At 73.3% G+C, this 57671-nt stretch carries 50 protein-coding genes and 1 riboswitch (1 of these 51 running past the window's edge); of the genes, 17 read left to right on the top strand and 33 right to left on the bottom strand.

Annotation, left to right across the window (positions count from 1 at the left end; genetic code table 11):
- Window positions 1-87 precede the first annotated feature (87 nt).
- A complete protein-coding gene (locus ACTG9Q_RS31050; RefSeq protein WP_455576509.1) occupies window positions 88-999 on the top strand; it encodes an SDR family NAD(P)-dependent oxidoreductase in 912 nt (303 codons plus the stop codon).
- A 183-nt stretch (window positions 1000-1182) separates the two neighbouring features.
- Here the strand turns inward: ACTG9Q_RS31050 and ACTG9Q_RS31045 are convergent, their stop codons facing one another.
- The 6 genes from ACTG9Q_RS31045 to paaI form a co-directional block, all read right to left on the bottom strand.
- On the bottom strand, window positions 1183-2214 hold the full coding sequence (locus ACTG9Q_RS31045) for a serine hydrolase (protein WP_455576508.1): 1032 nt from the start codon (window positions 2212-2214) through the stop codon (window positions 1183-1185).
- Window positions 2215-2262: 48 nt separating this feature from the next.
- Window positions 2263-3012, bottom strand: a complete 750-nt coding sequence (locus ACTG9Q_RS31040) for an amino acid ABC transporter ATP-binding protein (protein WP_455576507.1) — start codon at window positions 3010-3012, stop codon at window positions 2263-2265.
- Window positions 3009-3839 (bottom strand): amino acid ABC transporter permease, encoded by an 831-nt coding sequence (locus ACTG9Q_RS31035; RefSeq protein ID WP_455576506.1) that lies wholly within the window; start codon window positions 3837-3839, stop codon window positions 3009-3011. Before ACTG9Q_RS31035 ends, ACTG9Q_RS31040 begins: the two co-directional genes overlap by 4 nt.
- Window positions 3836-4663 (bottom strand): ABC transporter substrate-binding protein, encoded by an 828-nt coding sequence (locus tag ACTG9Q_RS31030; RefSeq protein ID WP_455576505.1) that lies wholly within the window; start codon window positions 4661-4663, stop codon window positions 3836-3838. Before ACTG9Q_RS31030 ends, ACTG9Q_RS31035 begins: the two co-directional genes overlap by 4 nt.
- Before the next feature lie 8 nt (window positions 4664-4671).
- Entirely contained in the window at window positions 4672-5433 is a 762-nt protein-coding gene (gene cobF / locus ACTG9Q_RS31025; protein ID WP_455576504.1) for a precorrin-6A synthase (deacetylating), read from the bottom strand.
- Window positions 5434-5633: 200 nt separating this feature from the next.
- A complete protein-coding gene (gene paaI, locus ACTG9Q_RS31020; RefSeq protein WP_455576518.1) occupies window positions 5634-6002 on the bottom strand; it encodes a hydroxyphenylacetyl-CoA thioesterase PaaI in 369 nt (122 codons plus the stop codon).
- 123 nt (window positions 6003-6125) lie between these two features.
- On the opposite strand from paaI, the gene icmF reads away from it, so the two are divergent.
- On the top strand, window positions 6126-9353 hold the full coding sequence (gene icmF / locus ACTG9Q_RS31015) for a fused isobutyryl-CoA mutase/GTPase IcmF (RefSeq protein WP_455576503.1): 3228 nt from the start codon (window positions 6126-6128) through the stop codon (window positions 9351-9353).
- 27 nt (window positions 9354-9380) lie between these two features.
- On the top strand, window positions 9381-10262 hold the full coding sequence (locus ACTG9Q_RS31010) for a 3-hydroxybutyryl-CoA dehydrogenase (RefSeq protein ID WP_455576502.1): 882 nt from the start codon (window positions 9381-9383) through the stop codon (window positions 10260-10262).
- 91 nt (window positions 10263-10353) lie between these two features.
- Here ACTG9Q_RS31010 and ACTG9Q_RS31005 read toward each other — a convergent pair whose 3' ends face one another.
- The 4 genes from ACTG9Q_RS31005 to ACTG9Q_RS30990 all read right to left on the bottom strand — a co-directional run bounded on the left by ACTG9Q_RS31005 (window position 10354) and on the right by ACTG9Q_RS30990 (window position 14832).
- A complete protein-coding gene (locus ACTG9Q_RS31005) occupies window positions 10354-11595 on the bottom strand; it encodes a S8 family serine peptidase (protein WP_455576501.1) in 1242 nt (413 codons plus the stop codon).
- Window positions 11596-11773: 178 nt separating this feature from the next.
- Window positions 11774-12652, bottom strand: a complete 879-nt coding sequence (locus ACTG9Q_RS31000; protein WP_455576500.1) for a carbohydrate ABC transporter permease — start codon at window positions 12650-12652, stop codon at window positions 11774-11776.
- Window positions 12649-13518: a carbohydrate ABC transporter permease gene (locus ACTG9Q_RS30995; protein ID WP_455576499.1), complete on the bottom strand. Its 870-nt coding sequence runs from the start codon at window positions 13516-13518 to the stop codon at window positions 12649-12651. Before ACTG9Q_RS30995 ends, ACTG9Q_RS31000 begins: the two co-directional genes overlap by 4 nt.
- Before the next feature lie 21 nt (window positions 13519-13539).
- A complete protein-coding gene (locus tag ACTG9Q_RS30990; protein ID WP_455576498.1) occupies window positions 13540-14832 on the bottom strand; it encodes an extracellular solute-binding protein in 1293 nt (430 codons plus the stop codon).
- 240 nt (window positions 14833-15072) lie between these two features.
- On the opposite strand from ACTG9Q_RS30990, the gene ACTG9Q_RS30985 reads away from it, so the two are divergent.
- The 3 genes from ACTG9Q_RS30985 to ACTG9Q_RS30975 all read left to right on the top strand — a co-directional run bounded on the left by ACTG9Q_RS30985 (window position 15073) and on the right by ACTG9Q_RS30975 (window position 21797).
- Window positions 15073-16071, top strand: coding sequence for a LacI family DNA-binding transcriptional regulator (locus ACTG9Q_RS30985; RefSeq protein ID WP_455576497.1), 999 nt, complete (start codon window positions 15073-15075; stop codon window positions 16069-16071).
- Window positions 16072-16187: 116 nt separating this feature from the next.
- Window positions 16188-18509: a beta-xylosidase/alpha-l-arabinosidase gene (locus ACTG9Q_RS30980; RefSeq protein ID WP_455576496.1), complete on the top strand. Its 2322-nt coding sequence runs from the start codon at window positions 16188-16190 to the stop codon at window positions 18507-18509.
- Window positions 18510-18734: 225 nt separating this feature from the next.
- The gene (locus ACTG9Q_RS30975) at window positions 18735-21797 is read left to right on the top strand and encodes a glycosyl hydrolase 115 family protein (protein WP_455576495.1); all 3063 of its coding nucleotides are present in this window, start codon (window positions 18735-18737) and stop codon (window positions 21795-21797) included.
- Window positions 21798-21839: 42 nt separating this feature from the next.
- Here the strand turns inward: ACTG9Q_RS30975 and ACTG9Q_RS30970 are convergent, their stop codons facing one another.
- The gene (locus ACTG9Q_RS30970; protein ID WP_455576494.1) at window positions 21840-22484 is read right to left on the bottom strand and encodes a class I SAM-dependent methyltransferase; all 645 of its coding nucleotides are present in this window, start codon (window positions 22482-22484) and stop codon (window positions 21840-21842) included.
- Window positions 22485-22583: 99 nt separating this feature from the next.
- On the opposite strand from ACTG9Q_RS30970, the gene ACTG9Q_RS30965 reads away from it, so the two are divergent.
- Window positions 22584-23627 carry a beta-ketoacyl-ACP synthase 3 gene (locus ACTG9Q_RS30965; RefSeq protein WP_455576493.1) on the top strand — a complete coding sequence of 348 codons (1044 nt, stop codon included), beginning with the start codon at window positions 22584-22586 and terminating at the stop codon, window positions 23625-23627.
- Between the two features lie 88 nt (window positions 23628-23715).
- Here the strand turns inward: ACTG9Q_RS30965 and ACTG9Q_RS30960 are convergent, their stop codons facing one another.
- From ACTG9Q_RS30960 to ACTG9Q_RS30935, 6 genes are all read right to left on the bottom strand, one after another.
- Window positions 23716-25068: a GH1 family beta-glucosidase gene (locus ACTG9Q_RS30960; RefSeq protein ID WP_455576492.1), complete on the bottom strand. Its 1353-nt coding sequence runs from the start codon at window positions 25066-25068 to the stop codon at window positions 23716-23718.
- 45 nt (window positions 25069-25113) lie between these two features.
- The gene (locus ACTG9Q_RS30955; protein ID WP_455576491.1) at window positions 25114-26307 is read right to left on the bottom strand and encodes an MFS transporter; all 1194 of its coding nucleotides are present in this window, start codon (window positions 26305-26307) and stop codon (window positions 25114-25116) included.
- A gap of 57 nt (window positions 26308-26364) precedes the next feature.
- Entirely contained in the window at window positions 26365-27699 is a 1335-nt protein-coding gene (locus ACTG9Q_RS30950; RefSeq protein WP_455576490.1) for a UDP-N-acetylglucosamine 2-epimerase, read from the bottom strand.
- A gap of 56 nt (window positions 27700-27755) precedes the next feature.
- On the bottom strand, window positions 27756-28412 hold the full coding sequence (locus ACTG9Q_RS30945) for a response regulator (RefSeq protein WP_455576489.1): 657 nt from the start codon (window positions 28410-28412) through the stop codon (window positions 27756-27758).
- The gene (locus ACTG9Q_RS30940; RefSeq protein ID WP_455576488.1) at window positions 28412-29893 is read right to left on the bottom strand and encodes a histidine kinase; all 1482 of its coding nucleotides are present in this window, start codon (window positions 29891-29893) and stop codon (window positions 28412-28414) included. Before ACTG9Q_RS30940 ends, ACTG9Q_RS30945 begins: the two co-directional genes overlap by 1 nt.
- 407 nt (window positions 29894-30300) lie before the next feature.
- The gene (locus ACTG9Q_RS30935; RefSeq protein WP_455576487.1) at window positions 30301-30816 is read right to left on the bottom strand and encodes a histidine phosphatase family protein; all 516 of its coding nucleotides are present in this window, start codon (window positions 30814-30816) and stop codon (window positions 30301-30303) included.
- Window positions 30817-31049: 233 nt separating this feature from the next.
- Here ACTG9Q_RS30935 and ACTG9Q_RS30930 point away from each other — a divergent pair, with 233 nt between their 5' ends.
- Both ACTG9Q_RS30930 and ACTG9Q_RS30925 read left to right on the top strand, forming a co-directional pair.
- Complete coding sequence (locus ACTG9Q_RS30930) at window positions 31050-31247, top strand: CbtB domain-containing protein (protein WP_455576486.1); 198 nt, start codon at window positions 31050-31052, stop codon at window positions 31245-31247.
- Entirely contained in the window at window positions 31238-31975 is a 738-nt protein-coding gene (locus ACTG9Q_RS30925; protein ID WP_455576485.1) for a CbtA family protein, read from the top strand. Before ACTG9Q_RS30930 ends, ACTG9Q_RS30925 begins: the two co-directional genes overlap by 10 nt.
- 52 nt (window positions 31976-32027) lie before the next feature.
- Here the strand turns inward: ACTG9Q_RS30925 and lepB are convergent, their stop codons facing one another.
- From lepB to ACTG9Q_RS30905, 4 genes are read right to left on the bottom strand one after another with little or no spacing between them, the layout of a single operon-like run.
- Entirely contained in the window at window positions 32028-32633 is a 606-nt protein-coding gene (gene lepB, locus ACTG9Q_RS30920; protein WP_455576484.1) for a signal peptidase I, read from the bottom strand.
- A 29-nt stretch (window positions 32634-32662) separates the two neighbouring features.
- Window positions 32663-34006, bottom strand: coding sequence for a cobyrinate a,c-diamide synthase (locus tag ACTG9Q_RS30915; protein ID WP_455576483.1), 1344 nt, complete (start codon window positions 34004-34006; stop codon window positions 32663-32665).
- Complete coding sequence (gene cobO, locus ACTG9Q_RS30910; protein ID WP_455576482.1) at window positions 34000-34614, bottom strand: cob(I)yrinic acid a,c-diamide adenosyltransferase; 615 nt, start codon at window positions 34612-34614, stop codon at window positions 34000-34002. The genes ACTG9Q_RS30915 and cobO overlap by 7 nt, the downstream gene beginning before the upstream one ends.
- Window positions 34615-34625: 11 nt before the next feature.
- Window positions 34626-36617 carry a putative cobaltochelatase gene (locus ACTG9Q_RS30905; protein WP_455576481.1) on the bottom strand — a complete coding sequence of 664 codons (1992 nt, stop codon included), beginning with the start codon at window positions 36615-36617 and terminating at the stop codon, window positions 34626-34628.
- 55 nt (window positions 36618-36672) lie between these two features.
- Window positions 36673-36797, bottom strand: a riboswitch (cobalamin riboswitch).
- A gap of 103 nt (window positions 36798-36900) precedes the next feature.
- Here ACTG9Q_RS30905 and cbiE point away from each other — a divergent pair.
- The 4 genes from cbiE (at window position 36901) to ACTG9Q_RS30885 (ending at window position 41293) form a co-directional block, all read left to right on the top strand.
- Window positions 36901-38097, top strand: a complete 1197-nt coding sequence (gene cbiE, locus ACTG9Q_RS30900; RefSeq protein WP_455576480.1) for a precorrin-6y C5,15-methyltransferase (decarboxylating) subunit CbiE — start codon at window positions 36901-36903, stop codon at window positions 38095-38097.
- The gene (gene cobM, locus ACTG9Q_RS30895; protein ID WP_455576479.1) at window positions 38094-38837 is read left to right on the top strand and encodes a precorrin-4 C(11)-methyltransferase; all 744 of its coding nucleotides are present in this window, start codon (window positions 38094-38096) and stop codon (window positions 38835-38837) included. The genes cbiE and cobM overlap by 4 nt, the downstream gene beginning before the upstream one ends.
- Window positions 38834-39553 carry a cobalt-precorrin-6A reductase gene (locus ACTG9Q_RS30890; RefSeq protein WP_455576478.1) on the top strand — a complete coding sequence of 240 codons (720 nt, stop codon included), beginning with the start codon at window positions 38834-38836 and terminating at the stop codon, window positions 39551-39553. The genes cobM and ACTG9Q_RS30890 overlap by 4 nt, the downstream gene beginning before the upstream one ends.
- 261 nt (window positions 39554-39814) lie before the next feature.
- Entirely contained in the window at window positions 39815-41293 is a 1479-nt protein-coding gene (locus ACTG9Q_RS30885) for a SulP family inorganic anion transporter (RefSeq protein ID WP_455576517.1), read from the top strand.
- Between the two features lie 124 nt (window positions 41294-41417).
- Here the strand turns inward: ACTG9Q_RS30885 and ACTG9Q_RS30880 are convergent, their stop codons facing one another.
- A complete protein-coding gene (locus ACTG9Q_RS30880; RefSeq protein WP_455576477.1) occupies window positions 41418-42785 on the bottom strand; it encodes a glycoside hydrolase family 6 protein in 1368 nt (455 codons plus the stop codon).
- A 95-nt stretch (window positions 42786-42880) separates the two neighbouring features.
- Window positions 42881-43612 carry a TetR/AcrR family transcriptional regulator gene (locus ACTG9Q_RS30875; RefSeq protein ID WP_455576476.1) on the bottom strand — a complete coding sequence of 244 codons (732 nt, stop codon included), beginning with the start codon at window positions 43610-43612 and terminating at the stop codon, window positions 42881-42883.
- 83 nt (window positions 43613-43695) lie between these two features.
- Between ACTG9Q_RS30875 and ACTG9Q_RS30870 the strand changes: the two genes are divergently transcribed.
- From ACTG9Q_RS30870 to ACTG9Q_RS30860, 3 genes are read left to right on the top strand one after another with little or no spacing between them, the layout of a single operon-like run.
- Window positions 43696-44058, top strand: coding sequence for a VOC family protein (locus ACTG9Q_RS30870; protein WP_455576475.1), 363 nt, complete (start codon window positions 43696-43698; stop codon window positions 44056-44058).
- A gap of 17 nt (window positions 44059-44075) precedes the next feature.
- Window positions 44076-46880: an SNF2-related protein gene (locus ACTG9Q_RS30865; RefSeq protein ID WP_455576474.1), complete on the top strand. Its 2805-nt coding sequence runs from the start codon at window positions 44076-44078 to the stop codon at window positions 46878-46880.
- Window positions 46877-48256: an SWIM zinc finger family protein gene (locus ACTG9Q_RS30860; RefSeq protein ID WP_455576473.1), complete on the top strand. Its 1380-nt coding sequence runs from the start codon at window positions 46877-46879 to the stop codon at window positions 48254-48256. The genes ACTG9Q_RS30865 and ACTG9Q_RS30860 overlap by 4 nt, the downstream gene beginning before the upstream one ends.
- 43 nt (window positions 48257-48299) lie before the next feature.
- Here the strand turns inward: ACTG9Q_RS30860 and ACTG9Q_RS30855 are convergent, their stop codons facing one another.
- Window positions 48300-49304: a DUF2382 domain-containing protein gene (locus ACTG9Q_RS30855; protein WP_455576472.1), complete on the bottom strand. Its 1005-nt coding sequence runs from the start codon at window positions 49302-49304 to the stop codon at window positions 48300-48302.
- Between the two features lie 208 nt (window positions 49305-49512).
- On the bottom strand, window positions 49513-50499 hold the full coding sequence (locus ACTG9Q_RS30850; RefSeq protein ID WP_455576471.1) for an AraC family transcriptional regulator: 987 nt from the start codon (window positions 50497-50499) through the stop codon (window positions 49513-49515).
- 159 nt (window positions 50500-50658) lie between these two features.
- Here ACTG9Q_RS30850 and ACTG9Q_RS30845 point away from each other — a divergent pair, with 159 nt between their 5' ends.
- Window positions 50659-51123, top strand: coding sequence for an anthrone oxygenase family protein (locus tag ACTG9Q_RS30845; protein ID WP_455576470.1), 465 nt, complete (start codon window positions 50659-50661; stop codon window positions 51121-51123).
- A 1-nt stretch (window position 51124) separates the two neighbouring features.
- Here the strand turns inward: ACTG9Q_RS30845 and ACTG9Q_RS30840 are convergent, their stop codons facing one another.
- The 8 genes from ACTG9Q_RS30840 to ACTG9Q_RS30805 all read right to left on the bottom strand — a co-directional run.
- Window positions 51125-52549 (bottom strand): multicopper oxidase family protein, encoded by a 1425-nt coding sequence (locus ACTG9Q_RS30840; protein WP_455576469.1) that lies wholly within the window; start codon window positions 52547-52549, stop codon window positions 51125-51127.
- Window positions 52546-53049, bottom strand: coding sequence for a hypothetical protein (locus ACTG9Q_RS30835; RefSeq protein WP_455576468.1), 504 nt, complete (start codon window positions 53047-53049; stop codon window positions 52546-52548). Before ACTG9Q_RS30835 ends, ACTG9Q_RS30840 begins: the two co-directional genes overlap by 4 nt.
- A 15-nt stretch (window positions 53050-53064) precedes the next feature.
- The gene (locus tag ACTG9Q_RS30830; RefSeq protein ID WP_455576467.1) at window positions 53065-53718 is read right to left on the bottom strand and encodes a DUF6875 domain-containing protein; all 654 of its coding nucleotides are present in this window, start codon (window positions 53716-53718) and stop codon (window positions 53065-53067) included.
- On the bottom strand, window positions 53715-54320 hold the full coding sequence (locus ACTG9Q_RS30825; protein WP_455576466.1) for a hypothetical protein: 606 nt from the start codon (window positions 54318-54320) through the stop codon (window positions 53715-53717). Before ACTG9Q_RS30825 ends, ACTG9Q_RS30830 begins: the two co-directional genes overlap by 4 nt.
- Window positions 54317-55696: a pyridoxal phosphate-dependent decarboxylase family protein gene (locus ACTG9Q_RS30820; RefSeq protein WP_455576465.1), complete on the bottom strand. Its 1380-nt coding sequence runs from the start codon at window positions 55694-55696 to the stop codon at window positions 54317-54319. Before ACTG9Q_RS30820 ends, ACTG9Q_RS30825 begins: the two co-directional genes overlap by 4 nt.
- A gap of 123 nt (window positions 55697-55819) precedes the next feature.
- A complete protein-coding gene (locus ACTG9Q_RS30815) occupies window positions 55820-56659 on the bottom strand; it encodes an alpha/beta fold hydrolase (RefSeq protein WP_455576464.1) in 840 nt (279 codons plus the stop codon).
- The gene (locus ACTG9Q_RS30810; RefSeq protein WP_455576463.1) at window positions 56656-57147 is read right to left on the bottom strand and encodes an SRPBCC family protein; all 492 of its coding nucleotides are present in this window, start codon (window positions 57145-57147) and stop codon (window positions 56656-56658) included. Before ACTG9Q_RS30810 ends, ACTG9Q_RS30815 begins: the two co-directional genes overlap by 4 nt.
- A gap of 76 nt (window positions 57148-57223) precedes the next feature.
- Window positions 57224-57671, bottom strand: the final stretch of a protein-coding gene (locus ACTG9Q_RS30805; protein WP_455576462.1) for an FAD-binding protein. 1052 nt of this gene lie beyond the right edge of the window; only the last 448 of its 1500 coding nucleotides appear in the window; the start codon falls outside the window, past its right edge — the gene reads right to left on this strand; it ends in the stop codon at window positions 57224-57226.

Raw genomic sequence — 57671 nt, 5'->3', positions numbered from 1 at the left:
ATTCGCTGAATCGGCTCGACACCCGGAGCGGCGACTCCGTATAGTCGATCCGGAACGCCCGACCCGATTCTATTCCAAGGAGCCATCATGCCCCAGAACCGCCGGTGGACCACCGCCGACATCCCGGACCAGCGCGGTCGCGTCGCCGTCATCACCGGGGCGAACACCGGCCTCGGGCTGGAGACCGCCAAGGCCCTCGCCGCCCGCGGGGCCGAGGTCGTCCTCGCCGTGCGCGACCTGGAGAAAGGCAAGGCCGCGGCGGCGGACATCGTCGGCTCGGCTCCCGGCGCCGAGGTCGTCGTCCAGCGCCTGGACCTGTCGTCCCTGGACTCGGTCCGCGCCGCCGCGGCCGACCTGCGCGGCAGGTACGACAGCATCGATCTGCTGATCAACAACGCGGGCGTGATGTACACGCCGAAGTCGCACACCGCCGACGGCTTCGAACTACAGTTCGGCACCAACCACCTGGGCCACTTCGCGCTGACCGGCCTGCTCCTGGACCGCCTGCGGAACCCGGGCGCCCGCGTGGTCACCGTCAGCAGCGTCGGCCACCGCATCCGCGCCCGCATCCACTTCGACGACCTGAACCTGGACCGCGGGTACAGCCGCGTGGCCGCCTACGGGCAGTCCAAACTGGCCAATCTCCTGTTCACCTACGAGCTTCAGCGACGCCTCGCCCTCGCCGCTTCCCCCGTCGTCGCCCTGGCCGCCCACCCGGGCGTCTCCGACACCGAACTCCTCCGCAACTCCCCACGCCTGCTGCGCCTCACCGCACCCTTAGCCGCGCCGCTGATGCAGAGCGCCGACAGGGGCGCCCTGCCCACCCTGCGAGCCGCCACCGACCCCTCCGCCGCAGGCGGTGAGTACTACGGCCCGAACGGCTTCGCCCAGACGCGCGGATATCCGGTGGTGGTGGGATCGAGCAGGCAATCCCAGAACCCGGACATTCAGCGTCGACTGTGGACGGTCTCGCAGGAACTGACGGGGGTGGCTTATTGATCTGGCCAACACACCGCGCTCCCACGCGCTCTCACGGATCAACCCTCACTGGATCAACCCTCACTGGATCAACCCTCACTGGGTCGTCCATCCACTAGACGCTGATACTTACCGATCTCCGCAGCGGTCCGGCTCGCTTCGAGACGGCTGTTCGCGGCTCTGCTTGCGGGGGCGCGGGCGGTGTTAGTTGCCGTTGCGGGGCGAGTAGGTGGCGCGGTGGGGCTGGCTGGTGGTGGCGTCGTTGTGGATGGTGGCGTCCATGAGGGTGCGGCCCAGGGCGGCGCGGGCGCGGAGGGCGGGGTGGGTGGCGCCGAAGTCGGTGTCGTTCGTGGTGGCGTCGCCGGTGAAAGGGCCCGCGGCGAACAGGGCGTAGCTGAGCAGGGGGGCACCGTCGGGGGAGAAGACCAGGCCCGCCTCGTTGCGGCCCGCGTTGAACCAGCCCGCCTTGGTGGCCACGCGCAGGCGTTCCGGGGAGGTGAGGTGTAGGCGGACGCCGTCGGTGAAGGCGGTCAGGGAGCGCAGGGCGTCCAGGATGTAGCGGGTCGAGGACTCCGACACCAGATCGCCCGCGGCCAATCGGTGCAGCAGTGTTGTCGTCTCACGAGGGGTGGTGGTGCCGAGGAAGAAGCGGTTCGGGTTGGCGACCGGGACCACCTGCGTGTGGGTGAAACCCTTGGCGCGCAGGATGTCGTTCAGCTCGCGGGCCGGGCAGACCAGGCCGCACAGTCGTACGGCGGTGTTGTCCGACACCGTCAGCAGGGCCGCCATGGCGTGGCCGAGGGTGACCGAGCTGGGGTAGGCGCCGTCCAGCCCGAAGATCCCGTCCGTGTCCCGGATGACGATGTCCGCGGTCACCTCGACCCGCTGGTCGAGGCGCAGCAGGCCGCGGTCGACCTTGTCCAGGACGGCGACCGCCACGGCGATCTTGTTGACGCTGTACGCCTCCACCACCCGGTCTGCGTCGGCCGCGACGACGTCGCGGAACGTCCCGTCCGGGTCGGCCATCGCCACCACCGACGACCACACCCCACCGGCCCGCCGCGTGACCCGGGCGTACCGGCGGGCGATGGCGCGGTGTGCCTGGGGGACGTCGGTTGGCGGTGCCTCCCCAGGGACATCCTCGGGGACCTCCGAGTCCGCGCGGGCGGTCCCGGCTCCCAACAGGACGGCTGTGGTCGTGCCGAGTCCGATCGCGCTGCGGCGGCTGAGTCGCATGTCGCCATCCAACCGCATCGGGTTCCGGTGTGGTGGCCGTTCGCGGGATCAGAGGCGGCCCGCGTCGATGACGCGGTGGAGGAACTGGCGGGTGCGGGGGTGGGTGGGGTCGCCGAGGACTTGGGCCGGTGGGCCCTGTTCCAGCAGGGTGCCGCCGTCGAGGAAGCAGACGCGGTCGGCCACCTGCTTGGCGAAGCCCATCTCGTGGGTGGCCATCAGAATCGTGGCGCCCGCCGAGGCCAGGTCGCGGACCAGGGCGAGGACCTCGCCGACCAGTTCCGGGTCCAGGGCACTGGTGATCTCGTCGAGCAGCAGCAGGCGTGGGCTGTAGGCGAGGGCGCGGGCGATGGCGACGCGCTGCTGCTGGCCGCCGGAGAGGCGGTCGGGGTAGGCGGTGGCCTTGTCCGAGAGGCCGACGCGGTCGAGCAGGTCGCGGGCGGTGGACTCGGCGGCCGCGCGGGCGACGCCGTGGACGACCCGGGGCGCCAGGGTGATGTTGTCCAGGACCGTCATGTGCGGGAACAGGTTGAACGCCTGGAACACCACGCCCATCGAGCGGCGGGCGTGGTCGGGGTTGACCCGGGGGTCGGAGACGTCGACGCCGTCGAGGAGGACCTGGCCGTCGTCGAGGTCGTCGAGCAGGTTGACGCAGCGCAGCAGGGTCGACTTGCCCGAGCCCGACGCCCCGATGAGGGCGACCACCTCGTGCTCGGCGACGTCGAGGTCGATGCCGTCGAGGACGCGGCGCTCGCCGTAGGACTTGGTCAGGTTGCGGACGGACAGCACCGGCGGGGTCACAGGGCACCCTGCCGCCGGGCCGCGCGGCGCGACACCAGGTCCGCCAGCCTGCCCGATGGCACGGCGAGCAGGACGAACAACAGGCCCGCGACCACGTAGGGGGTGAAGTCATACGCGGTGGCCGAGGCGATCTGCGCGGCGCGCACCGCGTCGATCGCGCCCAGCACCGAGATCAGGCCGCTGTCCTTCTGCAGGGCGACGAAGTCGTTGAGCAGGGCGGGGGTCACCCGGCGCACCGCTTGGGGCAGGACGACCAGGCGCATGGTGCTGCGGTGGTCCAGGCCCAGCGAGCGCGCGGCGGCCAGCTGGGACGGGTGGATCGACTCGATGCCCGCCCGGAACACCTCGGCCACGTACGCCGAGTACACGAGCACCAGGGCGATCCCGCCGAGCAGCACCGGGTCGGTGGGCACGCCGCTGAGCCGCAGCCCCGGCAGCCCGAACCCGACCAGGTACAGGCAGATCAGCAGCGGCAGCCCGCGGAAGAAGTCCACGTACGCCGTCGCCAGGGCCCGCACCGGGAACCACACCGGCCCCCGCAGCGTCCGCATGGCCGCGATCAGCAGCCCGAGCACGAGGATCACGACCGCGCACACCAGCAGCACCCGCAGGTTCAGCCACAGCCCCGCCGCCACCGCGGGCAGCGAGGCCACCGCGACGTCCCAGTCGAGGAACGACTCGCGCACCCTCGGCCACCCCGGCGATCCGGTGACCGCGAAGTAGCCCGCGGCGGCGACCACCAGGGTCGACACCAGGGCCACCAGGGTGGAGCGGCGGGCGCGGGAGCGCCGGTAGGCCAGGCGCTCCCGCTGCAGCTCGCTGATCACCGCAGCTCAGGCGCGGTGGTGGAGCTCGCCAGCCACTCCTGTTCCAGCTTGGCCAGGGTGCCGTCGGCGCGCAACGCCTCCACGGCGGTGGACACGCACACGGTCAGCGGGCTGCCCTTGTCCAGCACGATGCCGAACTGCTCGGGCCTGCCGTTGCCGCGGGGCAGCTGTCCGACGATCTCGCCGTCGGTCAGCTCGGCGGAGGTCACGTAGAACGCGGTCGGCAGGTCGAGCACCAGCGCGTCGATCTGGCCGCTGGACAGCGCGGCCTTGGCGTCGTCGTTGGTGTTGTAGACCGCGACGTCCCGCTCCGGGGCCAGCGCCACCGCCGCGGTGTAGCTGGTGGTGCCGACCTGGGCGCCCAGCTTGACCTCGCGCAGGCCATCCAGGGTGGTCACGTCGGCGGCGGGGGAGGAGGCCAGGGTCACCACGGCTTGGGCGACGTCGTAGTAGGGGGCCGAGAAGTCGACGGCTTGGCGGCGTTCCTCGGTGATCGAGAACTCGGTCAGGTTGGCGTCGAAGGTCTTCGCGCCGGGCTGGATGGCCGCGGTGAACGGCACCCGGGTCCAGGCGACCTCGTCGCGGCTGTAGCCGAGCTTGTCGGCCACGGCGTAGGCGACGGCGGACTCGAAGCCCTTCCCGTTGGCGGGGTCGTTGTCCAGGTACCAGGGCTGGTAGACCGGCTCGTCGGTGGCGAAGGTGAACGTGGCGGCGGTGCGGGTGGGCAGGGACGCCTTGGCGCAGTCGGGGCCGGGGGCTGGCTGCTCGGCCACCGGCGCGCAAGCGGCGATCAGGAAGACGGCGAGGAGGGCGGTCAGGCGCATGAGCGGCATCATTCCGCAGCGTCCACCTGTCGGGACCGGGGTCGGCGCAACAGGTAGGTGTCCATGATCCAGCCCTTGGCCTGCCGCGCCGCGGCCCGCTCCCGCTGGATGTGCTCGCCGACGTCGGCGACCCGGCCCGCGATGAGGATCTCGTCGGGGGTGCCGACGTAGGCGCCCCACCGGATCTCGGCGTCGGGGTAGGCCGTGAACGCGCACTGGGCGTCCAGCATGACCACCACGTCGTCGGTGTCGGCGGGCCAGCCCTGGGCCAGGCGCCTGCCGGTGGTGATGTGCACGGCCCCGCCGACCTGGTTGAGCGTGGTCCGGTGCCGCGCGGCCAGGGCCGAGACGCTGCTGATGCCCGGGATGACCGACAGTTCGAAGTCGACACCGCGCGCCCGCACGTCCTCCAGGACCGAGATCACGCTGTCGTAGAGCGACGGGTCGCCCCACACCAGGAACGCCCCGGTCTCCTCCGGCCCGAGCGAGCGGATCATCGACGCGCACACCTCCGCGCGCCGCGCCCGCCAGTCGTCGACCGCGGCGGTGTAGCCGGGGGAGGTGCGGTCGCGGTTGGGGTCGTCCCCGCGCACGACCCGCGCCGCGGGGGCGTACCCCTGGACCATCGCCTCGCGCAGCTCCATCAGCTCGCCCGCGGCGTCGGCCTTGTCCAGCAGGAACACCACGTCGGCCTTGCTCAGGGCGGCGGCCGCCTGAATGGTGATCTGGTCGGGGTCGCCCGCGCCGATCCCGATGACCTCGATGCGCATGACACGCGAGTCTGCCGCACACCGCGGGCCTCGCCTAGGTCGTGTTTCAGGTGTGGGGCACGGCATAGCCGCGCCAGTCCGCCCGCTGGCGGCACGGGCCGGATGCGCCCGAATACGACACCGGTATGAGGACGATCCGTCCGCACCGCCTGCGGGCGGACTGATCACGACTCTCCCGCACACCACACCTGAAACACGACCTAGCCGCTGAGCGTGCGGCTGCGCCCCCGGAACTCCGCGACGACCTCGCCCTCCCGGGTGACGGTGACGTCGTAGATGCCGCTGCGGCCATAGCGGGTGCGCTCGGTCGCGCGGGCCACCAGGCGCTCGCCCCGGTGTACCGGAGCGACGAACGTCACCTCGGCGCCCGCGGCGACCGTGACCGGGCCGTGGCTGTTGCACGCGCAGGCGAAGGCGGTGTCGGCGAGCAGGAAGACGTAGCCGCCGTGGCCGATGCCGTGGCCGTTCACCATGGTCGCGGTGACGCTCATCGCCAGCTCGGCCCAGCCGGGACCGGCGTCGAGCACCTCGATGCCCAGTGCGGAGGACGCCAGGTCGTCGGTCATCATGCGGACCACGGGTTCGGGGATCACCGTGGGGATGCTACGTCCGATGAGGTCCCCCACACCTTGGTTGCCCTCCCAACAGTAGGACGTCAAACTAAATGGGTCACCGACCGCAGGAGGCTGACGATGACCGCACCGCTGCACCGCCCCGCGAACCCCGTCCGGTTCGTCACCGCGGCGAGCCTGTTCGACGGCCATGACGCGGCCATCAACATCATGCGGCGCATCCTGCAGAGCCAGGGCGCCGAGGTCGTGCACCTCGGCCACAACCGCTCGGTCCGCGAGGTGGTGACCGCCGCGCTGCAGGAGGACGTGCAGGGCGTGGCCATCAGCGCCTACCAGGGCGGGCACGTCGAGTACTTCAGCTACCTGGTCGAACTCCTGAACGAGGAGGGCGCCGGGCACGTCAAGGTCTACGGCGGCGGGGGCGGGGTCATCGTGCCCGCCGAGATCGCCCTGCTGCACGAGCGCGGCGTGGCCAGGATCTTCTCCCCGGAGGACGGCCAGCGCCTCGGCCTGGCCCGCATGATCAACACCATGGTCGAGGCCTGCGACCACCCGCTGCCCGCCGACCTCGACGCCGAGGCCCTGCTCGCGGGCGACCACCGGGCCCTGGCCCGCGCCATCACCGTCATCGAGTCCGGGAACGTCCCCGCCGACCTGCGGAACCTCATCACCGAGACGGCCAAGGACCGGCCGGTGCCCGTGCTGGGCATCACCGGCACCGGCGGCTCCGGCAAGTCCTCGCTGACCGACGAGCTGGTCCGCAGGCTGCGCCTGGACCAGCAGGACAAGCTGCGCGTGGCCGTCATCGCCGTGGACCCCACCCGCCGGCGCGGCGGCGGCGCCCTGCTCGGCGACCGCATCCGGATGAACAGCATCGACGGCGGCGCGGTCTTCTTCCGCTCGCTGGCCACCCGCGGCGCCGACACCGAGGTCCCCGCGGGGCTGGCCGACAGCATCGCCGCCTGCAAGGCCGCCGGGTTCGACCTGGTCATCGTGGAGACCCCCGGCATCGGCCAGGGCGACGCCGCGATCGTGCCCTTCGTCGACGTCTCCCTCTACGTGATGACCCCGGAGTTCGGCGCGGCCTCGCAGCTGGAGAAGATCGACATGCTCGACTTCGCCGACGCCGTGGCCATCAACAAGTTCGAGCGGCGCGGCGCCGAGGACGCCCGCCGCGACGTGGCCCGCCAGCTCGTGCGCAACCGCGAGGCGTTCGGCGCCTCCTGGGCGGACATGCCCGTCTACGGAACCAGCGCCGCCACCTTCAACGACGACGGCGTCACCGCCCTCTACCAGGAGCTGCGCGGCCTGCTCGCGGCCAAGGGCGTCCCGTTCGGCGACGGCGTCCTGCCGCGGGTGGACACCAGGACCTCCCGGCACGCGGCCACCGTCGTCCCGCTGGCGCGCCAGCGCTACCTCTCCGACATCGCCGAGGCCGTGCGCGGCTACCACCGCCGCACCGACGAGCAGGTCGCCGCCGTCGGCAGGCACCGCGCCCTGGAGACCGCCCGCGAGGCGCTGGCCGAGACCCCGTCGGCCGACCTCGACCGGATCGCCGCGAGCGCCGCCGAGCGCGTCGACAAGGAGACCCTGGGCGCCCTGGCCGCCTGGCCGAAGACCGTCGAGGAGTACGGCGCCGAGGAACTGGTCGTCCACGTGCGCGACAAGGAGCTGCGCACCCCGCTGTGGCGGGAGACGCTGTCGGGCAACAAGGTCCCCCGCGTCTCGCTGCCCCGCTTCGACGACGACGCCACCCTGGTCCGCTTCCTGCGCAAGGAGAACCTGCCCGGCCGGTTCCCCTTCACCGCCGGGGTGTTCCCCTTCAAGCGCGAGGGCGAGGACCCGGCGCGCATGTTCGCCGGTGAGGGCGACGCCTTCCGCACCAACCGCCGGTTCAAGCTCCTCTCCGAGGGCAACCCGGCCACCCGGCTGTCCACCGCGTTCGACTCGGTGACCCTCTACGGCCGCGACCCCGACACCCCGCCGGACGTCTACGGCAAGGTCGGCACCTCCGGTGTCTCCATCGCCACCCTGGACGACATGAAGGCGCTCTACGCGGGCTTCGACCTGACCGCGCCGACCACCTCGGTCTCCATGACCATCAACGGCCCGGCGCCGACGATCCTGGCGTACTTCCTCAACACCGCCATCGACCAGCGCGTGGACGCCTTCGCCGCCGAGCACGGCAGGCAGCCCACCGAGGACGAGCGCGCCGAGCTGGCCGCCTGGGCGCTGGCCAACGTGCGCGGCACGGTGCAGGCCGACATCCTCAAGGAGGACCAGGGCCAGAACACCTGCATCTTCTCCACCGAGTTCAGCCTGCGGATGATGGCCGACATCCAGGAGTGGTTCATCCGCAACAGGGTCCGCAACTTCTACTCGGTGTCGATCTCCGGCTACCACATCGCCGAGGCGGGCGCGAACCCCCTCAGCCAGCTCGCCTTCACCCTGGCCAACGGCTTCACCTACGTCGAGTCCTACCTGGCCCGCGGCATGGACATCGACGACTTCGCGCCCAACCTGTCGTTCTTCTTCTCCAACGGCATGGACGCGGAGTACTCGGTCATCGGCCGGGTCGCCCGCCGCATCTGGGCGGTCGCGATGCGGGACCGCTACGGCGCCAACGAGCGCTCCCAGAAGCTGAAGTACCACGTGCAGACCTCGGGCCGCTCCCTGCATGCCCAGGAGATGAACTTCAACGACATCCGCACCACTCTGCAGGCGCTGTGCGCCCTCTACGACAACGCGAACTCCCTGCACACCAACGCCTACGACGAGGCGATCACCACCCCCACCGAGTCCTCGGTCCGCCGCGCCATGGCCATCCAGCTCATCATCAACAAGGAGTGGGGCCTGTCGATGAACGAGAACCCGCTGCAGGGCTCGTTCATCATCGATGAGCTGACCGACCTGGTCGAGGAGGCCGTCCTCGCCGAGTTCGACCGGCTCTCCGACCGCGGCGGCGTACTCGGCGCGATGGAGACCGGCTACCAGCGCGGCCGCATCCAGGACGAGTCGATGCTCTACGAGCACCGCAAGCACGACGGCTCGCTGCCGCTGGTCGGGGTGAACACGTTCCTGCCCGCCGCGGGCGACGAGGACCACGTGGTCGAGATCGAGCTGGCCCGCGCCACCGAGGCCGAGAAGGAGTCCCAGGTCCAGCGCACCCGTGCCTACCAGGACTCCCACCGCGCCGACGCGGCCGACGCGCTGGCCAGGCTGCGCGCCGCGGCCTGCGCCGACGGCAACGTCTTCGAGGTGCTGATGGACGCCGCCCGCGTGTGCACGCTCGGCCAGATCACCGAGGCGTTCTTCGAGGTCGGCGGGCAGTATCGGCGCAATGTCTGAGCGATCGGGCACACTGGTGAACCCGTCATGAGCGGGGTTGGAGCGAAAGGGGAACCGGTGATCAGCCGCGTCGGAGTGGTCGGATCGGGACTGATGGGGTCGGGCATCGCGGAGGTGTGCGCGCGCTCCGGGGTCGACGTCATCGTCGCCGAGGTCACCAGCGCCGCGGCCGACGCGGGCCGGGCCAGGGTGGAGAAGTCGCTGGAGCGCGGTGTGCGCAGCGGCAAGCTGACCGCCGACGAGCGCGACGCCGCCCTCGGCCGCCTGCGGTTCAGCACCGACCTCGGGGAGTTCGCCGACCGCGAGTTCGTGGTCGAGGCGGTCGCCGAGATCGAGTCGGTGAAGACCGAGGTGTTCACCACCCTGGACAAGGTGGTCGAGGACCCGGCCGCGGTGTTCGCCTCCAACACCTCGTCCATCCCGATCATGAAGCTGGGCATGGCGACCGGGCGGCCCCAGCAGGTCATCGGCGTGCACTTCTTCAACCCGGTGCCCGTGCTGAAGCTGGTCGAGCTGGTCCCGTCGCTGCTGACCGCCGAGGAGACCAAGGAGCGGGCCAAGGGGTTCGTCGAGTCGGTGCTCGGCAAGGAGGTCATCGCCTCCCAGGACCGCGCCGGGTTCGTCGTCAACGCGCTGCTGGTGCCCTACCTGCTCTCGGCGATCCGGATGCTGGAGTCCGGGTTCGCCTCGGCCGAGGACATCGACAAGGGCATGATCCTGGGCTGCGCCCACCCGATGGGCCCGCTGCGCCTGGCCGACCTTATCGGACTGGACACCACCAAGGCGATCGCCGACTCGCTCTACGACGAGTTCAAGGAGCCGCTGTACTCCGCCCCGCCGCTGCTGCTGCGCATGGTGGACGCCGGGCTCATGGGCAAGAAGTCCGGCCGCGGCTTCTACCAGTACTGACCGGCCAGTACTGGCAGCCAGCGCAGGCAGCCAGTACTGACAGCGGAGAAGGCCGGGCCCCCTGCGGGCCCGGCCTCCTCCTGTCCCCCTATTACGCCGGAACCATGCCCATGAACAGCAGCTTGTTCGGCGAGCCGAGACCCGGGTTGATCACGACGTTGGGCGTGGCGTTGTCGGCGATGGCCGCCGCGGTCTGCCAGGCGGTGTCACCGGGGAACTTCTGCCGCCAGAGCGCGGCGGTGCCGGTGACGTGCGGGGCGGCCATCGAGGTGCCGCTGATGGTGTTGTAGGCGTTGTCCGCGGTGCCCCACGCGGAGTAGATGGCGCCGCCGGGGGCGAAGACGTCCACGCACGGGCCGAAGCTGGAGAACACCGAGCGGGTGTCGTTGTTGTTGGTCGAGGCGACCGTCGTCGCCGCGGGCGTGCTCGCCGGGGACTGCAGGCAGGCGTTGTTGTTGGAGTTGCCCGCCGAGACCGAGTAGTGCACGTTCGCGGCGATGGAGTTGCCCACGGCGGTGTTCAGCGGCGGGAAGACGCCGCCCCCGAGGCTCATGTTGGCGACGGCCCTGGTGCCCGGGTTCATGATCGAGTTGTTGGTCACCCAGTCGACCCCGGCGATGACCCCGGCGTAGGAGCCCGAACCCGCGCAGTTGAGGACCCGGACGGCGACGAGCTGCGCGTCCTTGGCCACGCCGACGGTCTGCCCGCCCACGGTGCCCGCGACGTGCGTGCCGTGGCCGTTGCAGTCGTTGCCGGGCGGGAAGACGCCGCCGACGGTGTCGATGCCGTAGATGGCCTGGCCGTTGAACTCCTGGTGGGTGTACCGGATGCCGGTGTCGATGATGTACGCCTTCACCGAGGGAGCGGTGTTGGGGTGGTGGTACTTGGTGTCGAAGGGCAGCGACCGCTGGTCGATCCGGTTGAGCCCCCACGAGGGCGGGTTCGTCTGGACCTGGAGCGCGGTGGTGTGCACCTCGGCGTCCTGCCAGATCTCGCGGAAGCGCCGGTCGGCGGTCAGCGCGCGGGCCTGCTCGGCGCTGGCCTTGACCGCGAAGCCCTTCAAGGAGCTGGTGTAGAGGTGCACGATCCCGATGCCGTACTGGCGGGCGACCTCGTCGGCGGTCCTCTTGACCACGTCGGCGGAGGCGCTCTCGTCGGCGAGCAGGGCGAGGTAGCTGTCTGCGATCGGGTCGGCGGCGGCGGCCGTGCTGACGCGGCCGGGGCCCGCGTCGGCGAGCTGGAGGCCGGTCGGGGTGGCGGCCACCGGGGTGGCGACACCGCCCAGTGCCGCGGCGACGGCCGCGGCCAGGGCGAGCCTGCGGGAGATCTTCATCGAGTTCCTCCGGGGATTTCAGGGTCACCCGAAGAAAAACCGGTCCCGATTGCGGATCGGTTGTGGATCGCTTGTCAGCGGTTGCGGCCCACCACGACGTGGTGAGCCGGCAGGTCGACGGGCGAATCGACCTACCGGCTCATGCCCGGACGGGACCTGTCCGGGGGATCGGGGGTGACTACTTGCCGAAGCCCGCCGTGAGCCCGGTCAGGAGGAACCGGCGGCCGATCAGGTACACCGCGAAGATCGGCAGCACCGACAGGGTGACCGCGGCCAGCAGCCCGGGGACGTTCGCGCCGAACTGGCCCTGGAACTCCCACAGCCCCAGGGTCAGCACCCGGGTGTCGGTCGACTGGGTGAGCACCAGCGGGAACAGGAACCCGTTCCACGCCGTCAGCGCCGTGTAGATCACGATGGTGACCACCGCGGGCTTCGCCAGCGGGAGCACCAGGTGGCGCAGGGTCTGGAACGCGCTCGCGCCGTCGAGCTCCTGGGCCTCGTACAGCTCCCGCGGCACGTCGCGGAGGCTGTTGGTCATCACCAGGGTGGCCACCGGCAGGGCGAAGGCCGCCGTCGGCAGGATGATCGCGGTCAGGCTGTCGTACAGGTGCATCCGGGTGATCAGCAGGTACACCGGGATGATCGTGGCCTGCGCCGGGATCGCCAGGCCCATCAGCAGCAGGGTGAAGCCGTAGCGCACGATCGGGCTCGTGCTGCGGGCCACCGCGTAGGCCGCGGGCACGGCCAGCGCCACGACGATGGCCACCGTGCCCACGGTGACGATGATGTTGTTCAGCAGGTACTGGCCGAACCCGCCCTGGAGCACCGTGCCGTAGTTGTCCAGCGTCGGGTTCTCCGGCAGGGCGAGGGAGTCGCCGGTCAGGTACTCCCCGCGGCTGCGCAGGCTGCCCGTCAGCAGGTAGTACATCGGGACGATGACCACGACCAGCCACAGCATCGAGCCGATGCCCGCGACCACGTTCGGCCGGGTCCGGCGCCGCGGGTTGCGCGCCGGGGGCGGCGTCCTCTCCGGGGTCCGGGTCATCACCGCGGTCACTGGCCCTCCTGCTGGCTCTGCATCTTCCGGAACCGGGTGACCCGCATGACGATCAGCGACAGCGTGGTGCCCAGCACCAGCAGCATCACCGCGATCGTGCTCGCGTAGCCCATCTGGAAACCGGCGAAGCCGGTGTCGTACATGTACAGCGGCGCGATGCGGGTGGCCGTTCCCGGGCCGCCGTTGGTCAGGATCAGCACCGTGTCGAACGTGGTCAGGGCGCCGACGACCATCAGGATGGACGAGGTCACCACCGTGTAGCGCAGCTGCGGCAGGGTGACGTAGCGGAACCGGCCGAAGCGACTGGCGCCGTCGATCAGCGCCGCGTCGTAGAGCACCGCCGGGATGTTGCGGGCGGCGCCCTGGTACAGCAGCGCGTGGAACGGGATGTACTGCCAGCTCACGACGAACACCACGGTGTACAGCGCGATCTCCGGGTCGCCCAGGAAGCCGACCGCCTGCAGCGCGGTGACCGACTGCGGGAGGCCGAAGTTCGGGTCGAGCAGCACCTGCCACAGCAGCGCGATCGCCGCGGTGGACAGCAGCAGGGGGATGAAGAACAGCGCGCTCAGGACCGCCCGGTTGCGCTGCTTCCCGGCCGACCAGGCCCCCATCAGCAGGGCGACGGGGGTCTGGACGGCCCAGGTGAGGACCATGAACACCGCGGTGCGGCCGAGCGCGTCGCGCGCCGCCCCGTCGGAGAGCAGCCGCGTCCAGTTGTCCAGGCCCAGGAACTCCGGTGTGCCCAGACCGCCCCACGCGGTCATGCTCAGGTACACCACCAACACCATGGGCAGGGCGGCGAAGATCCCGAAGAACCCGAACGCGGGAACCGCGTACCAGGGGGACGGGCGGACGGTAGTCATGTGCTCTCCGACGGGGGTGAATTAGCTGCTGGCGAGGGCGTCGGCGAACGCCTGGGGCGCCACCTTGCCCAGGAAGAACTCCTGCAGCTGGGTCAGCATGAACTCGGCCTGGTCCGCGGGCAGGTCCTGGTCCCAGGACAGCTGGAAGGTGGGCGCGTCCTTGGCGATCCCGTACACCCACTGGGTGTACTCGGCGTTGGGTGCCGCCTTCAGCTGCTCCTCGATGCCGCTCACCGCGGGCACGTCACCGGCGTCGATGAGCGCCTTGACGTACTCCGGGCTGGTCAGCTGCGTGGTGACGAACTCCTTGGCCGACTCCAGCTGCGGGGAGCCCTCGGTCAGGGAGTAGTAGTTCGTCGCGTTGCCGACCACGTTGCCAGGGTCGCCCTTGCCGCCCGCGATCGTCGGGAACTCCACCCAGCCGAGGTCGCCCGCCTTGACGAAGTCCGGGCTCTGGCTCAGCTGGTTGGTGTACTCCCACGACCCCATCAGGTGCATGGCCGAGCGGCCCTGCGCCAGCAGGGTCGACGCGCCGCCGATGTCGTAGCCCACCGAGGCGAACTTGGTGCCGAAGGCGCCGCGGTCGATGAGGCCCTTGAGCGTGGTCATCGCCTCGACCACGGCCGGGTCCTTCCAGCCCGCCGGGCCGTTGTCCCGGACGTTCTTGAACACCTCGGGACCGGCGATCCGGTCGAGCACGTACTCCGCCCACATCAGCTCGGTCCACGCCTGCGAGCCCGCCAGCGAGATCGGCGTGATGCCCTTGGCCTTGAACGTGTCGACCAGGGTGAGCAGGTCGTCCCAGGTCTTCGGCGGCTGCGCGCCCGCCTCGGTGAAGACCTTCTTGTTGTAGAACAGGACAACCGGCTGCATCCCGCGCATGGGGATGCCGTAGTGCTTGCCGTCGATCTTCGCCCCGTCCAGCACGCTGGGCAGGAACGCGGACTTCAGCTCCGGGTTGCTGTCCAGCAGCCCGGTCAGGTCGGCGACCTTGCCCGCGTCGACGTACTCCTTGAGGTTGCCGCCGCCCCAGTTGAAGAACACGTCCGGGGCGTTGGGCGACCCGAGCGCGACCCGCAGCTTCTGCTTGTACGGGTCGTTGCCGAAGGTCTCCAACTTCGCCTTGTCGGCGCCGAAGGCGTTGATCGAGCCCTGCTCGATCTTGTTGAGGGCGTCGTCCTGCAGCGCCCAGATAGTCACCGGGTCACCCGCGCCGCCGCCCGCGCTTGGCCCAGCCGTGCCACACGCGGCCAGCGTCGCCGCGGCGAGCACCGCGCCCACCGCTCGCAGCCGTGTCCCAGATCGGCGCACCATCGCACCGCCCACCTTCCGAAAGTTTTTCGATATGACTTCGACTCGGAGGGAAATTAAACCCGTCGCAATAGCGTGTCAAGCCTCACAAGGTATCGCAACTTTTTCGAGTATCCCCTGTTCAGGGGGCTACCAGCGCTTATTCAGTTTCGCTGGCGACTCGAAACTTCCCGCTCTTGTGTTTCGGAGAGGTTTCGAGAAAACTTGGCCGAAGACCAGGCCAATCCCCGCCGAGGAGGAGCGATGACCGGACCCCGAACGCGGCGGCCCACCTTGGCCACCATCGCGCAGGCCGCCGGGGTGTCCCTGCCCACGGTGTCCAAGGTGCTCAACGGCAAGGACGACGTCGCCGCCGAGACCAGGGCCCGGGTGCGCAGGCTGCTCGAGGAGCACGCGTACGTGCCGGTCGGCGCCCGGCGGGCGGCCACCGACCAGATCGTGGTGGACCTGGTGTTCACCGCGCTGGACAGCCCGTGGGCGGTGGAAATAATCCGCGGGGTCGTCGAGTCCGGTGTGGAGCCGGTGATCTCGGCGATGTCGACGCGGCGCGACTGGGCGTCCTCGCTGGTGCGCACGCGGCGCGCGGGCGCGCTGCTGGTGACCTCGGAGCTGACCAAGGCGGACCTGCGGCTGCTGGAGCGCGCCAGGGTGCCGCTGGTCGTCGTCGACCCCGCCGACCTGCCCAGCCCGGAGGTGCCCAGCGTGGGCGCGACCAACTGGGCGGGCGGGCTCGCCGCGACCGAGCACCTGCTGGAGCTGGGGCACCGGCGCATCGCGATCATCGGCGGGCCCTTCGGGTTCCTGTGCAGCAAGGCGCGCATAGACGGCTACCGCACCGGGCTGGAGCGCGCGGGCATCGCCGTCGACCCCGACCTCGTGCGCCACGGGGACTTCCACCACGAGAGCGGCTACCGGCGCGCGCTGGAACTGCTGGCGCTGCCCTCGCCGCCGACGGCGATCTTCGCCGGGAACGACGAGCAGGCACTCGGCGTCATCGAGGCCGCCAGGGGCCTGGGCCTGGAAGTGCCCACCGCGCTGAGCGTCGTCGGGTTCGACGACCTGCCGGTGGCCCGCTGGTCCGCGCCGCCGCTGACCACCGTGCGCCAGCCACTGGCCGAGATGGGCAGGCTCGCGGGCCGGATGCTCGCCGAACTCATCGCCGGGACGCCCCCGAGAAGCCACCGCGTCGAACTGGCCACACCACTGATCGTGCGCGCCACCACCGCGCCACCCCCGAGCTGAGTCATCCAGAGCTGAGTCACCCGCAGCTGAGTTACCCGCAGCTGAGTTACCGCGGACGTGCGAGCGCGGCTCTGCCGACCGCGCCGATCCGCCCTGCGATTTGTCGAAGGAGCACAGTGACCACCCCCGTCCCGTCCCGCCTTGACGGCGCCCCCTGGGCAGACCCGGACCGCCCGGCCGCCGAGCGGGTCGCGCTGCTCGTCGCCGAGCTGACCCTGGAGGAGAAGCTGGCCCAGCTCGTCGGCGTGTGGGTCGGGGTGTCCGACACCGACGACGAGGTCGCCCCCGCCCAGCACGAGTTCGCCGAGCCGCTGCCCCCGTGGGACGAGCTGACCCGGCCGGGGCTCGGCCAGCTGACCCGGGTGTTCGGCACCCGCCCGGTCGACCCGACCGTCGGGGCGAAGGTGCTGGCCGAGACCCAGCGGCGCCTGGTCGCCAACTCCCGCCACGGCATCCCGGCGATGGCGCACGAGGAGTGCCTGTCCGGCTTCACCGCCTGGCAGGCCACCGTGTGCCCGGTCCCGCTGGCCTGGGGCGCCACGTTCGACCCCGACGCGGTGGAGCGGATGGCCGCGCTGATCGGCGGCTCCATGCGCCAGGTGGGCGTGCACCAGGGCCTGGCCCCGGTGCTCGACGTGGCCCGCGACCCGAGGTGGGGGCGCACCGAGGAGACCATCGGCGAGGACCCGTACCTGGTCGGCCTGGTCGGCGCGGCCTACACCCGCGGCCTGGAGTCGACCGGGATCGTCGCCACGCTCAAGCACTTCGCCGGCTACTCGGCCTCCCGCGGCGGCCGCAACCACGCGCCGGTCTCGGTGGGCGCCCGCGAGTTCCGCGACGTGCTGCTGCCGCCCTTCGAGATGGCCCTGCGGCTGGGCGGCGCGCGGTCGGTCATGCACTCCTACGCCGCCGTCGACGGCGTCCCGCCCGCGGCGGACCCCGCCCTGCTGACCGACCTGCTGCGCGAGGAGTGGGGCTTCACCGGGGTGGTCGTCGCCGACTACTTCGGGGTGTCCTTCCTGGAGACCATGCACGGGGTGGCGTCCTCCCCGGGCACCGCCGCGGCCCTGGCGCTGGCGGCGGGCGTGGACGTGGAACTGCCCAGCGTGCGCTGCTACGGCGACCCGCTGGCCGACCTGGTCCGCTCCGGTGAGGTCGACGAGTCGCTCGTGGACCGCGCGCTGACCCGGGTGCTGCGGCAGAAGTGCGAACTCGGCCTGCTCGACGCCGACTGGGAGCCGCACCCGGCCGACAGCGTCGACCTCGACCCGCCGGAGCTGCGGGCGCTTTCGCGGGAGCTGGCGGAGAAGTCGGTGGTCCTGCTGGACAACGACGGCACGCTGCCGCTGGGCCCGGTCTCGCGGCTGGCGGTGCTCGGCCCGTGCGCGGACGAGGTGCTCTCGCTGTTCGGCTGCTACGCCTTCCCCAACCACGTCGGCACCCTGCACCCGGACATCCCCCTCGGCGTCTCGGCCCCGACCCTGCTCGACGCCCTGCGCGCGGAGTTCCCGTCCGCCGAGGTCACCTTCGAGGAAGGCTGCCCGGTCGACACCGACGACCCGAGCGGCATCCCGGCCGCCGTCGAGGCCGCGCGGGCCGCGGACGTGTGCGTGCTGGCGCTCGGCGACCGCTCGGGCCTGTTCGGCCGCGGCACCTCCGGCGAGGGCTGCGACGCCGCCGACCTGTCCCTGCCCGGCGCCCAGGTGGCGCTGATGGAGGCGGTGCTCGCCGCCGGTGTGCCGGTCGTGCTGGTGGTCCTCTCCGGGCGCCCGTACGCCCTGGACGTCAGCGGCGGAGCCGTCGTGCAGGCGTTCTTCCCCGGCGCCGAGGGGGCGGGCGCGGTGGCGGGCGTGCTGTCCGGGCGCGTGAACCCCACCGGCAAGCTCCCCATCCAGGTCCCGCGCACGCCGGGCGGCCAGCCCCACGGCTACCTGCACGCCCGCCTGGACGCGCCGAGCGGCATCACCGCCGCCGACACCACCCCGGCCTACTCCTTCGGCCACGGCCTGTCCTACACGACCTACGAGTACTCGGACCTGACCTTCGACGCCACCACCATCCCCACCGACGGCTCGGTGACGATCTCCTGCACCGTCCGCAACACCGGGGAGCGCGCGGGCGCCGAGGTCGTCCAGCTCTACCTGCACGACCCGGTCGCCTCGGTCGCCCGCCCGGTCCAGTGGCTGGCCGGCTTCGCCCGAGTCGACCTGGCCCCCGGCGCCGCCGCCACCGTCCACATGCGCCTGCACACCGACCGAACCGCCTTCACTGGCCGAACCGGCGAGCTGATCGTCGAGCCAGGCACCCTGGACGTCCACATCGGAGCCTCCAGCACCGACCACCGCCTCTCCGGCACCATCACCCTCACCGGCCCACCCCGCCCGGCAACCCACACCCGTGTCCTGCACACCCCCGTGGAAGTAACCCCCACCCACTGATTTTCGAGCAGCAGCAAGAAACCCAAAAGCGCAGCCCCCACCACTCCCCGGGGGGACAGCCCCGCTCCAGCCTATCGGCGGCAGGCCCGCGCAAAGGGCCAGACGGCACGGTTGTGGACAACTTCGTCGCCTGTGGACAGCAGACTTGACATGCCCTTGGAGGCTTGAATGACCAGGTCACGCTTACCCAGACTCCGATCGCTCTGCACCGCGCTCATGGTCGCTGTGGCTGGGCTCACCATCCCGCCCGCGGCGACGGCGGCGGAGGGTGGGGCGATCGCGCCGGGCGGGTACATCGCGGAGAGCCCGGGGCATGGGCGGTTTCCGCTGGTGTCGCGGGGGGAAGCCGCGCCGATCCTGGTGGAGGACGGCGACCACCCCGGCGTGCGGCGGGTCGTCAACGACCTTCGCGATGACATCGAGCGCGTCACCGGTGAGGCGCCCGCGGTCAACCCGCCGGGCACGCCGCGGGAGGTGGTGCTTGTCGGCACGCTGGGGCGCAGTGCGCGGATCGATCAGTTGGTGCGCGGTGGCAAGCTCGACGTCCGGGGGGTCGAGGGCAAGTGGGAGACCTCGCTCCAGCAGGTCGTCGACAACCCGATGCCCGGGGTCCGCAGGGCGCTGGTGATCGCAGGCAGCGACCAGCGCGGAACGGTCTTCGGCGTCTACGACGTCTCGCGGGCCATGGGTGTCTCGCCCTGGTACTGGTGGGACGACGTCACGCCCCAGCCGCGCCGGGAGCTCCACGTGCTGCCGGGCAGGCACACGCAGGGCACGCCCGCGGTGAAGTACCGGGGGTTCTTCATCAACGACGAGAACCCCGCGCTCGGGCGGTGGGCGCCGCGGACCTTCGGGCCGGGGCACGCCCCGGGCCACCCCAACGGGTTCAACTCCCAGTTCTACGCCAAGGTCTTCGAGACCATGCTGCGCCTCAAGGCCAACTACCTGTGGCCCGCCGTCTGGGGCCGCGCCTTCGCCGAGGACGACCCGGCCAACCACCGCACCGCCACCGAGTACGGCGTCGTCATGGGCACCTCGCACGAGGCGCCGATGATGCGGGGGATCGAGGAGTGGAACCGGCACGCCGTGGCGGCGGTGCGCGACGCGAACGGGGAGGTCGTCACCCCGGGGCGCGACCCGTACGGCGGCACCGGCGAGTGGAGCTTCCGCCGCAACCGCGCGGCGATCGAGGCTTACTGGACCGAAGGCGTCCGGCGGATGGTCGACCAGGACTTCGAGGGCGTCGTCACGCTGGGAATGCGCGGCAACGGCGACGTCAGCCTGCCCGACGGCGACGGCATCGAGCTGATGCAGGAGATCATCCGCACCCAGCGGGCGATCCTCGACCGGGAGACCGAGGGCGACATCACCGGCGTCCCGCAGGTGCAGACGCTCTACAAGGAAGTCCAGCGCTACTGGGACAAGGGCCTGCGCCCGCCCGATGACGTGACCGTCGTCTTCTGTGACGACAACTGGGGCAACATGCGCAAGCTGCCCGAGGACGACCTCCCCGAGCGCGCGGGCGGCTACGGCATGTACTACCACTTCGACTACGTCGGCGGCGGCCGCAACTACAAGTGGGTCGACACCACGCTGCTGCCCAACCTCTGGGACCAGCTCAACCAGACCTACCAGTCCGGTGTGGACCGGCTGTGGGTGGTCAACGTCGGCGACATGAAGAACCAGGAGCTGCCGCTGCAGTTCTTCCTGGACTACGCCTGGAACCCCGAGCGCTGGCCGCTGCACAGGCTCGACGAGTGGGAGCGCCGCTACGCCGCGGAGAACTTCGGCTCGGCGCTGGCCGGTCCCATCGCCGAGGTGCTGCGCGAGTACGGCAAGCTCCAGTCCCGCCGCAAGCCGGAGCTGCTCAACCGGCGCATCACCGTCGACCCGGCCAAGGACGTCGCCACCGACTCCTCCGCCGTGGTCTACGACGACCGCGCCACCCCGTTCAGCATCACCGCCTACCGCGAGATCGAGCTGGTCACCGACGAGTGGCAGGCCCTGTCCCGCCGGGCGGAGCACATCGCCACCAAGGTCCCGGCCCGGCTGCGGGATGCCTACTACCAGCTCGTCCTCTACCAGGTGAAGGCTGGCGCCAACCTCTACGAACTCCGGGAGGCCAACTTCACCAACCTGCTCTACGCCGGGCAGGGCCGCGCCGCCACCAATGACCTGGCCGACATCGCCGAGGCCCGCTTCGCCGACGACCAGGCCATGTCCGACTACTACAACCACACCCTCGCGGGCGGCAAGTGGGAGGGCTTCCAGACCCAGCCCAAGATCGGCTACGGCGACGTCGCGCGTTACGGCCCCAACGCGCCGTGGCAGCAGCCCGAGCGCGACCACGAGGCACTGCCGGACGAGATCTACCCGGCCGTGCAGCGCGTTGACCTGCCCGACCGCGCCGAGATGGGCGTCGGGATCGACGGCACGGACCAGTGGTGGCCCCACGCCGCCGGGGACGCCGTCCTGCCGGCGTTCAGCCCGCACCAGTCCCAGGCGCCGCAGTACATCGAGGTGTTCAACCGGGGAACCATCCCCTTCGGATACCGCGTCGAGGCACCATCGTGGCTGAAGGTCGACCGCCCGCACGGCACCGTCGACACCCAGGTCCGCGCCACGCTCACGGTGGACTGGAAGCGTGCCCCGCGCGGCAAGACCACGGTGCCGATCACGGTGCGGGGCAACGGCGCCGAGGTCACCGTCCAGGCCGTCGTGGACAACACCAAGGTCAACGCGCGCGGGTTCGTCGAGGCCAACGGGTACGTGTCGATGGAAGCTGAGCACTACTCACGAGCGGTCAACGCCAACGGCGTGCGGTGGGTGCGGATCGAGGACATCGGCAGGACCGGCGCGGGCATGGAGCCCTTCCCGGTGCGCGCCGACCGGCAGACCCCGGGTGGCGGCAGCCCGCGCCTGGAGTACGAGATGACCCTGACCACCGCCGGACCGGTCCGGGTGCTGGCCTACCTCTCGCCGCGCAACAACGTCTTCGACACCGACGGCCTGAAGTACGCGGTGAGCGTCGACGGGCAGGCTCCGCAGACCGTCAACATCACCACGGCCACCGGGGCCAACGACACCACGATGAACAAGCAGTGGGAGCGCAACACCTCCGACAACGTCAACCTCACGGCGACGACCCACGTGATCGACCGGCCCGGCAGGCACGTGCTGAAATTCTGGATGGTCGACCCGACCGTCGTCGTGCAGAAGATCGTCGTCGACACCGGTGGCGTGCGGCCGAGCTACCTCGGCCCGCCGGAGAGCAGGCGGGTGCGGTGAGCGGGCCCCTGGCCGGGTGGCGAGCCCGCCCGGCCAGGGGGTTCACCGCCCGCGGTACTCCGCGACGTAGTGCCAGCGCGGCGGCGGCGCGTCCTCGCGCGGCTCGTGCTCGGCCAGCGACACCAGCTCCAGCCCGTGGGCGGCCACCTCGGCCAGCTCGGCGGCGGTGAGCGGCAGGGCGATGCGGTCGGGCTCGTCGTCGGGACGGGCGGCGAACCCGGTCAGCAGCAGCCTGCCGCCGGGGGCGGTGAACCCCGCGATCGAGCGGATCGCCGCGCTCCGGTCGGCCCCGCGCAGCACCTGGATGGTGTACGCCTCGAAGACGAGGTCGAACCCGCCCGCCCACTCGGCGGGCGGGTCCAGCACGTCGGCGGCGTGGAAGTCGACGTGCGGGTAGGCCGCCCGGGCGGCGTCGACCGCGGTGGGGGACAGGTCGAAGGCGGTCACCCGGTAGCCGCGCGCGGCCAGGTGGGCCGCGTCGTGCCCGTAGCCGCAGCCCACCACCAGCGCCCTGCCGGTCGACCAGGCCGCCAGGCGCGGGTTCGGCTCGGTGCGGTGCCAGGGCACCGACGGCCCGCCCTGGGCCGCCTCGTCGTAGAGGCGCTCGAACCACTGGCGATCGCCCGCGGCGTTCGCGGCGGCGGCGACGCGGGTGGCGCGCTCGTGGTCGGGGTCTCGATAGGTCACTGGCGCATGGTGCCCGACACCCGTTCCGGCACAATCCTCTGGTGAGAAACAAATCACAAGGCAGGCGCTACCCAAGGGTAGTTGTCCAACCTTGCTCGGGTGGCAGAAATCGCACTCCGTTGGACCCCGGGCCCGGTAGGGGCACAGATAGTCGGGGTCGGCTCGTACCGCCCTGATCGCGCCGTCGACAGCGCGGGAATCGCCGTCCGGTTCGGCAGGACGGGCGAGTGGGTGCGCGAGCGCACCGGCATCGTCTCGCGCCGCGTGGCCGACGAGTCCGAGTCGGCCGCGGTCATGGCGGCGGCTGCCGGGGCCCGTGCCCTGGACCACAGTGGACTCGCCCCCGCGGACGTCGATCTGGTCATCGTGGCGACGTGCAGCGCCGACTCGCCGATCCCCGGCCTGGCAGCGGGGGTGGCAGTCGCGATCGGCGCGGGCGGCGCCGCCGGGTTCGACCTCAACGCCGCGTGCGCGGGCTTCTGCTACGCCCTGGCCGTGGCCGCCGACACCGTGCGCTGCGGCTCGGCGCGCACCGTGCTGGTCGTGGGCTCGGAGCGGATGACCGCCCTGGTCGACCCCACCGACCTGGGCACCAGCATCATCTTCGGCGACGGCGCGGGGGCCGCGGTGGTCACCGCCGCCGACGAGCCCGGCATCGGGCCGATCGTGTGGGGCAGCGACGGCGCCGCCGCCGACCTGATCCACATTCCCGAGGGCGGCCTCATGCACATGGCGGGCCAGTCGGTGTTCCGGTGGGCGACCACCGAGATCCACCCCATCGCCCTGCTGGCCTGCGAGCGCGCGGGCGTGCGCCCGGCTGACCTGGCCGCCATCGTGCCGCACCAGGCCAACCTGCGGATCATCGACGCCCTGGCCGTGAAGATCGGCGCCCCGGGCGCGGCCGTCGCCAGGGACGTGGTGGACGCGGGCAACACCTCGGCGGCGAGCATCCCGATGGCCATGGACCGGCTGCTGGCCGAGGGCGCGGCGCCGCCGGGCGGGCTCGCCCTGCTGATCGGCTTCGGCGCGGGCCTCACCTACGCCGCGCAGGTCGTTCGGTTGCCTCTAGGCCGTGTGTCAGGTGTGGGGTGCGGGAGAGTCGCGATCAGTTCGGTCGCAGGCGGCGCGGACGGATCGTCCTAATACCGGTGTTGTATTCGGGCGTGTCCGACCCGTGCCGCCTGCGGGCGGACTGGCGCGGCTATGCCGTGCTCCACACCTGACACACGGCCTACGGGTTCCGGCCGCTGTGTAGGCGGATCTGGTCGCGGTACCAGTAGTAGGAGTCCTTGGGCGTGCGGGTCTGGGTCTCGTAGTCCACGTGGATCAGTCCGAAGCGCTCCTGGTACCCGGCCGCCCATTCGAAGTTGTCGGTGGCCGACCAGGCGAAGTAGCCGCGGACGTCGACGCCGTCGGCGATCGCGTCGGCCAGGGCGCGCAGGTGGGCGTCGTGGTAGTCGACGCGGGCCTGGTCGGGGACGCGGCCGTCGACCGGGTCCGGGTCGTGGAAGGAGCAGCCGCTCTCGGTGATGTAGACCGGGGGCAGGGCATCGCCGTAGCGCTCGGCGAACATCGCGACCGTCTCCCGCAGCGCCTCGGGGACGATCGGCCAGCCGAAGTCGGTCCTGGGGCGGTCGGTGATGGGACGCGGCTCGAAGGGCAGGCCCGGGGGCAGCAGCGCGCCCTCCACCTCGGCCGACTCCCCGGAGGCCGCGCCCACGACGGTGGGCTGGTAGTAGTTGATCCCGTAGAAGTCCAGCGGCTCGGCGATGGTCCTGAGGTCGAGCGCCACCGGGCCGGGCATCGCCGCGGCGAGTTCCGGGGCCGGGTACTGCCCGCGCAGGATCGGGTCGGAGAACATCCAGTTGACCAGCGTGCGGTAGCTCTCGGCGGCGCTGACGTCGGCGGGCTCGGCCGAGGCGGGCCGCACCGGGCCGTGGTTGTTGGCGATGCCGATGCCCGAGCAGCCCTCGGCGCGCAGGGCCTGCACGGCCAGGCCGTGGCCGAGCAGCTGGTGGTGCACGGTGGGCAGCGCCTCGAAGCCGAGCGCGCGGCCGGGGGCGTGGCTGCCCAGGGCGTAGCCGAACATCGTCACCACGACCGGCTCGTTGAGCGGCATCCACAGCCGCACCCGGTCGCCGATGCGCCCGGCGACGACGGCGGCGTACTCGGCGAAGCGGGCCGCGGTGTCGCGGTTGAGCCAGCCGCCCGCGTCCTCCAGCTCCTGAGGTAAGTCCCAGTGGAACAGCGTGACCGCGGGCGCGATGCCCGCCGCGACCAGCTCGTCGACGAGGCGGTCGTAGAAGTCCAGGCCCGCGGGGTTGACGACCCCGCCGGGCATGACCCGCGGCCAGGCGGTGGAGAACCGGTACGCGCCGACGCCGAGCTCGCGCAGCAGGGCGACGTCCTCGGGGTAGCGGTGGTAGTGGTCGCAGGCGACCGCGCCGGTGTCGCCGCCGCGCACGGCGCCGGGGCGCGCGGTGAAGGTGTCCCACACCGACGGGCCGCGCCCGTCCTCGGCCACCGCGCCCTCGACCTGGTAGGCCGCTGAGGCCACGCCCCACAGGAAGCCGTCGGGGAACATGCTCACTCCTCGGGTGGATCGGGTGGATCGGGGTGGATCTGTCGGTCAGCGGACGGAGCGGATGCGGAAGACCAGCCCGGCGCCGAGCAGCCCCACGACGGCGGCCACCGTGTAGAGCATCGGGTAGCCGCCTGCCGAGCGCACGATGGGCGCGGCGATCACCGGGGCCAGCACCTGGGGCAGCGTGTTGGCGATGTTGACCAGGCCCAGGTCCTTCCCCCGGTCGGCGGCCGCGGGCAGCACCTGGGTGATCAGCGCGAAGTCGACGGCGGTGTAGGCGCCGAACCCCACTCCGAGGACCAGCGCCGCGGTGATCGCGCCCGGCCACGTCGGCCAGACCGCGAGCAGGATGGCGGCCACGGACACCACCACGCCCGACCCGGCCACGAACACCCGGCGCAGGCCCGCCCGGTCCGACCACGCCCCCGCGACCACGACCGTCGCCAGGAGCGCGACGGCGTAGAGCACGGTCAGCACGAGGACGCCGCCCTCGGGGTCGGCCACGCCGACCGCGTCGTCGAGGAAGTACAGCAGGTACAGCAGGGCGATCGCGTTGCCGAGGTTCATCAGGAACCGGGTCAGCCACGCCCAGCCGAAGTCGGGGTGGCGCCGGGGGTTGATCAAGAACCCGCGAGGCCGCCCGCCGCGCGGCCTCGCGGGCGCGGGCGGCTCGCGCACCAGCGCGAACGGCACCGCGCCGAGCAGCACGACGGCCGCGCAGACCAGGTACCCGCCCGCGACCGTGCCGCCCGCGACGGCCAGCCCGGTCCCGGCCATCACCCCGACGGTCTGCGCCAGCCCGAACCAGCCGCCGACCACGCCGCGGCGCGCCTCCGGCACCTGGTCGGGGATCGCGGCGCTCAGCGCGGCGAGCGGGGCGTTGAGCGCGACCTGCACCAGGCACCAGCCCGCGACCATGCCCGCCGTGGACCCCGCCTGGGACAGCACGACCAGCCCGCCCGCGCCCGCCACGGACCCGCCCACGACCCACGGGGCGCGGCGTCCCCAGCGCCCGGTGGTGCGGTCCGACAGCGCGCCCCACACCGGGTTGGCGACCATCGAGCACACCGCGCCGAGGCCCGCGACCACGGCCAGCAGCGCCTCCTTGCCCATCGGGTCGATGACGTCGGCCTGCTTGGCCAGCAGGATCTGCAGCGGCCCGTACCAGCCGACGAAGGTGGCCACCGTGGTCAGGACCAGCGCCGCGGTCCAGCGCGCCGAGACCACGGGTGTCGCCACGCTGCCCCCTAGGACGTGAAAAACGTTCGCGTCAGCATACGGGCGGGCGCAAGGGGATCAGTGCGGTGTGGACACCGCGCCCACTGGCCGCGCGGACAGCCCGAGCAGCCACTCCACCGCCTCCTCGCAGCGCGCCGCCGCCTGGCAGCCGCCGAGGGGGTCGGTGCCCGCGGAGCACGGGCCCTGGGTGTGCGCGTCCTGAGAACGCGTGTCCGGGGAGTGCGGGCCGAGAGTGTCCAGCTCGACGGTGTTCGGGCTGGCGGTGTTCGGGCTGGCGGTGTTCGGGTCCACGGTGTTCGGGGGGGTGCGCGGACCGGTCAGCACCAGCTTCTCGGCCAGCCGGGCGATGACCGCGCGGTCGGGGCCCGCGGTCCACGGGGCGCCGGGGTGTTCCGGCTCCGCCCAGGAACCGCCCTCGCCGGAGATCATCAGGGCGGGCACGCCCAAGGCCGCGGCCTGCTCCACCAGGGGGCCGGGGTCGGAGATCACGGCGCTGGAGGCCGCGAGCAGCCCGACGAGGTCCGGCTGCGGCGGCGGGTCGGCGACGACGACGCGGACCAGGCGGCCCAGCATGTCCTCGGCCTGGGCGCGCAGCCCGCTCTCCCGAGGGGCGGGCAGCACGACCTCAAGGTCCGGGGTGGTCAGCACCAGGTCCGAGACCGCGTGCAGGACGCCGGTCAGCGCCTCGCCGCGGTGCCGCTCGGAATCCAGGCACACCAACGTGATCCGGCACTCCCCGCGCGCCGCGGCGGCCTCGAGGTCGGCGTGCTCGGAGCGGCCCCTGCGGGACAGGGCGAGGCGGGCGGCGTCCACCGCGGTGCTGCCCACGGTCAGCACCGTGCGGTGCGCGTGCGCCTCGGCGGCCAGGTTCGCGCCCGCCGCCGCGGTCGTGGCCAGGTGCAGGGAGGCGACCTGCGCGATCAGCCTGCGGTGGCCCTCCTCCGGGAACGGCGCGGTCAGGTCGTGTGAGCGCACACCCGCGTCCAGGTGCACCACCGGGACGCGCCGCCAGAACGCCGCCATCGCCGCGCCGAAGGCGATCGCCGAGTCACCGGCGACCACCACGGCGTCCGCGGCGCAGTCGGCGAGGACCCGGTCCAGCGCGGACATCAGCGCCGGGGCGGTGCTCAGGCTCGCGCCCTCCAGCGGGACGACGGCGTCGGGCGCGGAGCCCAGGGCGGCCAGGGTGTCCGCGGCGGCGGGGCCGCAGGCGGTGAGCAGCACCCGGACCCTGCCGTGCGCGCGCAGCCGCAGCGCCAGTGGGGACAGCCGCACGGCCGCGGCGGCCTCACCGGCGACCAGGCACACCACCGGCTCCCGGTCGGGCCGGGCCTGCGCGGGGAGCGGGACCAAGGTGCACAGTGCCAAGGCCGCCCCCTTCCGACTGGGCACGACGCTACCGCCGGTGCGCCGAACGCGCAGCCGACACGCCGACCAGCGCTTTCCTCTTAGGAGTGACCGCCGCGCGGGCCGGAGCGCAGCCGTGTGGCGTACACCGCGGCCTCGGTACGGCGGTCGAAACCCAGCTTGTGCAGCAGCGTGGAGACGTAGTTCTTGACCGTCTTCTCCGCGAGGTAGAGCTGGGTGGCGATCTGGCGGTTGGTCATGCCCTCGGCGATCAGGTCGAGGATCTTGCGCTCCTGCGGGCTCAGGGTCGCGTAGCGCGGGTCCTCCACCCGGCCCGCGCGCAGCCGGTCGAGCACGGTCGCGGTGACGCCCGCGTCCAGCAGCGAGCCGCCGCCCGCCAGCGTGCGCACCGCCGAGACCAGGTCGTTGCCGGTGACCTGCTTGAGCATGTAGCCCGCGGCGCCCGCCATGATCGCGCCGAAGAGCGCCTCGTCGTCGGAGAAGGAGGTCAGCATCAGGCAGGCGGGCGGTGGGGACACCGCCGAGCGCAGGTCCCGGCACACCGTGACGCCCTCGCCGTCGGGCAGCCGCACGTCCAGGATCGCCACCTGGGGCCGCAGCGCGGGCACCCTGGCCAGTGCCTGGGCCGCGGTCGCCGCCTCGCCGACGACGGTGATGTCGTCCTCGGCCTCCAGCAGCTGGCGCAGGCCCCTGCGGACCACCTCGTGGTCGTCGAGCACGAACACCGAAATCGCCATCAGCCCTCCCGGCCGCGCAGCGGGACCTGCCAGTCGACGTGGGTGCCGTGCCCGTCGGGGGTCTGCACCCGGCACCGCCCACCCCAGCGCTCGGCCCGCCGGGCGATGTTGGTCAGCCCGCCGCGGTGGCCGATCCGGCCCGGCAGCCCGGCCCCGTCGTCGCGCACGAGCAGCACCAGCCGCGTCGCCGTGCGGTCGACGGTGACGCTCACCTGCACCCGGCCCGCCAGGGCGTGTCGGACCACATTGGACAGCGTCTCGCGCAGGGTGGCGATCAGGTCGAGCTGGATCTCCGGCGGCACCACCGAGTCCAGCGGCCCCTCCAGGCTCACGCTGGGCTCGAAGCCGAGGGTCACGGTGGCGTCGGAGATCGCCCGCAGGATCTCCCCGCGCACGCTGTGGGAGCCGTTCGCGGGCTCCTGCAGGGAGAAGATGCTGCGGCGGATGTCGCGGATGGTGGTGTCGATCTCGCTGACGAACCCGGCCAGCCGCGGCGCGACCGGCGCGCCGTCGCCGCTGCGGCCCAGCCCCTGCAGACCGAGGCCGATGGCGAAGAGCCGCTGGATGACCAGGTCGTGCAGGTCGCGGGCGATGCGGTCGCGCTCCTCGAACAGCGCCAGCCGCTGGCGGTCCTGCTGGGCCTCGGCGAACTCGATGGCCAGCGCGGCGTGGCCCGCGTAGCTGGTGATCATGGCGATGTCGTCGGCGCTGAAGGGCGCGGCGCCGTTGCGCTTGGCCACGATCAGCACGCCGATGGGCGCCTGGCCGGTGCCCAGCGGGACGAACGCCGCCGGGCCGAGCATGGCGATGTCCTCGCCGAGGGTCTGGAACGTGCGCAGCGAGCGGCGCACCGTGGCGTCGGCGACCGCCTCGAAGGCCCGCGGGCGCCCGGTGCTGTAGACGTCGCCGGAGATGCTGTCGGTCAGCCCGACGCGGGCGCCCGCCAGCTGGCCCGCGAGTACCCCGTCGACGGTGCGCATGATGATCGTGTCGGGCCCGTCGGGCACCGCGACGATGGCGACCACCGCGTCCGGGATCTCCCTGGCCCTGCGGGCGAGCAGCGCGAAACCCTCGTCGGCCGACGGGCCGGTGCGCAGCACGGCGGTGACCTCGTTGGTGGCGCGCAGCCACTGCTCTCGGCGCTGGCCGCGCTCGTGGCGGTGGGCGTTGCCCAGCGCCGCGCCCGCGGCCTGGGCCAGCACGGCCAGCGCGCGCAGGTCGGCCTCGGCGAAGGCGGGCGCGTCCTCGGCCCGCGTGACGCGGAGCATGCCCACCGCGGCGCCCGCCACGCTGATCTGCTCGGTGGGGCCGGTGCCCGGGTCCTCGGGCGCGCCCGACGGGGCGGTGGCGCGGTCGGTGATCTCGCCGTCGGGGCCGAGCACGGTCAGCTCGGCCCGGGCGGCCCGGGTCAGGGTCACGGCGGCGGCCGCGGTCTGGCGCAGCACCGTGGCCACCGACAGGTCGCGCCCGATGGCGAGCACGGCGTCGAGGAGCGGGTCCGGCGGGGCCGCGACGGTGACCGCCCCGAACCCGCCCGCGTCGCGAACGTCGGTGTCCAGCTCCGCCTCCCCTCGGCCGCGCGCCCGCTATCGGCGCGTCTGGTGTTCAGATCGCTCGGTATGCCGTCATTGATACACCCTGACCGCGATTTTTTGCCCAATCGGGCTAATTGCGCCCACTTGTTGGTTGGCAATTCCCGGGTTGCCCCTCCTTCCGGTGATCTTATGACCGTCGACACCGTGCGTGGATCTTGGGTGACTGCGGGTGGACGCCACGGCTCCACCTGGGGGAATCCGCCCGGAGGGGCCCGGGACTTCTGCCTCTACCCGATCGCCGGGCGGTGAGGTCGCGATCGGAATGTCCACATTGTTTCCAATGGCGCCGGAAATCAGCGGAAAAGCGCAGTCCACCGCTCGGCGCCCCCACGCAGAACGATCCGCGCGCCGGGCGCGACATCGATTCGCCAGAATGCCGAGGCCGGTGCGCGGAGCACGTGCACCAGTGACGCGCGCAGGACCGCGGGGTGGGTGATCGCGGCGACCCGGCGGGGCGCCGCGGGCCGGGTGTCGAGCCAGGCGCCGACCCGGGCCACCACGTCGGCCACCGACTCCCCGCCGGGGGCGGGCGCGCTCGGGTCGCCCAGCCAGCTGGCCAGGCCCTCGGGGTCGGCCAGCTGGACCCTGCTCAGCGGCTGGCCGCGCCAGGAGCCCGCGTCGAGGTCGCGCAGGGCCTGGTCCCGCTCGGCGTCGAGGCCCAGCCACGCGGCGGTGTCGGCGCAGCGGGTCTCCGGCCCGCGCAGCGCGGCGTCGACCCGGGGCGCCCGCGCCTCGAACGGCTCATCGATGGTCTCGTCGGCGGGGAAGGCCGCCAACCGGGTCGCCGCGGTCGGCTGGTGGGCGATCATGACCAGCGTGGACTGTGACGCCCGCCGCTGCCCTGGTTGCCCCTGCCCTGGTTGCGTTGACACGGCCACCCGCGCTCCCATACGTTCCTGGATCGACCCTGATGGTAGAAGGAAGCCGGTGAGATTCCGGCACGGCCGCGCCACTGTGAAGGTCCGTTCGCGGGCCCCAGTCAGACCCTCTGCCATCTTCCCCCCTGACTCCGGGCCGCGGGTAGCCCGGATGGAGGCCCTTCATGACGTACGCCGTCCCCATGCCGGTTCGCATCCCGATCCGGGAAATCCTTCCCTACGCCGTGTTCGTCGGCGTCCTGTCGCTGCTGGTGATGTACTTCGTCAGCACCGAGCAGGGCGCGATGGCGATCTTCGACGGCGCCGCCGTCCACGAGTTGGTGCACGACGCGCGGCACCTGCTGGGCTTTCCGTGCCACTGACCGAAACCCCCACCCTCACCGTTCGCTCGCTGCTCGTGTGGGGCCTGCTCGCGGGCCTCGTCGGTGGCGTGCTCGCCTTCGGCTTCGCCAGCGCGTTCGGCGAGCCCGCGGTCGAGCGGGCCATCGCCATCGAGGACGCAGGCGCGCACTCGCACGGTGAGCATTCCCACGATGAGCCGGTGTCCCGGGCCTTCCAGGCGACTGGTGGCCTCGGGATCGGCGCGGTGGCCTACGGCCTGGGGCTGGGCGGTCTGTTCGGGATCGCCTTCGCCTTCGCCTACGGCAGGCTCGGCAGCCTGTCCCCGCGCGCCACGGCGCTCGCCTTGGCGGGCATCGGTTACGTGGCCGTGGTGCTCGTCCCGTTCCTGACCTACCCGGCGAACCCGCCCGCGGTGGGGCAGGAGTCGACGATCGGGCAGCGGACGGCGCTGTACTTCGCGGTGATCGGCGTCTCGGTCGTCGCGGCGGTCCTGGCGGGCGCGCTGACCAACCGGCTGACCGCCCGCCTCGGCGGGTGGCTCGCCGGGGTCTCGGCCGTCGTCGGGTACCTGGTGGTGGTGACGGTGGTGGCGAAGCTGCTGCCGTCGTTCCGCGAGGTGCCCGAGGGGTTCCCCGGTGACCTGCTGTGGGAGTTCCGGGTGGCGTCGCTGGGCACGTCCGCCGTGCTGTGGGCGGGCATCGGCGTGGTGTTCGCGGTGCTGCTGCACCGGGGGACCATCCGCCGCTGAAGTCACCAGTCCACCGCTGCCCGCGTCCACAGTGGACGCGGGCAGCGGTGTCTCAGGGCAGCGCCCGGAGCTCGGCGGCGGCCACCAGCTCCGCCGCCGAGCCGATCGGCCAGGTGCGCAGCCACAGCGGGCCCTCGATCCCGGTCACGGGGACGAAGCCGTAGGCACGGGAGTCCTCGGAGACGGGGAGGTTGTCGCCCAGGAGCCAGGTGTGGCCCGCGGGGACGGTCGCGGGGGCGTCGACGGTGCCGCGGCCGTCGGGGGAGCAGCAGACCCGGGGGGTGCGCGACCACGGGTCGCCGGACGGGGCCACCACCAGTTCCCGCCACGGACCGGCCCCGCCGGGCTGGACCAGGGCTCGTCCGCCGCTCACGCGCACCCGGTCGCCGGGCAGGCCGACGATCCGCTTGACGACGGAGGAGGAGTCGGGCTTGGGGCGGGCGACGACGATGTCCAGGCGGGCCGGGGTGTAGTCCTCGGCGAAGGGGTCGGTGAGGATGCGGTGGCCGGGTTCGATGGTGGGGGCCATGCTGCGGCCCTGCACCGCCAGTGACAGGGCGTGGCCCGCCGTCGCGGTGGCCAGCGCGGCGAGCAGCACCACGCTCAGCGTCACCGACCCGATGACCACCAAGCGCCGCCGGGTCCGGGTCGCCGCCACTGCTTCGCCTCCCGTGATCTCGCCTGGGGTCAGCGGCCTGCCGCGGCGACGAACCGGGCCACCGCGTCCGGCTGGCCCGCCGGGTGGGTGTGCAGGTACGAGGCGTGCACGCGGCCGCTGGCGAACCCCTCCCGGACGACGGCGCCCGAGGGGCCGCGCCACGCCCACGCCGGGCTCTCCCCGTGCACAGGATCGGTCCGGGTGCGGTGGAACTCGTGGCCGGTGACCCGCGCGCCCGCCGGGTGCAGGACGGAGTCGGCGGTGGCGACCGCGTCGCGGTAGCCGAGGGTGAGCCGGGGTGACATGACCGCGTCGACCGGCAGCGCCCCGCACATCGGCTGTCCGTCCAGAGTGGACGCCAGGTACAGCAGCCCGCCGCACTCGGCGTGCACGGGCATCCCGCCGCGGACCGCGTCGGCCACCGCCCGGCGCAGGGCGACGTTGCCCGACAGCGCCGCGGCGTGCTGCTCGGGGAACCCGCCGGGCAGCACCAGCCCGGCCGTGCCCGGCGGCAGGGCCGTGTCGCGCACCGGGTCGAGCACCGCGACGGACGCGCCCGCCGCGCGCAGCAACTCGACGTGCTCGGCGTAGCCGAAGGTGAACGCCGGACCGCCCGCGACCGCCACGACCACGGGCGCGGAGCGGGCCACCTCGTCCTCGGCGTTCCAGCGCGGCCCCGGCAGCGGCGGCGCGGTCGCGGCGAGGGCGGCCACCGCCGCCAGGTCCACCGACTCCGCCACCAGCGCCGACATCGCGGCCACGGCGCCGACGGCGTCCGCGCCGTGCTCGGCGGCGGGCACCAGGCCCAGGTGCCGCGACGGCACCCCGACCGCCGCGGCCCGCCGCACCGCGCCCAGCACCGGCAGGCCCACCTCGCCGCACGCCGCGCGCAGCACCTCCTCGTGCCGGTCGGAGCCGACCTGGTTGAGCACCACGCCCACCAGCCGCACCCCGGGCCGGAACGACCGGAACCCGTGCAGCAGCGCGGCGATGCTGCTGCTCTGCCCGCGCGCGTCGACCACCAGCACCACCGGGGCGCCGAGCGACTCGGCCACGTGCGCGGTGGAGCCGTACCCGTTCTCGATCCGCCCGTCGAACAGGCCCATCACGCCCTCGATCACGGCGATGTCCGCGCCCAGGGCGCCGTGCCGGAACAGCGGCGCGACCCGGTGCTCGCCGACGAGGTTCGGGTCGAGGTTGCGCCCGGGCCGCCCCGCGGCGAGCGTGTGGTAGCCGGGGTCGATGTAGTCGGGGCCGACCTTGAACGGCGCGACCGCGTGCCCCCTGGCCCGCAGCGCGCCCATCAGGCCGGTGGCCACGGTGGTCTTGCCGCTGCCCGACGCCGGGGCCGCGATGACCAGGCGGGCTACCACTCGATCCCCTTCTGCCCCTTCTGCCCCGCGTCCATCGGGTGCTTCACCTTCGCCATGTGCGCGACCAGGTCCGCGGCCTCGACCAGCGCGGGCGGCGCGTCCCGGCCGGTGATCACCACGTGCTGGTGGCCGGGGCGCCCGGTGAGGGTGGCGACGACCTCGTCGACGTCCAGCCAGCCCCACTTGAGCGGGTAGGTGAACTCGTCGAGGACGTAGAGGTCGTGCTCCTGCGCGGCGAGCCTGCGGGCGATCTCCCGCCAGCCCTCGCGGGCGGCCTCGGCGTGGTCGACCTCGGTGCCCGCCTTGCGCGACCACGACCAGCCCGAGCCCATCTTGTGCCACTGCACCGGCCCGCCCTCGCCGGTCTGCTCGTGCAGCCTGCCCAGCGCCAGGAACGCCGACTCCTCGCCGACGCGCCACTTCGCGGACTTGACGAACTGGAACACCCCGATGTCCCAGCCCTGGTTCCAGCCGCGCAGCGCCATGCCGAACGCCGCGGTCGACTTGCCCTTCATCTCGCCGGTGTGCACCAGCAGCAGCGGGCGGTTGCGGCGCTGCCTGGTCGTCTTGCCGTCGTCCGGGACGGCCTCGGGCTTGCCCTGTGGCACCGTGGTTCTCCTTATGCCGCGCGGGCCGCGCGCACCACGCCCGCGACCGCGTCCGCCGAGAGGTCCGCCAGCCGGACCCCGGTGCCGCCCAGGGCGTGGGCCAGCCCCTCGGCCAGGCCCAGCCGCACCGGGCCGCTCTCGCAGTCGACCACCACGGCGGCCACGCCGTCGCGGGCGAGCAGGGCCGCCGCGCGGGTGGCGTCGGCCAGCGGGTCGCCGCCGGGGCGGGCCGCGACGGTGGCGCGGCCGTCGGTGACCAGCACGAGCAGCGCGCGGCGGCGCGGGTCGCGCAGGCGTTCGGCGGCCAGGGTGCCGCGGGCCTTGAGCAGGCCGTCGGCCAGCGGGGTCCGCCCGCCGGTGCGCAGGTCCCGCAGCCGGGCCACGGCCGCCTCGACCGAGGAGGTCGGGGGGAGCGCGAGCGTGGACTCCTTACCGCGCAGGGTGATGAGGCCGACCTTGTCGCGGCGCTGGTAGGCGTCGCGCAGCAGGGAGACGACCGCGCCGGTCACCGCGGCCATCCGCTTGCGGGCGGCCATCGAGCCGGAGGCGTCGACCACGAACAGCACCAGGTTGGACTCGCGGCCCTCGCGGACCGTGCGCCGCAGGTCCTCGGGGCGCAGTTCCAGGGCGGTGCCGGTGCGGCCGCGGGCGCGCTGGTGCGGGGCGGCGGCGGTGACCGTGCCGACCAGGTGCACACCCGCGCCGCGCGGGGCGGCGCGCAGGGTGCGGCCACCGCCCGCGCGGGAGCGGGAGCGGCGGCCGGGCGCGCCGTCGCCGACCCCGGCGATCTCCAGGCGCCTGGCGGTGAACCCCGCGTCGGGCGCGCCCGCGTGCCTGCCCTCGCCGTCGCCCTGGGGCGCCTGCTTTTTGCTCTCCTGCGAGCTTGTCTCCTGCGACTTGGCCTCTTGTGAGTCGTCCCCTTGCTGATCTGTCTCTTGTGGACTGCCCGGCCGGGAACCGCCCGGCGGGTCGGGGTCCGGGTCGTCGCCCGCTTCCGCCGCCGCGTCGCGCAGGGCCTGGTCGAGCTGCTTGTCGTCCAGGCCGGGCTCGTCGAACGGGTCGCGCCTGCGGCGGTGCGGCAGGGCGAGCCGGGCGGCGACCTCGACGTCGGCCTCGGTGACCCGGTCCCCGCCGCGCCACGCGGCGTGCGCGGTGGCGGCGCGGGCGACGACGAGGTCCGCGCGCATCCCGTCGACGTCGAACGCGGCGCAGACCGCGGCGATGCGGCGCAGCTCGGCGTCCGGCAGGGCGACCCCCGGCAGCGCGGCCCTGGCGGTGGCGATCCTCGCGGCCAGGTCGGCGTCGGCGGGCGCCCAGGTGGCGGCGAACCCGGCGGGGTCGGCCTCGTAGGCCAGCCTGCGGCGGATCACCTCCGCGCGGGTGTCCACCTCGCGGGAGGCGCGCACCTCGACGGTCAGGCCGAAGCGGTCGAGCAGCTGCGGGCGCAGCTCGCCTTCCTCCGGGTTCATCGTGCCCACCAGCAGGAACGACGACGCGTGCGAGACCGACACCCCCTCGCGCTCGACGTGCGCGCGGCCCATCGCCGCGGCGTCCAGGAGCAGGTCCACCAGGTGGTCGTGCAGGAGGTTGACCTCGTCGACGTAGAGCACGCCCCGGTGCGCGGCGGCGAGCAGGCCGGGCTGGAAGGCGCGCACGCCCTCGCGCAGCGCCCGCTCCAGGTCCAGCGCCCCGACCAGGCGATCCTCGCTGGCGCCCACCGGCAGCTCGACCAGCCGGGCGGGCCTGCTGTCCGCGCCCTCGTGCGGGGCGTCGGGGCAGCGCGGGTCGGGGGCGTGGGGGTCGCAGGCGAACCGGCAGCCGGGCACGACGTCCACCGCGGGCAGCAGCGCGGCGAGCGCGCGCACCACCGTCGACTTCGCGGTGCCCTTCTCCCCGCGGACCAGCACCCCGCCGATGCCGGGGTGGACGGCGTTGAGCAGCAGGGCGGTGCGCAGGTCGGCGTGGCCGACGACGGCGGAGAACGGGTACCCGGTCTCGGGCATGCGGCAATCCTCACTCTCCGGGTCCGCGCCCGGGTCGGTGCGTCACGCAGGGCGGAGTGTCCTGGCTCCCGGATCAGCGCGCCCGCTCCGGCCTTCCCGGGCCGGGGCCCGGTGGCACGCGCGGGAGGGACGCTCCCCGGTCACAGTGGCGGGACCGCACCGGATTCGCACCGGTTTCCTCGCACACCCTGCTTTCGTCCACCGCATCGTGTCAGACCCGCGGGGGGTGGGCCAGGCCACGTGGCGTGGATCTCCGGCGGGCGTGCGGTTAGCGTGTGCGGCCGTGGTGACGGTGGTGGGGATCGGCGCGGACGGCTGGGCGGGGTTGGCCCCGCCCGCGCGCGCGGCGCTGGCGGAGGCGGAGGTCGTGGTCGGCGCGCCGCGCCAGCTGGCGCTGCTGCCGGAAGAGGTGGCGGCGCGGCGGGTCACCTGGCCGACGCCGCTGGTGCCCTCGATCCCGTCCGTGCTGGACGCGCACCGCGGGGCCCGGCTGTGCGTGCTGGCCAGCGGTGACCCGATGTGGTTCGGGGTGGGGGTCGAGCTGAGCGCGCGGACCGAGGTGGCCGTGCTGCCGCACCCGTCGTCGGCGTCGCTGGCGTGCGCGCGGCTGGGGTGGGCGCTGCAGGACGTCGAGGTGGTCACCGCGGTGGGGCGGCCGGTGGCCCGGCTGCACGCGGCGCTGCACCCGGGGCGGCGCGTGCTGGTGCTCAGCGCGTCGGGGGACACGCCCGCGGCGGTGGCCGCGCTGCTGCGGGACCGGGGGTTCGGGCCGAGCGCGCTCACCGTGCTCTCCGACCTCGGCGGCCCGGACGAGCGGATCACCACGTGCGCCGCGGCGGAGTACAGCGGGACGGCGCCCGCGCTGAACGTCGTGGCGGTGGAGTGCGCCGCGGCCGGGGGCGCGCGGCGGCTGCCCCGGGTGCCGGGGCTGCCCGACGACGTCTACGAGCACGACGGCCAGATCACCAAGCGCGAGGTGCGGGCGGTGACCCTCGCCGCCCTGGCCCCGGAGCCGGGTGAGCTGCTGTGGGACATCGGCGCGGGGTCGGGCAGCGTGGGGATCGAGTGGCTGCGCTCGCACCCGGCGTGCCGGGCGGTCGGGGTCGAGCCGCGCGCCGAGCGGGCCGAGCGGGCGGCGCGCAACGCCTCCGCGCTGGGCGTGCCCGCCCTGGACGTCCGCGTCGGCGCGGCGCCCGCGGTCCTGGGCGGACTGCCCCGGCCGGACGCGGTGTTCGTCGGCGGCGGGGTGACCGCCGACGGCGTGCTGCCCGCGTGCTGGTCGGCGCTGGGCGCGGGCGGGCGGCTGGTGGTGAACGCGGTGACCCTGGAGTCCGAGGCGCTGGTGGCGCGGTGGCGCTCGGAGGTCGGCGGGACGCTGACCAGGGTGGCGGTCGAGCGGGCCGAGCCGCTGGGCGGGTTCACCGCGTGGAAGCCGCAGCGGGCGGTCACCCAGTGGCACGTGGTCAAGGAGGAGTCGTGACCGTTCACTTCGTCGGGGCCGGGCCGGGCGCGGCCGACCTGATCACCGTGCGGGGGCGCGACATCGTCGCCGCCGCGCCGGTGTGCCTGTACGCGGGGGCGCTGGTCCCCGCCGAGCTGCTGGAGGTCTGCCCGCCCGGCGCCCGCAAGGTCGACACCGCCAACCTCACCCTGGACGAGATCGTCGCCGAGATGCTGGCCGCGCACGCCGCGGGCCACGACGTCGCCCGCCTGCACTCCGGCGACCCGTCGGTGTTCAGCGCCATGGCCGAGCAGGCGCGCCGCCTCGACGCCGCGGGCGTGCCCTACGACATCTGCCCCGGCGTCCCCGCCTTCGCCGCCGCCGCGGCGGCGCTCCGCCGGGAACTCACCGTGCCCGGCGTGGCCCAGACCGTCATCCTCACCCGCACCGCCGCCCGCGCCACGCCGATGCCCGCCGGGGAGGACCTCGACACCCTCGGCCGCAGCCGGGCGACGATGGTCCTGCACCTGGCGGTCCAGCGCGTCGACGAGGTGGTGGCGGAGCTGATCCCCAACTACGGCCCCGACTGCCCGGTCGCCGTGGTCGCCCGCGCCTCCCGCCCCGACGAGCTGATCCTGCGCGGAACACTCGACGGCATCGCCGCCGCCGTCCGCGCCGCGGGCATCCGCAGGACCGCCGTGATCGTCGTCGGCCGCGCCCTGGAGACCCCGGACTTCTGCGACAGCCACCTGTACTCCGCGGCCAGGGACCGCCCGTGAAGGTCCTCATCCTCGGCGGCACGGGGGAGGCACGCGCCCTGGCCGCCGCCCTGCACCCGCGGCACGACGTGACCACCTCGCTGGCCGGACGGGTCCGGGACCCCAAGCTGCCGGTCGGCGGCGTGCGTGTCGGCGGCTTCGGCGGGCCCACCGCGCTGGCGGGCTGGTTGCGCCAGGAAGCCATCGACGCCGTGGTGGACGCGACGCACCCGTTCGCCGAGCGGATCAGCGCATCGGCCGCGGAGGCCGCTTCGGCGGCGGGCGTGCCGCTGCTGCTGCTCCGCAGGCCAGGCTGGAGCGCGGGAGAAGGGGACCTCTGGCACCGGGTCGCCGATCTGCCCACCGCCGCCGCGGTGCTCGCGGGCCTGGGGGAGCGCGTCTTCCTGACCACCGGGCGCCAGGGGCTCGCGGTGTTCGCCCAGTGCCCGCAGTGGTTCCTGGTCCGCTGCGTCGACCCGCCCGACCCGCCGCTGCCAGCCGCCGCCGAGGTGGTCCTCGCCCGCGGTCCGTACACAGTGGACGGCGAGGTCGCGCTCATGCTGGCGCACCGGGTGGATGTGCTGGTCACCAAGGACAGCGGCGGTCCGCTCACCGCCGCCAAGCTCACCGCGGCGCGGCGGCTCGGGATTCCGGTGGTGATGGTGGAGCGGCCCGCGCCCCCGCCCGTTCGCGCGGTGTCCACGGTGGCGCAGGCGGTCGCCTGGCTCGCCCAGTGACCAACATCTCGGAAAGACACGCGCCATCGCGTTCGTCGCTGTGGTCGTCCCTGCCATAAGGTGGCAGGCGCTCGGGTCGTCTGAATGCCAGGGGTGGTTCTCATCCGCCAGGTCGGGGTCTTCCCGCCGCCGTGACCAGTCTCCACGAGACCGGTCCGTTTCCTGGTTCCTGTAGCGACTTCCCTGTAGCAGCCCGCCTTCTCCCGGGGTCGACGTCGCCCCCGATGTCCTCCTCACCTGAACACGTTTGGTGAACTCGTGCTGAAAACAAGCTCCCTGCCGCGCCCTGCCTGGCTCTCGCCCAAGGTCGCCCGCACCGAGGTGCTGGCGGGCCTGGTGGTCGCACTGGCCCTGATCCCCGAGGCGATCTCGTTCTCGATCATCGCTGGGGTCGACCCGGGCGTGGGTCTGTTCGCCTCGTTCACCATGGCCGTGGTGATCTCCGTCGTGGGCGGTCGCCCGGCCATGATCTCCGCGGCCACCGGCGCCATCGCGCTGGTCGTCGCGCCGCTGGCCCGCGAGTACGGCCTGGGGCACCTCATCGCCACGGTGATCCTGGGCGGGGTGTTCCAGATCGTGCTCGGGTCGCTGGGGGTGGCCGGGCTGATGCGGTTCGTGCCGCGCAGCGTGATGGTCGGGTTCGTCAACGCGCTGGCCATCCTGATCTTCCTGGCCCAGGTGCCCGAGCTGGTCGACGTGCCGTGGCCGGTCTACCCGCTCTTCGCCGCCGGGCTGCTGCTCATGGTGCTGTTCCCCAGGCTCACCAAGGCGGTCCCCGCGCCGCTGGTGTCCATCGTGGCGCTCACCGCGCTGACGGTGGCCGCGGGCATCGCGGTGCCCACCGTCGGCGACAAGGGCGCCCTGCCCGACGCGCTGCCGGTGCCCGCCATCCCCGACGTGCCGTTCACCCTCGACACCCTCGCCCTGCTCGCGCCGTACGCGTTCGCCTTCGCGCTGGTCGGGCTGATGGAGTCGCTGATGACCGCCAAGCTCGTCGACGACATCACCGACACCGGCTCCAACAAGACCCGCGAGGCGATCGGGCAGGGCGTGGCCAACGTCGTCACCGGCTTCTTCGGCGGCATGGGCGGCTGCGCGATGATCGGCCAGACCATGATCAACGTGAAGGTCGCGGGCGCGCGCACCCGGCTCTCGACGTTCCTGGCCGGGGTGTTCCTGATGCTGCTGTGCGTCGTGTTCGGCCCGGTGGTCTCCGACATCCCGATGGCCGCGCTGGTCGCGGTGATGGTGCTGGTCGCGGTCGGCACCTTCGACTGGCACAGCGTCGCCCCGGCCACGCTGCGGCGGATGCCCGCGGGCGAGATCGCCGTCATGGCCGTCACCGTCGCCGTCGTGGTCGCCACCGACAACCTCGCCATCGGCGTCGTCGTCGGCGCCGTCACCGCCATGGTGATCTTCGCCCGCCGGGTCGCCGGGCTGGTCGCGGTCACCTCGGTCACCGACCCCGACGGCACGCAGGTCGTCTACGCCGTCACCGGGGAGCTGTTCTTCGCCTCCAGCAACGACCTGGCGCACCGCTTCGACTACCAGGGCGACCCGGACAGGGTCGTCATCGACCTCACCGACGCCCACATCTGGGACGCCTCGACCGTCGCGGTGCTCGACGCGGTCACCGCGAAGTACGCCGCGCGCGGCAAGGCCGTCGAGATCGTCGGGCTCAACGAGCACAGCGCCACCATGCACGGCAAGCTCACCGGCGAGCTGACCGGCGGCCACTGACCGGACGGCTATTGGTCACCGGTCGACCACTGGGCACAAGGATTGACCACAAAGGACTAGGCGCATAAAGGGGGGCCCGGCTCGGGCGGCGAGCCGGGCCCCAGGGAGGGCGCGCGTCGATGCGTCAGTTGCAGAGCGCGCCGTTGAGGGTGTGGTTACTGGTGGTGGGCGCGGTGCCCGTGCCGTTGTAGCCGACGGTCACGCTGGCGTTGGGGCCGAGGTTGCCGTTCCACGCCGCGTTGGTGACGCGGACGCGGTCGCCGACCTTGCTCCACTGGCCGTTCCAGCCGTTGGTGACCGACACGCCCGGGGCGGCGAACTCCACGGTCCAGTTGGAAATGGCCGAGGCGCCGTTGGTGATGGTGACCTCCGCGGTGTAGCCGCCGGACCACGCGTTCTGGACCCGGTGGCTGATCCGGCAGGAGCCCGGCGGGGGCGGCGTGGTCGTGGTGGTCGTCGTGGTGGTGCTCGTGGCCGTGGTGGTGCTGGTGGGCGGGGCGGCCTGGGCCATCTCGTAGGCGCGCTGCGGGACGAACGTGCCCGCGCCCGCGATGCAGCCGTCGGCCTCGCCGGGCAGCTTGATCCACATGTACGCCGCGATCCTCGAGTCGCCGGTCGCGGTGGTGCTCGGGATGCCGATGGCCCGGCCCGCCGGGTCGCACCACTCGCTGCCGAGCGGGCCGTTGCCGTTGCGGCTGGTGTCGATCACGGCCTGCAGGCGGGCGTCGCCGAGGTTGCTGAGGACCTGCTTGGTCCAGTTCGTGACCTCGGAGGTCGAGCGGTAGTTCGAGACGTTGGAGGAGATGCCGTCGGCGCTGTTGGAGATGTCCGCGCCGCGCAGGCGGTTGGCCGCCTCCGACGGGGTCAGCCAGGCCGAGTGGCCGATGTCGAAGAAGACCTTGGCCTGCGCCGAGCCCGACTTGAGCTTCTTGCCCGCGTACGCCATCGACGCGCGCGTCTGGGACTGCTGGTCGGCGCTCTGGCAGTTGGTCATGATCGGCAGCACGTCGGGTTCGAGCACGATGTAGGCCGGGCGGCCCGCCAGGCCCGCGGCCACCTGGTCGACCCACGCGCGGTAGGCGTCGTGGCTGGGCGCGCCGCCGCCGCTGGCCCCGCCGCAGTCGCGGTTGGGGATGTTGTAGACGACCATGATCGGGATCTTGCCCGCGGCCGCGGCCGCGCCGACGAAGGAGTCGACCTGCCCGCGCACGGTGCTGGTGTTGGTGGTGGTGAACCACTTGGCCTGGGGCACCGAGGCGATCCGGTCGCGGATCACCGGGGCCCGGTAGTCGTTGGGGTTGGCGGCGACCCAGCGCGCGGCTGAGGTGTCCGGGACGGTGTAGAACGCCGATTCCGCGGCGGTGGCGGTCGGTGCGATGAGGGCCGCCGCACCCGCGACGAGTGCCGCGCTGGCGGCGAGGGCGCCCGCGGCGAGCGCCGCGCGCCGCGAGCGGCGGATGGGGGCGGGAAGCACGGGAGAGGCAGGGGACACGATCGACTCCGGGACTCGACGGTGAGGTATTGGGAGCGCTCCCAGTTCACCTTACGGCCCGATGTCCGTCTTGTGAACCCCTCGAACTTGATCGATTACGCACCGTGGAGGTGCGCCGCCACCCCGTCGAGCACCCGGTGCAGGCCGAACTCGAAGGCGTCGGAGTCGAACGCGCCCGCGTTGGCGACCGCGGTCATCGCCGGGAAGCGCGCCGGGGTCACGTAGGCGTTGAGCAGGGCTTCCTTGTCCGCCCACCACTCCACCTCGGACATGCCGCTGCGGGCCGAGGCCTGCTGGGCGTCCACCGAGATCGCGGCCAGGCCGCGCACGTAGGCGTCGACCAGGAGGTACACCCCGAGCATGTCGCGCTCGGTGAGCCCGGCGGCGGCGCCGATGGCCAGCACGGCGTCCATCCTGACCGTCTCGTTGGGCCCGGCCAGCTCGTGGGCGATGGGGGTGCCCAGCAGCCAGGGGTGGCGGTGCATCAGCGCCCAGAGCCCGCGGGCGTACCCGTCCAGCTCCGCGCGCCACTGGCCCGCGGGGTCGGGCACCTCGATCTCGCCGACCACCTGGTCGCGCATGGCGGCGACGAGGTCGGCCTTGCCCTGCACGTAGGTGTAGAGCGACATCGTGCCCACGCCCAGGCGCTCGGCGACGCGGCGCATGGACAGCTCGGCCAGGCCGGCCTCGTCGGCCAGGGCGATGCCGGTGGCGACCACCGCGTCGGCGGTCAGCCCCGGCCTGCGTCCGCGCGCGGGCTCGTTCGGCGAGCGCCACAGCAGCGCCATGGTGCGCGCCGGGTCGCGCCGCTCGTTCTTCTCGGCCATGCGCACCGCCGTTCGTATGCTGTACGGTACAGTGTACGAGTCAGGCCGTACGCTGTACCGATCCACTGAGTCCAGGAGTGTCCATGCAGGTCCGCCGGGTCACCCTCGCCGCGCACGTCGCCGACGTGCGCGCGGGCGCCGCGTTCTACACCGACCACCTCGGCTTCCGTCCGATCATGGTGGGGGACCACCTCGCCAAGCTGCTGCACGACGACACCGACTTCGAGCTGTGCCTGCTGCCGGTGGGCGACGCGCCGCACGCCACCGGCTTGATCATCGCATTGGAGGTCGCCGACCTGCGCGCCGACGCGCGGCGGCTGGCGGCCGCGGGCGTGGCGGTCGGCCCGGTGCGCGACGAGGAGTGGGGGGAGCGGCTCTGCCAGTTCCCCGACCCCAACGGCCTGACCGTCCAGTTGGTCCAGTGGCTCGGCGAGCGGCCGAACTGAGAGGAGAATCCGCGTCCGTGGGGACCATCCCGGCCGAGCAGGCCGCCGTACTCGTCCGAAGCCAGGCCGTCTTCGAGCCCGCTGACCCGGCCCGCGCGGGCACCGTCGCCTTCGTCCGCCCCGACGGGGCCCGCGGTGCCGGAACACCGGGCACGCTGACCCTGCTCGAACCCGGCCCCGACGGCCCGCGCCCGGTGACCGTGGCCGTGACCAGGCTGCCGGTGGCCGCCGCCGTCCCGGTGCTCACCCGGGCCCGCCGCGCCCTCGACGCCGACCCGGCGGCGGCGTTCTGGGGCGCCGCCGTCCTGCTCGCCCTGCACCTGGTCGCCCGCGGGCGGATCGTGCCCGCGCTGAGCCCCACGGGGGCCGACCTCTGGCGGGCCGGGCCGCTGGACGTCGCCGACACCGCTCGGGTACGGGAGCTGGTGGCCGCCATGCCCGCTCGCGCGCGGGCCGTCCCGGTGGCAGGCGACCTCCTGCCCGGCGGTCTCCCGTCCAATGACCTGCTGTCCAACGACCTGCTGGCCGACACCCTCCTGCTGCCCGACGCGGACGCCCTCGTCCGGTCCTTCCTGGACGCCGTGGTCGACGGGATGCCCCGCACGGCCGCGGCGGTCACGGTCGCGGGCGGCCCGCTCTACGCGGCCCGGCCCGCGCACCGGGCGCCGCGGCTGCGGGCGTGGGCCGAGGAGGTCTCCGGCGGGCTGGACTCCGGGCTGCGGGTGTCGCTGCGGGCCGAGGTCCCCGACGGGGACTACGCCGCGGGCGCGTTCCACGCCGTCGTCCAGGCGCACTCGCTGGCCGACCCGTCCGCCGTGGTCGACGCGGCCCGCGTGTGGGAGGGGCCGGGGCACGGCCTCGGCCGCGACGCCAGGGTCGCGCTCACCCGGGGGCTGCGCCGCGCCTCGCGGGAGTGGCCGCCGCTGGCCCGCCTGCTCGGCCAGGCCGTGCCCGACCGGCTGGTGCTCGACGACGCCGAGATCGAGGAGCTGATGGCCGCCGCGCCCCGGCTGTCCGCCGCGGGCGTGGACGTGCACTGGCCGCGCGAGCTGCTGGGCGGGCTCACCTCGCGGGTCGCCGTCGGCCGGGCCGGGTCAGGCGGGCTGGGCACCTCCGTCGAGCTGGACTGGCGGATCTCCGTCGGCGGCCGGACGCTCACGCCCGAGGAGCTGGACCGCCTCGCCGACGCGCACCGCCCGGTGGTCCGGCTGCGCGACGGCTGGGCGCTGGTCGACGCCGAGACCCTGCGCCGGGCCCGCGACCGCGCGCTCAAGCCCGTCGACGGCCTGGCCGCGCTGGGCATCGCGCTGACCGGGACGGTGGAGGTCGACGGCGCCGCGGTGCCGGTCGAGCCCGCCGCCTGGCTGGACGAGCTGCGCGCCCGCGTCGCCGACCCGGACTCCGGCGCCGAGCCGGTGGCCGCGCCCGATGGCCTGGCCGCGACCCTGCGCGACTACCAGCTGCGCGGCCTGCGCTGGCTGGTGCGGATGACCGAGCTGGGACTGGGCGCCTGCCTGGCCGACGACATGGGGCTGGGCAAGACGGTCACGCTGATCGCCCTGCACCTGCACCGCGGGTCCGGCCCGACCCTGGTGGTCTGCCCGGCGTCGCTGCTGGGCAACTGGGAGCGCGAGATCAGGCGGTTCGCCCCCGGCGTCCCCGTGCGGCGCTTCCACGGCCAGGCCAGGGCGCTGGCCGAGTCGGGCTTCGTCCTGACCACGTACGGCACCCTGCGCGCCGACACCGCGCGGCTCGCCGGGCACGAGTGGGACCTGGTCGTCGCCGACGAGGCCCAGCACGCGAAGAACCCCGCCTCGGCCACCGCCAAGGCGCTGCGCGCGGTGCCGTCGGCGGCGAAGGTCGCGCTGACCGGCACCCCCGTGGAGAACACCCTGTCGGAGCTGTGGTCCATCCTGGACTGGACGACGCCGGGGCTGTTGGGCACCCAGGCGGCGTTCCGGGCCCGCTGGGCCGCCCCGATCGAGGGCGACCGCGACCCGGCCGCCGCCGCCCGCTTCGCCCGCCTGGTGGCCCCGTTCCTGCTGCGGCGGCGCAAGTCCGACCCGGGCATCGCCCCGGAGCTGCCGCCCAAGACCGAGACCGACCAGCCGGTCCCGCTGACCCCGGAGCAGGCCGGTCTCTACACCGCGCTGGTCCGCGAGACGATGGCGGAGATCCGCTCCTCGGCGGGGATGGCGCGCCGCGGGCTGGTGATGAAGCTGGTCACCGGGCTCAAGCAGATCTGCAACCACCCGGCGCACTACCTCAAGGCCACCACCGGCCGCCTGGCCGGGCGCTCGGGCAAGCTCGACCTGCTCGAGGAGCTGGTGGACACCATCCGCGCCGAGGACGGCGCCGTGCTGGTGTTCACCCAGTACGTGGCCATGGCGCGGCTGATCGAGCGGCGGATGCGCGAGCGCGGGGTGCCGACCGGGTTCCTGCACGGCGGCACGCCGGTCCCGCGCCGGGAGGAGCTGGTGTCCTCCTTCAACGACGGGCGCTTCGGGGTCTTCCTGCTCTCGCTCAAGGCGGCCGGGACCGGGCTCAACCTGACCAGGGCCGACCACGTCGTCCACGTCGACCGGTGGTGGAACCCCGCGGTCGAGGACCAGGCCACCGACCGCGCGTACCGCATCGGGCAGACGCGGCCGGTGCAGGTGCACCGGCTGATCGCCGAGGGGACGCTGGAGGACCGGATCGCATTGCTGCTGGCGGGCAAGCGCTCCTTGGCCGAGTCCGTGCTCTCGGCGGGGGAGGCGGCGTTCACCGAGCTCTCGGACGCCGACCTCGCCGCGCTGGTGGAACTGCGAGGTGCCGAATGACCGGGGCCAGGGGATTCCCGGCGTTCCCCGCGGTGCGGGGCAGCGGGCGGTTCGCGCGCACGTGGTGGGGCCGGGAGTGGATCTCCGGCCTCGAGGACAGCGCGCTGGACGAGCAGCAGCTCCGGCAGGGGCGCCGCTATGCCCGCTCCGGCTACGTCGGGCCCATCACGGTCAGCGCGGGGCGGCTCTCGGCCCAGGTCCGCGACTACGACGACGACACCAGCTACGCGCCCGTCCTGCGGGTCCCCGAGCTGTCCGCCGACGAGTGGGACCGCGTCGCGGGCCAGGTCGCCGCCGAGTCCGGGCATATCGCGGCGCTGCTCGACGGGGAGATGCCCGCGGCGCTGGCGTCCTCGGCCGCCGAGGCCGGGGTGGCGCTGCTGCCCGGGATCGGCGACTTCGACTCCGAGTGCGGCTGCCCGGGGTGGGAGATGCCGTGCAGGCACGCCGCGGCGGTGGCCTACCAGGCGGCGTGGCTGATCGACGCCGACCCGTTCGTGCTGCTGCTGGTCCGCGGCCGGACCCGGGACGCGCTGCTGGCCGGGCTGGCGTCGGAGGACGAGCGGGCGGCGGGCATCCCGGCGGCCCTGGCGTTCGCCACGCCCGCCGACCCGCTGCCCGACCCGCCCGGTGTGCCCGACGAGCCCGCCACACCCCTGACCGTGCCCGCGGCCCCAGGAGTTGACTCAGGAATCGACCCGGGAATCGACCCAGGGGGCCTCGCGCTGCTGGCCGCCGACGCCGCGGTGCGGGCCAGGGCGCTGCTGTCCGGGACGGTGGTGGAGCTGCCGCTCGCCGATGACGTCGTGCGCTTCGCCGCCACCCACTTCGCCGCCACCCACTTCGCCGCTGCCCACTTCACCGCTGCCCACTCCGATAGTGCCCACTTCGCCGCTGTCGACTCTGGTGCGGCCCACTCCGGTGCTGTTCATTCCGATACAGCCCACTCCGGCGCTGCCCACCGCGCCGCTGGCGACTCCGGCGCCGCCCATTCCGGCGCCGCCCATTCCGGCGCTGGCGACTCCGGCGCTGGCGCTGTCCACTCCGCGGTGGTGGACCGGCTCCGGGCGGTCCGTGCCGACCTCGACCGCGCCGTGGCCGCCTGGCACCAGGGCGGCCTGCCCGCGCTGCGGGTGCTGGAGACGTCGTGGCGCCCGCCCGCCGCCGAGGTCGCCAGGGCGCGTGCCGCCCTCGCGTCGGTGACCGACGAGTCGGCCGAGGTCGCGGCGAACCGGGTCACCGTGGGGGACACCCAGCTCCGCTATGGCCGTGACGGGCGCTGGTACCCCTACCGCGTGCGGGACGGCGACTGGTGGCCCGCGGGGACATCAGGCGCGGACGCGGCCTCGGCGCTGCTGAGCGCCCGCGCGGTCTGACGATCCCGACCCGGAACGCGGGGCCGCGTTCCGGGTCGGCCGGTCAGCGGCGGCGCTCGTCGGTGTCGTCCTCGACGTCGAGGCGTTCGTGGCGGACGTTGCCGCTCACCTGCCGCTGCTCGGTGACGATCTCCTTCTCGAGCCGGACCCGCTCGACCGGCCGGACGATCTTCTCCACGACCGGCTCTTGGCGGTGCAGGATCACCTCGGCCGCCGCCTCGGTGAAGGCGTCGCGGTCGGCCTTGGTCGTGCCGTCGATGGGCTCGCGGACGATGCGCACCTCCTCGCGGGACACCGGGACGGTGATGTTCTGCTCCTCGGTGACGACGTACTTGACCAGCCGGACCCGGCCCACCTCGACGTCGCGGACGACCGCGCTGAGCTGTTCCTCGTGCCGGGTCATGACCTCCCCGGCCTCCACCGCGCCAGCGTCCATGGTGCTTGCTTCTCCCGCGCCTGCGTTTACCGTGCCTGTGCCCACCGCGCCTGCGTCCATCATGTCCGGGAAGGGTTCGGCGACGGTGCTCTGCAGGCGCGGGCCGTCCGCGGCGGCGGGTTCCCTCCGCACCTGCTCTGGCGCCACCTGCTCTGGCGGCATTCGGTCCGACATTCGCTCTGGCGGCACCTGGTCCGGCGCGGGGTCGCCCTGGGGCGCCCGGTCCGCCATGCGCTGCGGGCGGTCGGCCCGGGTCTGCTCGGCGGGGAGCCGGTCGTGCTCACCGGTGCTGGCCGACGGGATCAGCCCGTAGTAGCGGCACAGCTCCTCCTGCTGCTCGTCGGACATCTGCCCGTCGCGGATGCTGATGTTCGGGGACTCCTTGACCTGGCGCTTGGCCAGCGGCACGACGACCCGCCCGTCGCCGATGCTGGCGTCCTGGATGGGCACGAAGTGGTCCCGCAAACCGAACAGGCCGGTGTTCACCTCGGCCCAGAGAGGACGGCCGGTGAGGTCGTCCACCCACACCTGCTTGACCGAGCCGATCTTCTCGCCGTTGGCATCGATCATGTCGCACTCGTACAACCGGTCCAACCGGGCTTGGTCGATCATCGCAGGCTCCCTTCGTTCGGCAGTGACCCTCACGAAGTATTACCCCGGGCCCGTATCGTCCATACGCGACCGAAAGGTGTTCACCCGACAAGACGGTGACGAGATGAGAACTCAGCGCTCCGTCACCAATTCCGGTGTATTAAAGAAGAGATACACCGATCGGGTACGACTCACACCGGCTACCGCACAGCCAGTCACCCACGAGCAGTCACCCGACGGGGACGAGGTCCTTTCCGGACCGCTGCCCGGTCGACTGGCGGATGTACTCCTGCGGGCTCATGCCCCTGACCCGCTTGAAGGCGGCGCTGAGCGCGAACGAGCTGCCGTAGCCCACCTTGCGCGCCACCGAGCCGATCGTGGCCTCCGGCTCGCGCAGCAGGTCCGCCGCCATCGCCAGGCGCAGGCCGGTGAGGTAGTTCATCGGCGGCTCGCCGACCAGCTGGGTGAACCGGCGGGCCAGCGCGGCCCGGGACACCCCCACCCGGCCCGCCAGGTTGGCCACCGTCCACCCGTGGGACGGGTCGGAGTGCAGCAGGCGCAGGGCCGGGCCGACCGCGGGGTCGTGCTGGCCCCGGTACCAGGCCGGGTCGCCGTCGCCGGGGTCGGCCAGCCACGCGCGCAGGACGCTGACCAGGACCAGGTCGAGGATGCGGTCCAGGACCAGCTCCTGGCCGGGGTCCGACTTGCCCATCTCGGCTTCCAGGAGGGCGACCAGCGCGCTGTCGCCGACGTCGATCGGGCGCACCAGCACCGACGGGAGCGCGCCGAACAGGCGCTGTCCCACCTCGCGCTGCATCTGGTAGGTGCCGCTGAGCATGATCGCCTGGCCGTCCGGGCCGTCGCCCCAGGTGCGGACGCCCCGGTCCCGGGAGTTGCCGATGTCGCGGCCGTCGACGGTGACGCAGCGCTGGCCGGGGTGGATGATCACCTGCGGGGCGGTCTCCGGCGAGTCGGCCACGGTGTAGCCCTCCGGGCCGCGCATGACGGCCACCTCGCCGGGGTTCAGCCGGACCGGGGTGCCCGAGTCCGGGATCACCCAGCCCGCGCCGCGGGTCATCGTGACCACGGTCAGCGGGGCGCGGTCCTGGATGCGCATCGACCACGGCGGGATGAGGATTGACCGCAGGAGGAAGGCCCCGCGTGCCCGGGGGCTGTCCAGCAGGCCGGTGAGGGTGTCGTCCGCCAGCGTGTGCATGGTCCCATCCTAGACGTTTGGACATGGATCGGCCGCGAAATCGGGTGGAGCGTCTGGGTGGTGCGGGAGCGGGTCAGCCCGCTGTCAGCGGGGTGATCCACAATGTCGGCGGTACCCGATAGGTTTGCCCGATCCGGGCTCGGGGTCGAAAGGTGTCGGATGTCTGAGGTCGTGTTGATCGTCACGACGGTGACGAGTGGTCTGATCGCCGGGCTGTTCTTCACCTTCTCCATCTCGGTCATGCCTGCCCTCGGCCAGGTCGACGACCGCACCTTCGTCGACACGATGCAGCGCGTCAACCGGCTCATCCAGAACGGCGTGTTCGGACTGGTGTTCATGGGGTCGCTGCTGGGCAGCATCGCTATGGCCGTCATCGAGCTGACCGGCGATGAGCCCGCCCGGGGCGCCGTGCTCGCGGGCGCGGCGCTGACCGTGCTCGCCATGGTGATCACCTTCTCGGTGAACATCCCGCTCAACAACCGCCTCGACGCGGCCGGGCCCGTCGCCCGCGTCAAGGACCCGGGCGCGGTGCGCAAGGCGTTCGAGGGCAAGTGGGTCGGGGCCAACCACCTGCGCGGGCTGATCGCCACCGCGGGCTTCGCGCTGTACTGCCTGGGCCTGTAGCTCACGGCACGATCCGCAGCTGCGCCATCATCGAGACCGACGAGTGGTCGACGAAGTGGCAGTGGAACGGGAACAGGCCGGTGAACGGGCTGTCGAAGGTGACGAGGATGCGGGTCGTGCTGCCCGGCGGGGCGAACACCGTGTCCTTGGGGTAGGCCTCCCACTCCGGCACCGGCACGCCGTCGCGGTCCAGCACCCGGAACTGGATCAGGTGCAGGTGCAGTGAGTGCGGGATCTGGAACTTGGTGTCGACGTTGGTGATCTCCCACAGCTCGGTGGCGCCCCTGCGGACGGTGAAGTCGACCCGCTCGGCGTCGAACGGCCTGCCGTTGATGAGGAACACCCCCGCCGCCTCGTCGAAGCGCAGCTCCACCCTGCGGGTCACCGTCGGCCTGCGCGCGGGCGGGGCCGGGTACAGCGTCGAGGGGATCTCGGTGTTGTCGTGCTCGCGGTCGCCGACGACGTCGAAGCGCATGACCTGGCGGGCGGAGTCGACCTCGCCGAGGGTGTTCTCCAGCAGGATCTGCGTCCCGGCGGGGAACTCGCCGAAGTCGACCAGGACGTCGGCGCGCTCGGCCGGGGTCAGCACGATCTCGGTGCGGCGCAGCGGGCGCGGCAGCAGGCCGCCGTCGCTGGCGATCTGGGTGAACTCCGCGCCGTTGGACAGCCGGAACGTGAACGGGCGCTCGTTCGCGCAGTTCACCAGGCGCAGGCGGTAGTGGCGGCGGCGGACCCGCAGGTGCGGCTGGGCGGCGCCGTTGACCAGGACCGTGGTGCGGTTGGGCTGGCCGAACAGCTCCCAGCGCAGCTGGCCGTCGTCGGTGAGGGCGATGTCGCGGAACATCAGCGGGACGTCGAACTCGCCCTCGGGCAGCCGCAGCCACGACCGCGGCTCGTCCACGACGTAGAGCCCGGAGAGTCCGCTGTAGACCTGCTGGGCCTCCAGGTGGTGGGCGTGGTCGTGGTACCAGAGCGTGGCCGCGCGCTGGAAGTTCGGGTAGTGGTAGGTGCGGGACTGGCCGGGGGCGATGACGTCGTTGGGGTGGCCGTCGCTCTCGGCGGGGACGTTGCCGCCGTGCAGGTGCACCGCGGTCGGGGTGGACATCCGGTTGGCCACCGTCACCCGGACCGGTCGGCCCTGGCGGGCGCGGATGGTCGGGCCGGGGAACTGCCCGTTGTAGGTCAGCACCCGGGTGCCCACCCCGGGCAGGATCTCCGCGGTGGACTCCGCGACGCTGAGCCGGTAGTGGTCGTGGTCGGGGCGCACGGCGCTGGGGCGCAGCACCGCCGGGATCGGCAGCGGGCGGGTGAAGCCCTCCACCGCCCACGACCGGCCGAGCACGGCGTCGACCAGCTTCTCGGTGGGCAGCGCCACCGCCGCGCCTGCGACCGCGCCCAGGGTGATGGCGTCTCTGCGCTTGATCATCGGAGGTACCGCCTTCCACGGGAGACCACGGCGCACACCGCCGCGACGACGAACATGACCCGTCCCACCAGCGCGCCCGCGCCGACCACGGCGTCGTCGGCGGCCGAGCCGCCGAGGGTGAGGACGGCGGTGAGCGCGGCCACCGCCGCGCAGCCCGCCGCGGTGAGGGCCGCGCACAGGACCAGGCCGGACACGCCGCCGCGGCGGCGGGTCAGGGCTCGGGCCGCCGCGGCCACGAGCGCGGCGGGCAGGACGACGAGGAGCGCGACGCCGAGCAGGTGCCCGAGCGTCTCGGCGGTGACCGGTGGCGGCGGGACGTAGGCGTCCGCGCCGCCGTGGTGCCCGAGCAGGGCGGCGGCGTGCGCCTTCGCCGAGCCGGTCGGCTGCGGTCCCGCGCTGCTGTGCACCACCCACGCGATCAGGCAGGCCGCGGTCACGGGGACCAGGTGGCGGATGTCGAATCGGAAAGGTAGGTCTGCTGTGGACACTGTGGTCGTCATGGCGGCATGTCCGGATCAGGCCGACAGGGCGGCCGGGTGGCCCGCCAGGCGGGTGGTGATCTGGTCGCGGACCCTGGCCGGGATGTCCGGGGCGAACAGGCGCAGGTAGGCGTCGAGGTGGGTGTCGTCCTCGACCAGGAAGGGCAGGTCGAAGACCAGCATCCGGCGCACGGCCAGCAGCGGGACGGGGGCGCGCAGCGGGCGGAAGGCCGGGTTCCACAGGCCCGGCTCGTCGCACACGGGGTGGAACTGGCCGATCATCAGGCCGTCCGCGACGAACTCGTCCTTCGCCGCGCGCTGCAGGCGGTCCAGGGCCGTGGAGTCGGTGTGGTCGAGGTGCGGGAGCACCATCAGCACGGTCAGCAGGTCGCGGTCGTCCTCGGACAGGTCCGCGGCCAGCTTCTCGTACCACGAGCGCAACCCGGCCACGGTCGCGCCGAGATCACCCGCCGGGTTGGCGGAGAGCGCCAGGTAGAACAGGTTCTTGCGCAGCGATGGCTGCGTGTACGGGCAGACAGGGCCGGTGCGGCCCAGGTCGGGGTGGGAGGAGACCAGGAAGTCCTGGCTCCAGCGCAGTACCGCGGCCAGCCGGTGCCGGTGGCGGTACGGGACCGCGCCGCGCTCCACCTCCGCCGCGGTCCAGATCAGGACTCGGTCGTCGCCGTTCACCTCGGTTCCCTCCAATATGGACGCAGGGTCGGTCCGCCGGGGAGCTGGATCTCGGTGCCGACGCCGACGAACCCGGCCGCCCGGCACGCGCCCGCGCCACCGGGCGAGCTGGCCTCGGTGTAGACCGGCATGCCCTCGCTGTCGGCCCTGGCGGTCAGCGAGCCCAACAGGTCCCGCATGCGCCGGGTGCGCTGCAGGTCGGGGTGCACGGCACCGAAGGAGATGTAGTAGTGCGCCCGGTGCACGGGGTGGTGGGCGGCCTGCATGCCCAGGATCGTCAGCAGTGGCGCCGCGCCGCTGCCCACCGCGTTGGCCAGCCGCCAGGTGACCTCGTCGTCGCGCTCGTGCGCCGCGGCCAGCCCGGTCGGCGAGAGGTACATCAGGGCCGCGTCGCTGTCGCCGGTGACGAGGATGCCGCCGTGGTCCAGCGACAGCTCGACGAACACCTCGAAGAAGCCGGGCAGGGCGGCCCGCCTGGCCGAGGGGTCGGGCAGGATCCAGCGCGTCAGCGGGTCGTCTTGGAACGCCGCCGCGAGCATCCGGGTCAGCGCGGGCACGTCGCCGCGCCCGGCGTGGCGTGGCGCGATGTCGAGTTGGGTCACCGAAGGGACTCCCTCCGCCGGTCTGGGGTGGCCAGGCGGCACACCCGGTCGTGCAGGTGGCCGAGGTAGTCCTCGGCCTCGGGTTTGATCAGCACGCTGCGCGCGACCCGGGCGGCGGGCGCGTCGGGCGCGACATCCGGGTGCCTGCGGGCGAACGCGGTGGCGTCCACGCGCAGCAGGCTCAGGTAGACCGGGTCGTCGGCGGCGCCCATGCCCGCGCGCATCAGCGCCTCGGATGCGGCGTCCACGGCGGACAGCGACCCCGCCGACGGGAAGAACGTGACGATGTCGAGGTCGGGCCGCTGGTGCAGGCGCAGCTCGGCGCTGTCCTCGATGCGATCGGCCCAGGCCAGCGCCGCCCGCCTGCCCGCGAGCAGGCCCGCGCCGAGGCCGTCGGCCGTCAGCGGCAGCACCTGCAGCGTCAGCCAGAACGCCGCGGCGGCCGCGCCCGCCCGGGAGCACTCCAGGCTGATCTCGCCCAGGTGCAGCTCGGCGTCGGTGAAGTAGGTGTAGGGGGAGTCGTGGGACAGGAACCGGCGCGAGCGCGGGTCGGCGTAGAGCACCGCGCCGCAGCCGTAGGGCTGCAGGCCGTGCTTGTGCGGGTCGACCACCACCGAGTCGCACTCGGCGATGGCCAGCCACGGCCGCGGGTCCAGCCCGCCCGCGCCGGTGCGGCCCAGCAGGGCGTGGAAGCCGCCGTACGCGGCGTCGACGTGCACCCGGGCGCCGTGCGCGCGGGCCAGCTCGACCACCTCGTGGACCGGGTCGACCGCGCCGAGGCCGGTGGTCCCCGCGGTGACCACGACCGTGCCGACCTCGCCGGTGGCCAGCGCGTCGCGCACCGCGTCCACGTCCAGCCTGCCGCGGGCGTCCACCGGCAGCCGGTGCCCGGGAACGCCGAGCAGCCCGCACATGCGCTCGTGGGTGTAGTGCGCCTCGGCGCTGTAGGCGATCCCCTTGCCGGGGTGGGCCTGGCGCGCCACGTGCAGCGCTTCCAGGTTGGCCATGGTGCCGCTGGTGGTGAGGTGGCCGATCGCGTCGGGCAGGCCGAACATCCCGGCCAGCGCCGCGACGCACTCCTTCTCCATCTCGGTGGTGGCGGGCCCGCCCTCGGCGGCGTGGTTGTTGGGGTTGAACAGCATCGCCGTCGCGTAGCCGACCACGGCCGCCGGGTGCGGCGGCTTGACCATCTGCCCGGCGTAGCGGGGGTGGAAGAACGGGTAGTTGTCCGCCATGCGCTTGGCGAAGCGCTCGTAGGCCGCGGCGAAGTCGCCGTCGGTCACCTGGTGGGAGGGGTGCGGGGTGAAGGGGCCGAAGCGCGCGCCCCACTCCCGCGCGACGTCCACCGCGCGGGGCAGCCACTGGCGAAGGTCCACGTCCGTTGTCCTCTCAAGGGGGCAGACGGCGTCCCGCACCCGCGACGGGGTGCGGGACGATCGGCCTGGGGCCTGTCCTCAGACCCCGGCCTGGCTATCGCGATCGGGGTTCGAGGACGGGCCCTAGCGGCCCGCCAGCTCGGTGACGGCCCGGATGACGAGCTCCGGGGTCTCCAGGGGCAGCATGTGACCGGCGCCGGGGATCAGCTCGTGGCGGGCCCTGGGCAGCACGTCGGCCACCACGGCGCCCAGCTCGGGCTTGACCACCTTGTCCTTGTCGCCCGCCAGCACCACCGCGGGCACGGTGACCCGGGACAGCGCCTCGCGCAGGTCCATGCCGCGCGAGGACGCGAAGCAGTCCGAGCGCACCGTGCGCGGGGTCTCGGCGAACATCTTCCGGTTGAGCTCGGCCACCGCGCCGGAAGGCTTGTCGCCCAGGGTGTGCCGCAGCATCTTGCGCCCGAGGAACCGGCGGTTGAGCGCCCAGTGGAACACCGGGTTGCCCATCAGCTTGACCTCTTTGTGCGGGGTGTCCTGGTCGTGCGCGGCGGCGGCCAGCAGCACCAGGCCGCGCACGCCGTCGGCGGACCCGGCCGTGACGTGCGACAGGATGCCGAACGCGCCGCCGGAGTGGCCCACCAGGATCGCGTCGCGGGTCTCGGTCTCGGCCAGCACCTCGGCCAGGTCCTGGCCGACGCGGGCGATGGTGATGCCGTCGCGGCCCAGCCCGGACTCGCCGTGGCCGCGCTGGTCGTAGCTGACCACGCGCAGCCCGGCGGCCAGCAGCCGGGGCGCCACCGTCCGCCAGAGCGCGCGGGTGGCGCCCCAGCCGTGCGCGAGCACCGCGGTGGTCGTGGTGGGCGTGTCCGGGGACTGCGTCGTCACCGCGAGCACCGCGCCGTCGGAGACCCGGACGCGCCGCTCGTTCTTCGTCGCGGGGGTGCGGCCCGCGGGCAGGCTCACCGCCGCCCGCCCACGGCCGCGCGCCCGCCGACGAGCGCGTTGAGGTTGGTGAAGGCGGACTGGGTGCCCTTGGAGTGCTGCAGGCCGATGTCGACGACCTTGGCCAGGAACCTCAGCCAGCCGTGCGGGCGGGCGGTGAAGTGGAACGCGATCCTGGTCCGCTCCCCGCCGTCCACGGCGTCGAGCACGATCTCGCTGCGGCCGCGGAAGACGCCGGCGTAGTACTCGGTCACCAGACGGCGCCGCGGCTCGGAAACCGTGGTGCGGCCGGTGAAGCGCAGCTTCGGGCCGCCGTTGTCCACGCCCTTGGCGTGCACGGTCACCCGCACCTCGCCGCCGACCTCGTCGGGACGCGTGGCGCCGGGCTCGAAGGTGTTGTGCGGGGTCCACCAGGCGCGCGCGCCCGCCAGCTCGTCGACCAGCGCCGTCCACACCGCGGCGGGCGGGGCGTCGATGAATGCCTCGTCGATCAGGTCGTAGTGGGTCATGGGGGTGCCTCCTTCCAGTGCAGGTGGCCGCGCCACGCGGCCCGCCAGGCAGGGGCGGGCCGCGCGGCGCGGGGGATCAGGCGAAGAACCCCTGTCCCGGGGTGAGGACGCGGTCGGGGTCGTAGCGGCGCTTGGCGTCGACCAGGCGCGTCCAGTTGCGGCCGAAGTGGGTGCGCCACTGCGCGCCGGTCATGCCCGGGATGGCGCCCACGGTGTAGCGCTTGGCGCCCAGGGAGACGCCCAGGTCGTAGAGCCTGCGGTTCTGCTCAAGCATCCGGGAGATGCCGGGGTCGTCGGGGAAGGGGAAGCGCAGCAGGTCGAACAGCCACAGCTTCTCCTCGCGGTTCTCCGGCAGCATGAAGAACGGCCGGGTCAGCTTCGAGCGGCGCAGCGGGTACAGCCCGGAGAAGCCGACGCCCAGGTCCTCGGGGACCAGCTCGGAGACCACCGAGGGGATGAACCGCTTGATCGTCGAGGACGGCACGACCAGGCTCAGCCACGGCTTGGCCTGGGTCCAGAAGCCG

The sequence above is a fragment of the Actinokineospora lacus genome (genome assembly GCF_053813445.1).
Note: the sequence above shows the minus strand (reverse complement) of the source record. Positions and strands in the feature narration are given on the sequence as shown.

Bases quoted from the DNA above. Each gene is read 5' to 3' on its own strand.
- ACTG9Q_RS31050 (WP_455576509.1), top strand. From the start codon at position 88: ATGCCCCAGAACCGCCGGTGGACCACCGCCGACATCCCGGACCAGCGC.
- ACTG9Q_RS31045 (WP_455576508.1), bottom strand. From the start codon at position 2,214: ATGCGACTCAGCCGCCGCAGCGCGATCGGACTCGGCACGACCACAGCC.
- ACTG9Q_RS31030 (WP_455576505.1), bottom strand. From the start codon at position 4,663: ATGCGCCTGACCGCCCTCCTCGCCGTCTTCCTGATCGCCGCTTGCGCG.
- cobF (WP_455576504.1), bottom strand. From the start codon at position 5,433: ATGCGCATCGAGGTCATCGGGATCGGCGCGGGCGACCCCGACCAGATC.
- paaI (WP_455576518.1), bottom strand. From the start codon at position 6,002: ATGATGACCGACGACCTGGCGTCCTCCGCACTGGGCATCGAGGTGCTC.
- icmF (WP_455576503.1), top strand. From the start codon at position 6,126: ATGACCGCACCGCTGCACCGCCCCGCGAACCCCGTCCGGTTCGTCACC.
- ACTG9Q_RS31010 (WP_455576502.1), top strand. From the start codon at position 9,381: ATGAGCGGGGTTGGAGCGAAAGGGGAACCGGTGATCAGCCGCGTCGGA.
- ACTG9Q_RS31005 (WP_455576501.1), bottom strand. From the start codon at position 11,595: ATGAAGATCTCCCGCAGGCTCGCCCTGGCCGCGGCCGTCGCCGCGGCA.
- ACTG9Q_RS30995 (WP_455576499.1), bottom strand. From the start codon at position 13,518: ATGACTACCGTCCGCCCGTCCCCCTGGTACGCGGTTCCCGCGTTCGGG.
- ACTG9Q_RS30990 (WP_455576498.1), bottom strand. From the start codon at position 14,832: ATGGTGCGCCGATCTGGGACACGGCTGCGAGCGGTGGGCGCGGTGCTC.
- ACTG9Q_RS30985 (WP_455576497.1), top strand. From the start codon at position 15,073: ATGACCGGACCCCGAACGCGGCGGCCCACCTTGGCCACCATCGCGCAG.
- ACTG9Q_RS30960 (WP_455576492.1), bottom strand. From the start codon at position 25,068: ATGTTCCCCGACGGCTTCCTGTGGGGCGTGGCCTCAGCGGCCTACCAG.
- ACTG9Q_RS30945 (WP_455576489.1), bottom strand. From the start codon at position 28,412: ATGGCGATTTCGGTGTTCGTGCTCGACGACCACGAGGTGGTCCGCAGG.
- ACTG9Q_RS30935 (WP_455576487.1), bottom strand. From the start codon at position 30,816: ATGATCGCCCACCAGCCGACCGCGGCGACCCGGTTGGCGGCCTTCCCC.
- ACTG9Q_RS30930 (WP_455576486.1), top strand. From the start codon at position 31,050: ATGACGTACGCCGTCCCCATGCCGGTTCGCATCCCGATCCGGGAAATC.
- ACTG9Q_RS30905 (WP_455576481.1), bottom strand. From the start codon at position 36,617: ATGCCCGAGACCGGGTACCCGTTCTCCGCCGTCGTCGGCCACGCCGAC.
- ACTG9Q_RS30875 (WP_455576476.1), bottom strand. From the start codon at position 43,612: ATGGCCGAGAAGAACGAGCGGCGCGACCCGGCGCGCACCATGGCGCTG.
- ACTG9Q_RS30870 (WP_455576475.1), top strand. From the start codon at position 43,696: ATGCAGGTCCGCCGGGTCACCCTCGCCGCGCACGTCGCCGACGTGCGC.
- ACTG9Q_RS30860 (WP_455576473.1), top strand. From the start codon at position 46,877: ATGACCGGGGCCAGGGGATTCCCGGCGTTCCCCGCGGTGCGGGGCAGC.
- ACTG9Q_RS30855 (WP_455576472.1), bottom strand. From the start codon at position 49,304: ATGATCGACCAAGCCCGGTTGGACCGGTTGTACGAGTGCGACATGATC.
- ACTG9Q_RS30850 (WP_455576471.1), bottom strand. From the start codon at position 50,499: ATGCACACGCTGGCGGACGACACCCTCACCGGCCTGCTGGACAGCCCC.
- ACTG9Q_RS30845 (WP_455576470.1), top strand. From the start codon at position 50,659: ATGTCTGAGGTCGTGTTGATCGTCACGACGGTGACGAGTGGTCTGATC.
- ACTG9Q_RS30840 (WP_455576469.1), bottom strand. From the start codon at position 52,549: ATGATCAAGCGCAGAGACGCCATCACCCTGGGCGCGGTCGCAGGCGCG.
- ACTG9Q_RS30835 (WP_455576468.1), bottom strand. From the start codon at position 53,049: ATGACGACCACAGTGTCCACAGCAGACCTACCTTTCCGATTCGACATC.
- ACTG9Q_RS30810 (WP_455576463.1), bottom strand. From the start codon at position 57,147: ATGACCCACTACGACCTGATCGACGAGGCATTCATCGACGCCCCGCCC.